This window comes from Streptococcus sanguinis (assembly GCF_003943735.1).
Classification (GTDB): Bacteria; Bacillota; Bacilli; order Lactobacillales; family Streptococcaceae; genus Streptococcus; species Streptococcus sanguinis_E.
In genome coordinates, this window is the sequence record NZ_RJMV01000003.1 from 230686 (window position 1) to 287607 (window position 56922).

At 42.9% G+C, this 56922-nt stretch carries 58 protein-coding genes, 3 tRNA genes and 1 pseudogene (2 of these 62 cut by a window edge); 47 read left to right on the top strand and 15 right to left on the bottom strand.

Annotated features, from left to right (window positions below):
* Together D8877_RS05435 and D8877_RS05440 are read left to right on the top strand one after the other, a co-directional pair.
* A protein-coding gene (locus D8877_RS05435; RefSeq protein ID WP_125341556.1) for a Gbs1250 family HEPN protein crosses the window boundary here: on the top strand, nt 1–80 show its 3' end. The gene continues 682 nt to the left of window position 1, outside the view; 80 of the gene's 762 nt are visible here — the last part of the coding sequence; its start codon lies beyond the left edge, outside the window; its stop codon occupies nt 78–80.
* Nucleotides 81–91: 11 nt separating this feature from the next.
* A complete protein-coding gene (locus D8877_RS05440) occupies nt 92–820 on the top strand; it encodes an NAD-dependent protein deacylase (protein WP_125352650.1) in 729 nt (242 codons plus the stop codon).
* Between the two features lie 54 nt (nt 821–874).
* Here the strand turns inward: D8877_RS05440 and D8877_RS05445 are convergent, their stop codons facing one another.
* Nucleotides 875–1783, bottom strand: a complete 909-nt coding sequence (locus D8877_RS05445) for a LysR family transcriptional regulator (protein WP_002897493.1) — start codon at nt 1781–1783, stop codon at nt 875–877.
* 246 nt (nt 1784–2029) lie between these two features.
* Here D8877_RS05445 and D8877_RS05450 point away from each other — a divergent pair, with 246 nt between their 5' ends.
* From D8877_RS05450 to nt5e, 12 genes are all read left to right on the top strand, one after another.
* The gene (locus D8877_RS05450) at nt 2030–2875 is read left to right on the top strand and encodes a hypothetical protein (protein ID WP_125352652.1); all 846 of its coding nucleotides are present in this window, start codon (nt 2030–2032) and stop codon (nt 2873–2875) included.
* Nucleotides 2876–2915: 40 nt separating this feature from the next.
* Nucleotides 2916–3872 (top strand): hypothetical protein, encoded by a 957-nt coding sequence (locus tag D8877_RS05455; RefSeq protein WP_002909659.1) that lies wholly within the window; start codon nt 2916–2918, stop codon nt 3870–3872.
* Between the two features lie 208 nt (nt 3873–4080).
* Complete coding sequence (locus tag D8877_RS05460; protein ID WP_125352654.1) at nt 4081–4887, top strand: dihydroorotate dehydrogenase electron transfer subunit; 807 nt, start codon at nt 4081–4083, stop codon at nt 4885–4887.
* Between the two features lie 11 nt (nt 4888–4898).
* Nucleotides 4899–5837, top strand: a complete 939-nt coding sequence (locus D8877_RS05465) for a dihydroorotate dehydrogenase (RefSeq protein WP_125341551.1) — start codon at nt 4899–4901, stop codon at nt 5835–5837.
* 247 nt (nt 5838–6084) lie between these two features.
* Nucleotides 6085–6777 carry an orotidine-5'-phosphate decarboxylase gene (gene pyrF / locus D8877_RS05470; protein ID WP_002895411.1) on the top strand — a complete coding sequence of 231 codons (693 nt, stop codon included), beginning with the start codon at nt 6085–6087 and terminating at the stop codon, nt 6775–6777.
* Nucleotides 6778–6855: 78 nt separating this feature from the next.
* The gene (gene pyrE, locus D8877_RS05475) at nt 6856–7485 is read left to right on the top strand and encodes an orotate phosphoribosyltransferase (protein WP_125341550.1); all 630 of its coding nucleotides are present in this window, start codon (nt 6856–6858) and stop codon (nt 7483–7485) included.
* A gap of 111 nt (nt 7486–7596) precedes the next feature.
* Nucleotides 7597–9135 (top strand): glycosyltransferase-like membrane protein, encoded by a 1539-nt coding sequence (locus D8877_RS05480; RefSeq protein WP_125352657.1) that lies wholly within the window; start codon nt 7597–7599, stop codon nt 9133–9135.
* On the top strand, nt 9132–9884 hold the full coding sequence (locus tag D8877_RS05485) for a DUF4336 domain-containing protein (protein ID WP_125352659.1): 753 nt from the start codon (nt 9132–9134) through the stop codon (nt 9882–9884). Before D8877_RS05480 ends, D8877_RS05485 begins: the two co-directional genes overlap by 4 nt.
* Nucleotides 9885–9919: 35 nt before the next feature.
* A complete protein-coding gene (locus D8877_RS05490; RefSeq protein ID WP_048771769.1) occupies nt 9920–10573 on the top strand; it encodes a uracil-DNA glycosylase in 654 nt (217 codons plus the stop codon).
* 8 nt (nt 10574–10581) lie between these two features.
* The gene (locus D8877_RS05495; protein ID WP_002924581.1) at nt 10582–11046 is read left to right on the top strand and encodes an NUDIX hydrolase; all 465 of its coding nucleotides are present in this window, start codon (nt 10582–10584) and stop codon (nt 11044–11046) included.
* A 12-nt stretch (nt 11047–11058) separates the two neighbouring features.
* Nucleotides 11059–12327, top strand: coding sequence for a dihydroorotase (locus tag D8877_RS05500; protein ID WP_048771774.1), 1269 nt, complete (start codon nt 11059–11061; stop codon nt 12325–12327).
* Between the two features lie 163 nt (nt 12328–12490).
* A complete protein-coding gene (gene nt5e / locus D8877_RS05505; RefSeq protein WP_125352661.1) occupies nt 12491–14653 on the top strand; it encodes a cell surface ecto-5'-nucleotidase Nt5e in 2163 nt (720 codons plus the stop codon).
* A gap of 39 nt (nt 14654–14692) precedes the next feature.
* Here the strand turns inward: nt5e and plsY are convergent, their stop codons facing one another.
* Nucleotides 14693–15343 (bottom strand): glycerol-3-phosphate 1-O-acyltransferase PlsY, encoded by a 651-nt coding sequence (gene plsY, locus D8877_RS05510; RefSeq protein WP_125352663.1) that lies wholly within the window; start codon nt 15341–15343, stop codon nt 14693–14695.
* Between the two features lie 190 nt (nt 15344–15533).
* Between plsY and parE the strand changes: the two genes are divergently transcribed.
* From parE to D8877_RS05585, 14 genes and pseudogenes are all read left to right on the top strand, one after another.
* On the top strand, nt 15534–17483 hold the full coding sequence (gene parE / locus D8877_RS05515) for a DNA topoisomerase IV subunit B (RefSeq protein ID WP_125352665.1): 1950 nt from the start codon (nt 15534–15536) through the stop codon (nt 17481–17483).
* A 1475-nt stretch (nt 17484–18958) separates the two neighbouring features.
* Complete coding sequence (locus D8877_RS05525) at nt 18959–19705, top strand: DUF6261 family protein (RefSeq protein ID WP_125352669.1); 747 nt, start codon at nt 18959–18961, stop codon at nt 19703–19705.
* Between the two features lie 63 nt (nt 19706–19768).
* The gene (locus tag D8877_RS05530) at nt 19769–20143 is read left to right on the top strand and encodes a GNAT family N-acetyltransferase (protein ID WP_125352671.1); all 375 of its coding nucleotides are present in this window, start codon (nt 19769–19771) and stop codon (nt 20141–20143) included.
* A gap of 18 nt (nt 20144–20161) precedes the next feature.
* A complete protein-coding gene (gene fic / locus D8877_RS05535) occupies nt 20162–20767 on the top strand; it encodes a protein adenylyltransferase Fic (RefSeq protein WP_125352673.1) in 606 nt (201 codons plus the stop codon).
* Nucleotides 20768–20796: 29 nt separating this feature from the next.
* A complete protein-coding gene (locus tag D8877_RS05540) occupies nt 20797–21333 on the top strand; it encodes a GNAT family N-acetyltransferase (protein WP_125341542.1) in 537 nt (178 codons plus the stop codon).
* Between the two features lie 16 nt (nt 21334–21349).
* Entirely contained in the window at nt 21350–22165 is an 816-nt protein-coding gene (locus D8877_RS05545; protein WP_125341541.1) for an aminoglycoside 6-adenylyltransferase, read from the top strand.
* A 35-nt stretch (nt 22166–22200) separates the two neighbouring features.
* Nucleotides 22201–24651, top strand: coding sequence for a DNA topoisomerase IV subunit A (gene parC / locus D8877_RS05550; RefSeq protein ID WP_125341540.1), 2451 nt, complete (start codon nt 22201–22203; stop codon nt 24649–24651).
* A gap of 168 nt (nt 24652–24819) precedes the next feature.
* A pseudogene (locus tag D8877_RS05555) lies at nt 24820–25845 on the top strand (branched-chain amino acid aminotransferase); the annotation flags it as partial.
* A 107-nt stretch (nt 25846–25952) separates the two neighbouring features.
* Entirely contained in the window at nt 25953–26183 is a 231-nt protein-coding gene (locus D8877_RS05560; RefSeq protein ID WP_002895433.1) for a DUF2969 domain-containing protein, read from the top strand.
* Between the two features lie 49 nt (nt 26184–26232).
* Nucleotides 26233–26313 (top strand) — tRNA-Tyr (locus D8877_RS05565).
* A gap of 49 nt (nt 26314–26362) precedes the next feature.
* Nucleotides 26363–26434 (top strand) — tRNA-Gln (locus D8877_RS05570).
* A 163-nt stretch (nt 26435–26597) separates the two neighbouring features.
* On the top strand, nt 26598–27800 hold the full coding sequence (rpsA, locus tag D8877_RS05575) for a 30S ribosomal protein S1 (RefSeq protein ID WP_002897515.1): 1203 nt from the start codon (nt 26598–26600) through the stop codon (nt 27798–27800).
* 87 nt (nt 27801–27887) lie between these two features.
* Nucleotides 27888–27959, top strand: a tRNA-Arg gene (locus D8877_RS05580).
* Nucleotides 27960–28013: 54 nt separating this feature from the next.
* Nucleotides 28014–28430 (top strand): NUDIX hydrolase, encoded by a 417-nt coding sequence (locus D8877_RS05585; protein ID WP_032914160.1) that lies wholly within the window; start codon nt 28014–28016, stop codon nt 28428–28430.
* A gap of 46 nt (nt 28431–28476) precedes the next feature.
* On the opposite strand, the gene D8877_RS05590 is transcribed toward D8877_RS05585, so the two are convergent.
* Nucleotides 28477–29463, bottom strand: a complete 987-nt coding sequence (locus tag D8877_RS05590; protein ID WP_002895436.1) for an L-lactate dehydrogenase — start codon at nt 29461–29463, stop codon at nt 28477–28479.
* A 194-nt stretch (nt 29464–29657) separates the two neighbouring features.
* On the opposite strand from D8877_RS05590, the gene gyrA reads away from it, so the two are divergent.
* The 3 genes from gyrA (at nt 29658) to radC (ending at nt 33693) form a co-directional block, all read left to right on the top strand.
* Entirely contained in the window at nt 29658–32117 is a 2460-nt protein-coding gene (gene gyrA, locus D8877_RS05595) for a DNA gyrase subunit A (RefSeq protein WP_221761540.1), read from the top strand.
* A gap of 14 nt (nt 32118–32131) precedes the next feature.
* Nucleotides 32132–32887 carry a class A sortase gene (locus D8877_RS05600; RefSeq protein WP_060976339.1) on the top strand — a complete coding sequence of 252 codons (756 nt, stop codon included), beginning with the start codon at nt 32132–32134 and terminating at the stop codon, nt 32885–32887.
* A gap of 122 nt (nt 32888–33009) precedes the next feature.
* Nucleotides 33010–33693: a RadC family protein gene (radC, locus tag D8877_RS05605; RefSeq protein ID WP_002900302.1), complete on the top strand. Its 684-nt coding sequence runs from the start codon at nt 33010–33012 to the stop codon at nt 33691–33693.
* Between the two features lie 68 nt (nt 33694–33761).
* On the opposite strand, the gene D8877_RS05610 is transcribed toward radC, so the two are convergent.
* The 7 genes from D8877_RS05610 to D8877_RS05640 form a co-directional block, all read right to left on the bottom strand.
* On the bottom strand, nt 33762–34454 hold the full coding sequence (locus tag D8877_RS05610) for a gamma-glutamyl-gamma-aminobutyrate hydrolase family protein (protein WP_061589019.1): 693 nt from the start codon (nt 34452–34454) through the stop codon (nt 33762–33764).
* Nucleotides 34455–34478: 24 nt separating this feature from the next.
* Nucleotides 34479–35126 carry a redox-sensing transcriptional repressor Rex gene (locus D8877_RS05615; protein WP_002900304.1) on the bottom strand — a complete coding sequence of 216 codons (648 nt, stop codon included), beginning with the start codon at nt 35124–35126 and terminating at the stop codon, nt 34479–34481.
* Between the two features lie 124 nt (nt 35127–35250).
* Nucleotides 35251–35472: a DUF4649 family protein gene (locus tag D8877_RS05620; protein WP_061589018.1), complete on the bottom strand. Its 222-nt coding sequence runs from the start codon at nt 35470–35472 to the stop codon at nt 35251–35253.
* Between the two features lie 116 nt (nt 35473–35588).
* Nucleotides 35589–35936 carry a DUF1831 domain-containing protein gene (locus D8877_RS05625; RefSeq protein WP_002902952.1) on the bottom strand — a complete coding sequence of 116 codons (348 nt, stop codon included), beginning with the start codon at nt 35934–35936 and terminating at the stop codon, nt 35589–35591.
* A 1-nt stretch (nt 35937) separates the two neighbouring features.
* Entirely contained in the window at nt 35938–37050 is a 1113-nt protein-coding gene (locus D8877_RS05630) for a cysteine desulfurase family protein (protein WP_312023223.1), read from the bottom strand.
* A 10-nt stretch (nt 37051–37060) separates the two neighbouring features.
* Entirely contained in the window at nt 37061–38017 is a 957-nt protein-coding gene (locus D8877_RS05635; protein WP_002909701.1) for a ribose-phosphate diphosphokinase, read from the bottom strand.
* Between the two features lie 134 nt (nt 38018–38151).
* Nucleotides 38152–38715 carry a CYTH domain-containing protein gene (locus D8877_RS05640; protein ID WP_312023224.1) on the bottom strand — a complete coding sequence of 188 codons (564 nt, stop codon included), beginning with the start codon at nt 38713–38715 and terminating at the stop codon, nt 38152–38154.
* A 95-nt stretch (nt 38716–38810) separates the two neighbouring features.
* Here D8877_RS05640 and yjbM point away from each other — a divergent pair, with 95 nt between their 5' ends.
* The 5 genes from yjbM to mutY all read left to right on the top strand — a co-directional run bounded on the left by yjbM (nt 38811) and on the right by mutY (nt 43395).
* A complete protein-coding gene (gene yjbM / locus D8877_RS05645) occupies nt 38811–39482 on the top strand; it encodes a GTP diphosphokinase (RefSeq protein ID WP_125341535.1) in 672 nt (223 codons plus the stop codon).
* A complete protein-coding gene (locus D8877_RS05650) occupies nt 39457–40284 on the top strand; it encodes an NAD kinase (protein ID WP_002897531.1) in 828 nt (275 codons plus the stop codon). Before yjbM ends, D8877_RS05650 begins: the two co-directional genes overlap by 26 nt.
* On the top strand, nt 40281–41168 hold the full coding sequence (locus D8877_RS05655; RefSeq protein WP_125341534.1) for an RluA family pseudouridine synthase: 888 nt from the start codon (nt 40281–40283) through the stop codon (nt 41166–41168). The genes D8877_RS05650 and D8877_RS05655 overlap by 4 nt, the downstream gene beginning before the upstream one ends.
* Nucleotides 41169–41191: 23 nt before the next feature.
* Nucleotides 41192–42169, top strand: a complete 978-nt coding sequence (gene pta, locus D8877_RS05660; RefSeq protein ID WP_002921144.1) for a phosphate acetyltransferase — start codon at nt 41192–41194, stop codon at nt 42167–42169.
* A gap of 65 nt (nt 42170–42234) precedes the next feature.
* On the top strand, nt 42235–43395 hold the full coding sequence (gene mutY, locus D8877_RS05665; protein ID WP_125341533.1) for an A/G-specific adenine glycosylase: 1161 nt from the start codon (nt 42235–42237) through the stop codon (nt 43393–43395).
* Nucleotides 43396–43441: 46 nt separating this feature from the next.
* Here mutY and D8877_RS05670 read toward each other — a convergent pair whose 3' ends face one another.
* From D8877_RS05670 to D8877_RS05690, 5 genes are all read right to left on the bottom strand, one after another.
* A complete protein-coding gene (locus tag D8877_RS05670; protein WP_125341532.1) occupies nt 43442–43789 on the bottom strand; it encodes a DUF6568 family protein in 348 nt (115 codons plus the stop codon).
* Nucleotides 43790–43913: 124 nt separating this feature from the next.
* Complete coding sequence (locus D8877_RS05675) at nt 43914–45632, bottom strand: phospho-sugar mutase (RefSeq protein WP_125341531.1); 1719 nt, start codon at nt 45630–45632, stop codon at nt 43914–43916.
* Between the two features lie 241 nt (nt 45633–45873).
* Nucleotides 45874–46437 carry an ECF transporter S component gene (locus tag D8877_RS05680; protein WP_002924636.1) on the bottom strand — a complete coding sequence of 188 codons (564 nt, stop codon included), beginning with the start codon at nt 46435–46437 and terminating at the stop codon, nt 45874–45876.
* Nucleotides 46421–46972 (bottom strand): phosphopantothenoylcysteine decarboxylase, encoded by a 552-nt coding sequence (gene coaC / locus D8877_RS05685; RefSeq protein ID WP_032908164.1) that lies wholly within the window; start codon nt 46970–46972, stop codon nt 46421–46423. The genes D8877_RS05680 and coaC overlap by 17 nt, the downstream gene beginning before the upstream one ends.
* Before the next feature lie 11 nt (nt 46973–46983).
* A complete protein-coding gene (locus D8877_RS05690; RefSeq protein WP_125341530.1) occupies nt 46984–47667 on the bottom strand; it encodes a phosphopantothenate--cysteine ligase in 684 nt (227 codons plus the stop codon).
* 213 nt (nt 47668–47880) lie between these two features.
* Between D8877_RS05690 and D8877_RS05695 the strand changes: the two genes are divergently transcribed.
* The 11 genes from D8877_RS05695 to D8877_RS05750 form a co-directional block, all read left to right on the top strand.
* Complete coding sequence (locus D8877_RS05695; RefSeq protein WP_125341529.1) at nt 47881–49551, top strand: formate--tetrahydrofolate ligase; 1671 nt, start codon at nt 47881–47883, stop codon at nt 49549–49551.
* Between the two features lie 76 nt (nt 49552–49627).
* The gene (locus tag D8877_RS05700; protein ID WP_221761539.1) at nt 49628–50155 is read left to right on the top strand and encodes a GNAT family N-acetyltransferase; all 528 of its coding nucleotides are present in this window, start codon (nt 49628–49630) and stop codon (nt 50153–50155) included.
* A gap of 2 nt (nt 50156–50157) precedes the next feature.
* On the top strand, nt 50158–50769 hold the full coding sequence (locus tag D8877_RS05705) for a DUF5052 family protein (RefSeq protein WP_125341527.1): 612 nt from the start codon (nt 50158–50160) through the stop codon (nt 50767–50769).
* Between the two features lie 3 nt (nt 50770–50772).
* Complete coding sequence (locus tag D8877_RS05710; protein WP_125341526.1) at nt 50773–51426, top strand: DNA alkylation repair protein; 654 nt, start codon at nt 50773–50775, stop codon at nt 51424–51426.
* A 199-nt stretch (nt 51427–51625) separates the two neighbouring features.
* Nucleotides 51626–51751, top strand: a complete 126-nt coding sequence (locus tag D8877_RS12420) for a hypothetical protein (RefSeq protein WP_260468668.1) — start codon at nt 51626–51628, stop codon at nt 51749–51751.
* A 189-nt stretch (nt 51752–51940) separates the two neighbouring features.
* On the top strand, nt 51941–53017 hold the full coding sequence (locus D8877_RS05720; RefSeq protein ID WP_125341524.1) for an aspartate-semialdehyde dehydrogenase: 1077 nt from the start codon (nt 51941–51943) through the stop codon (nt 53015–53017).
* An 82-nt stretch (nt 53018–53099) separates the two neighbouring features.
* On the top strand, nt 53100–54035 hold the full coding sequence (gene dapA, locus D8877_RS05725; RefSeq protein ID WP_002902934.1) for a 4-hydroxy-tetrahydrodipicolinate synthase: 936 nt from the start codon (nt 53100–53102) through the stop codon (nt 54033–54035).
* A gap of 242 nt (nt 54036–54277) precedes the next feature.
* Entirely contained in the window at nt 54278–54616 is a 339-nt protein-coding gene (locus tag D8877_RS05735; protein WP_125341523.1) for an ATP cone domain-containing protein, read from the top strand.
* A gap of 141 nt (nt 54617–54757) precedes the next feature.
* Nucleotides 54758–55609 (top strand): ribosome biogenesis GTPase YlqF, encoded by an 852-nt coding sequence (ylqF, locus tag D8877_RS05740; RefSeq protein WP_049553090.1) that lies wholly within the window; start codon nt 54758–54760, stop codon nt 55607–55609.
* A complete protein-coding gene (gene rnhB / locus D8877_RS05745) occupies nt 55596–56360 on the top strand; it encodes a ribonuclease HII (protein WP_125337479.1) in 765 nt (254 codons plus the stop codon). Before ylqF ends, rnhB begins: the two co-directional genes overlap by 14 nt.
* Before the next feature lie 17 nt (nt 56361–56377).
* Nucleotides 56378–56922, top strand: partial view of a PRD domain-containing protein gene (locus D8877_RS05750; RefSeq protein WP_125337478.1) — the 5' portion only. 298 nt of this gene lie beyond the right edge of the window; the window shows 545 of its 843 coding nt (coding positions 1–545); the start codon lies at nt 56378–56380; the stop codon falls past the right edge of the window.

Consider the following 56922-nt stretch of genomic DNA (forward strand, 5'->3'; position numbering starts at 1 on the left):
CGCAGGAGACAGGCATTGTTTACCAGAGGGAACCTTTTTACTTCGACCTAGCAAATAAGCTCATAGAAAGTCTCTTATAAGGAGTAGCAGGATGGATAAGATTGCAAGGCTGCAAGACTTGATAGACCAAAGCCAGAATATTGTCTTTTTCGGTGGTGCGGGTGTTTCGACGGAGTCCGATATTCCGGACTTCCGCAGTTCAGATGGGATATACAGTGTCAAGCTGGGTCGGCACTTTACAGCAGAGCAGCTGGTTTCTCACACTATGTTTGAGCGCTATCCGCAGGAGTTTTTCGACTTCTACAAGAAGTACCTGCTCTATCCGGATGCCAAGCCCAATGCTGCTCATGCCTACTTGGCAGACTTGGAGAAGGCAGGCAAGCTCAAGGCTGTAGTGACTCAAAATATCGATAGTTTGCATGAAATGGCAGGTTCGAAAAAGGTTCTCAAGCTTCATGGCAGTGCGGATAGAAATTACTGTCTGAATTGTCAGCGATTCTATGATTTGGATGGCTTTCTGGCTCTGCAGGGTGCCATTCCTCGCTGCCTTGACTGTGGCGGTATTGTCAAGCCAGATGTGACCCTCTATGAAGAACCGCTAGATATGGAAGTTTTCCAGCAGGCAGCTCAAGCAATCCAGCAAGCAGACCTGCTGATAATCGGCGGAACTTCCTTAGTTGTCTATCCCGCAGCCAGCCTCATCCAGTACTTTGCAGGTAAGCATCTGGTCGTCATCAACAAGACCAGCATCCCTCAAGACAGCCAGGCAGACCTTGTCATTGAGGGTAAGATAGGGGAAGTGTTGGGGAAATTAAAATAATAGAAAAAACACCTGAGAAAAGCAGTAAAAGCTTTTTCGGGTGTTTTTTGCAGTTTATTTATCAAACTTCACTTCCTCAATCAGATACTCAATAAAGCGTTCTCCCATTTTGGATAAGCTGGCTTTTTCATGCTGGATGTAGACTAGCTCAATCGGATCATCAATGTCCAGTGGGATTGACACGATATTATCTCCGTTGAGGTTGCTGTTGAGGATACCGGTTGCAATCGTGTAGCCATCCAGACCGATCAAAAGGTTAAAGAGGGTCGCACGGTCGCTGACCACTATAGATTTTTTATGGTGTTCCTGAGAGAGAATTTCCTCTGAAAAGTAGAAGGAGTTGTGGGTACCCTGGTCATAGCTGAGGTAGGGGAAGTTTTCTAAATCAGATAATTGAACCAGCTTTTTCTTGGCCAGCGGATTGGATTTGCTGACAAAGATATGGGGTTGAGCTGTGAAGAGATGAGTGGCAATCAGATGATTGTCATCCAGCATCTTGGATAGGACATCGCGGTTGTAGCTATTAAGAAAGAGGACGCCGATTTCGCTGCGGAAGTTTTTTACGTCGTCAATAATTTCCCAAGTCCGAGTTTCCCGCAGGAAGAGCTCGTATTTCTCCATATCGCTTTTTTTAAGCAAGGACACGAAGGCATTGACCACAAAGGCATAGTGCTGGGCAGACACACTGAAAAGCTCGCGGTGGGCGACAGGGTTTTTGTATCTCTCCTCTAGAAGCTGAGTCTGCTCAACTACCTGACGGGCATAAGAAAGAAACTCCATGCCGTCCTTGGTCAAGGTAATTCCTTTGGGATTGCGAATGAAAATCTCGATACCCATTTCATTTTCCAAATCCCGTACAGCGTTAGATAGGCTAGGCTGGGTAATGAAAAGCTGCTTGGCAGCTTCGTTCATGCTGCCAGTCTCGACGATTTTGATAATATAGTGTAACTGTTGAATTCTCATAGGACTATTTTATCACAAACTGGGGATTTTTTCCCAATAAATCAATGAAAGCTAGTAAGGTTTTATGATTGAATTTATTAAAATGGACAGATGGTAAAAGAAATTCTATTGGATATAGTGACATTTTTAAAGTTTATTCTTATCGGAATTATAGAGCGATTTTATCAAGTCTTTTATAATGAAACAGGTTTTGCAATTTCAAGTTATTCGTGATATGATGATTTTTAGAGTGTAAAAGGAGTAGTTATGAAGAGAAAAGAAGATTCTTTTGAAGATATTGCTCTTGAGTTAGAGAAGGAGACATCTAAGTCTAAGTTCTTACCATTCGTTCTATTAGCCATTATTGGCTTTTCTATCGTTGGAGCAGTTTTTTTGATGCTTTCTATATCGCAAAAGACTAAATCTAAGCAACCGGTGAGCCAGTCAAGTCAGATTATTTCACCATCAAAAAAATTAGAGGATAAGAAGACTGAAGTAAAAAAATTCGCTGAAAGTCTTACAGTTTCTCCAGAAAAAAGCGGTCCCTTTCTTTGGACGGTTGACAAGGCAGTTTCTCTACCCATGGACAAAGATAAAGGCGGAGCCGTCTTGGAAGATGTTTTGAAAGAATTTGGAAAACCAGTTGAAGCTGATTCGTGGATTGACTTTTCAGCAAATAATGAAATTCAAAAGCATATTCGTCTTTTTTGGAAAGAGAAGAATGGTGCTCTTGGTTATGTTTCTTTAACATTTGCTGAATTTGATGGTGTCTATAAGCTTATTTCCAAGTACCATTCTAACCTTGCAAGTGATGAGATTAAGGTGGATAAAAATCCTAATAGAGACTTTTTATGGACACAAGAATATATAGATAGTCTTGTTATTGGTGCTAGAGAAGGTACTGACAAAGGTACGGCTTATGATGAGATTGTTTCAAATGTTGGTTTGCCGCTATATCAGACGATTTTGGGAGAGGATAATCAACTTAAGATGCAGACTACTTATAACAATCCAAGGGGATGGAGATTTCCAGATGAATTGAAAACTGTTAATTTAGAATTTTATAAGCAAGAAGATGGATCGTGGCGTTTAGTTTCTAAACAAAGCCAGTAAACTAAATAAAAAGGAGAAGACTAACTTGAGAAAGAATAGCATGAAAAAACACGATGCCAATTCATTTAGAGATATAAAAAAAGAACTTTATAAACAACAAAAGATAAAAAGAGAAGAACTTACCATGATGGCCATACAGGAGGAGAAAAAATCGATTAATTCGACCTTTATTCTTCTTTGTTTGAGCGTGTTATTTGCTTTGTTCTTTGGGGTCTATTATTTTTCTCAAAAGATTCCTAAAGCTAACCTTAAGTACAAATATAATAAGACAGTTTCGTCAGTTAGTAAAGAAAGCTCTACTACTCAGCAAGATGATGAATCAGAAATGTACAGAAAACAGGATGAACTTAGGATGAAAATTGTTGAGATAGTACAAAAAAAGTTTTCTTTTAACTGGACATTAGATAATTTTGTAGAACTAAAAATGGGAAAACCTGGAGAGTTGAGTTCTAATCCAACTTTAGAAGAAGTTGTTGCGAAATATGGTAAGGGTTCAGGCGTAAGTTTTACCGACAACGGATTGATTCTGACTTATAAGACAAGAATTGTAGATGTTCCGAGATATGGTTCGTCGGGACATCCTCAGGAGATAAGTTTAAGTTTTACTTCTCTTGATTCTAATGGGGAGAAGTACTATTTGACAAATAAAATGGCAATGTTTTTAAATGACAGTAATTATCTTTCAGCTACCAAAGATGAATTTGTTTTTAATTGGAAGCCAGAAGATATGGATACATTGATAGTAGGTGATAGAAATCATGGCAAAGGAGGAATGACTTATCAAGAAATTGTTGATCGATTTGGCCTACCTTCATATACTAATATTTCCGGAAATGATACAGATTATAGTCCCTTATCACTGCAAGCGAATTATTTGATTGCTCGTCGTTCTGAATCTGAACGAAAATTGGATAGGGTGTCTTTGATTTTCAAGAGGCAGGAGGATGGCAGCTTTCGTCTTGCGGATGCAAAGAGTGAATTTGACAAGGACTGGTAAAGCTGTGGTAGGTCGGAGATCTTAAAATTCTAATATTTTTTATGGCTTGACAATCCTTATCGCTAACGATATAATGTTTACAATTTAACCTTTAATCAAGTCCAGTGAGGCTGCAAGGTGGGGAAACGGTATAAGAGGCAATTGGCTGCCTTGTTTTTTGCGAAACCTTGCTGCGGCAAGGTTTTTTCTTGTAGAAAGTGAGGTTGTCATGGTTAGTGACAGTTGTAAAAAGAGATTTGGAAAGATTATGCTGGAGCAGATGGAGCTACTGGAGCAAGTAGAAATTGCACCTAATATTTTTTCTATGCTCCTAAAGGGGCAAATGGTCAGCCAGATGCAAGCTGGGCAGTTTTTACATATTCGGGTACCAGATGACAGCAAGCTTTTGCGCCGGCCTATCTCAATCGCAGAGATTGACCGAGACAACCTGACTTGTCACATCATTTATCGGATAGAAGGCGGAGGCACGGCTATTTTTTCTCAACTTCCAGTTGGGTCTTTTCTTGATGTTGTGGGGCCTCAGGGCAATGGCTTTGATTTGAGTCCTGTAAGGGAAGGTGAGCGAGCTTTGATTATCGGTGGTGGGATTGGTGTTCCTCCTCTGCTTGAGGTTGCCAAAGAATTGCATGCCAAGGGAGCTCAAGTGACAGCTGTATTGGGATTCGCTGATAAATCTGTTGTCATTTTGGAAGCAGAAATGAAAAAATACGCTGATGTCATTGTCACGACGGATAACGGTTCTTATGGTCGTCAGGGCTATGTATCAGCCGTTGTGGATGAGTTGTCTCAAGACTATGCGGCTGTCTATTCCTGTGGTGCGCCTGCTATGCTTCAGTATGTGGATCGTAAGTTTCAGGACCATCCGCATGCTTATCTCTCCATGGAGTCTCGTATGGCTTGTGGCATGGGCGCCTGCTATGCCTGCGTAGTTCATGTGGCCGGTCAGGACGAGTCGGTCAATAAGCGGGTTTGTGAAGACGGTCCGGTCTTTGAGACGGGGACGATTATTGTCTAGGAGGGGAAAGAATGAGTGACCAACGTTTAAGAGTTTCCTTGCCAGGCTTGGACCTGAAAAATCCAATTATTCCAGCATCTGGCTGCTTTGGCTTCGGACAGGAATATGCCAAATACTATGACTTGGACTTGCTAGGCTCCATCATGATAAAGGCTACGACTCTGGAGCCACGCTTTGGCAATCCCACTCCGCGTGTGGCAGAAACGCCAGCTGGTATGCTCAATGCCATTGGCCTGCAAAATCCAGGTGTTGAGGTTGTTCTAGCTGAAAAACTGCCCTGGTTAGAAAAATATTATCCCGACCTTCCAATCATCGCTAATGTAGCGGGTTTTTCCAATCAAGAATATGCCACAGTGGCTGGAAAAATTTCTCAAGCCTCTAATGTCAAGGCTATTGAGCTAAATATCTCCTGTCCTAATGTTGACCATGGCAATGCTGGATTGTTGATTGGTCAAGTTCCAGAGTTGGCTTACGAAGCAACCAAGGCAGCGGTAGATGCTTCTGCTGTACCAGTCTATGTCAAATTGACTCCGAGTGTGGCAGACATCACTCAGGTAGCTAAGGCTGTTGAAGACGCTGGTGCTGCTGGTTTTACCATGATTAATACCTTAGTAGGTATGCGGTTTGACTTGAAGTCGCGCAAGCCTATTATCGCTAATGGTACAGGCGGTATGTCGGGCCCGGCTGTCTTTCCGGTAGCGCTCAAGCTAATCCGTCAAGTGGCGCAAGCAAGTAAACTTCCTATTATTGGTATGGGGGGAGTTGATTCTGCGGAGGCTGCTCTGGAGATGTTTATAGCAGGTGCTTCAGCCATTGGGGTAGGGACTGCCAATTTCACGGATCCTTATGCCTGCCCAACCATCATTGAAGATCTGCCTAAGGCTATGGATAAATACGGCATCGAAAGTCTTGAAACTTTACGAAAAGAAGTTCGAGAGAATTTGCTTTAAAGTTACATTTTTACTTGACAATTCTGCTGTGAAATTATAGAATGAACTAAATATAACCTTTAAAGAAGTCCAGAGAGGCTACTAAGGTACATACGTTTGAATGGCAGATACTGCCACATTTTCGTGTAACCTTGCTCTCGGGCAAGGTTTTTCTATGTCTCTGAACCTAGCGTGACAGTTGGTTTTGAGATAGGATTGCCTAGCAGACTTCTTTGAAGATAATAATTTAAAAGGAGATTTTCCCCTCATGCGTGAAGAACGGCCTATTATCGCCCTCGACTTTCCATCTTTTGACGATGTCAAAGATTTCTTGGAGCATTTTCCGGAAGATGAAAAACTCTATGTCAAAATCGGTATGGAATTCTTCTATGCCATCGGTCCAGAAATCGTTCATTATCTGAAAGCACTGGGACACAGCATTTTCTTGGATTTGAAACTGCACGACATTCCCAATACAGTGCGCTCAGCCATGTCTGTCCTAGGTACCTTTGGTATTGACATGGTGACGGTCCATGCAGCGGGTGGTGTGGAAATGATGAGCGAAGCTAAGAAGGTCTTGGGGGATAAGGCTAAGTTGGTTGCGGTGACCCAGCTGACCTCGACCAGTGAGGAAGATATGCGGGATTGCCAAAACATCCAGACCACAGTTCAGGAGTCTGTTGTCAATTACGCTCGCAAGGCCAAAGAAGCCGGTTTGGATGGCGTAGTTTGCTCAGCTCAAGAAGTGGAACTTATAAAGGCAGCAACTGCAAATGACTTTCTCTGTGTGACGCCGGGTATTCGGCCAGCTGGATCAGAAATCGGCGACCAAAAACGGGTCATGACACCGCAGGAAGCCCATCAAATCGGCAGTGATTATATTGTAGTCGGCCGTCCGATTATCCAAGCTGAAAATCCTTGGGATGCTTATCACGAGATTAAGAAGCAGTGGAATAGTTAGGAAAAACAAGAGATTCGAATTAAATCGTTTATAAAAATTAACAGTATCATAAAATTTCAAATTTATAAGGAGCAAAAAATGACTTTAGCAAAAGAGATTGCGCGTGATTTATTGAAAATCAAAGCAGTGTATTTGAAGCCAGAAGAGCCTTTTACATGGGCGTCGGGCATCAAGTCACCTATATATACAGATAACCGTGTGACATTGGCTTATCCAGAAACTCGAACCTTGATTGAAGATGGTTTCGTCGAAAAGATTCGGGCGGAATTTCCAGATGTAGAAGTCATCGCTGGAACTGCGACAGCAGGTATTCCTCACGGAGCCATTATCGCCGATAAGATGAACCTGCCATTTGCCTATATCCGCAGCAAACCAAAAGATCACGGAGCGGGCAATCAAATCGAAGGTCGCGTAGCGCTTGGACAGAAGATGGTTGTCATTGAGGATTTAATCTCAACTGGCGGTTCGGTCTTGGATGCGATTGCTGCAGCGAAACGAGAAGGTGCGGATGTGATTGGTGCAGCGGCTATCTTTACCTATGAGCTGCCAAAGGCAGAAAAGAACTTCAATGAAGCGGGTGTGAAATTAATAACCCTTTCTAACTACACTGAGCTAATCACTCTGGCTGAATCAGAAGGGTATGTCAGTCCTGAGGGCTTAGCCTTGCTTGAGAAATTTAAGCATGACCAAGAAAATTGGCAAGATTAGACCGAATACAAATAAAATGATCTGACCTTTATTCAGGTCATTTTTCAGTAAAACGTCCTTGTATTGCCTTTAAAAATGGCTTAAAGTCTCGGTGTTTGGTATAATAGAGCTATGTCTAAGATTTATCATCTATCCTTTTCAATATTACAGAAAGTTATGCTGATTACGGCTGTTCACTGGTTTCTGATTGCCATCTGGCATGTTGCAGAGCTGAATAGTATAGCTATGATTGCTTTTACTGGCTTGGCTTATCTGGCCTATCGCTATCGGCATTTGCTAGAAAAAGCTTATCATTGGCTGATGAAGCATAAATTTCTTGTTATGGTAGCTGTCTTTATTTTTCAGCTGATAATGCTCTTTTCGGCAGAGCTTTTGATTAGACGGGATGCAGCAGTTGTCTTTACAGGGGCTTTCAAAACTCTGAAAGAAAGCTCCATTTCCAGCTATCTGACCCGCAACCCTAACAATGTCTCTCTCTTTCTCTACGAGCGTTTTTTCTTTAATGTATTTGGGGGATCTGGTCTATGGGTCATGCAGGCCTTGAATATTGTTTATACTAACGTAACGGCCTTGATTCTCTATAAGGGCTGCCAAAAGTATTTTTCACAAAAGACTGCAGATGCTGTATTTAGTCTTTATGTGCTTTTACTGGGCTTTTCTCCTTTTTTCTTTTCAATGTATACGGACATTCCGCCTCTGCCTTTCATTAGTCTGCAGATTTTCCTAGTTCTGGGATTGCTGAGAGGAGAGGAGAACAGTAGACAGCTGGTTTGGCGCAGTATTTTGCTTGGACTAATGACTAGTCTGGCTTTCTTCTTTAGACCGACAGTAATGATTCTGCTGATAGCTGTCTTCGGAGTTCTCTTTTTCAAAAAGAATTGGAAGAAGTTCTTTCTAACACTAGTCGTTTTTGCTTGCAGTTTTGCGATTAGCTATGCCCCGCTGCATTACTGGTCCAAGCACCAGACGGAAGTGCCGATTATGAAGGGAGAGGGATTGGCAAAAGGCCCCTTGCTCTTTATCAATTTAGGTCTGACCTTCAATGGCCACAATCAGGAAGATATGAAAGAAGGGCTCTTGCAGTATATTGAGCCTGACAAGCAGCATGACTATAACAATGGCATGTTTGCTAAGGAATATGTTATCAAGGAAATCAAGCGGCGCTTAAGTGAATATAATCCTTTGACTTTAGCTCATCATCTCTTCCATAAGCAGTCTCTGACTGTAGCAGAAGGAGATTTGGGCTGGCTCTACCGCAGTGTCGAAAATGAAAAGACGCCTTATATATCGCCTTTTTACCAAGATACGAAAGATAATCCTTTAACTCAGTTTGTCCGTGACTTCTTTCTGAACACTGACAAGTCAGAATTTGTCTATTTCTCTCTTTCCAAGCAGGTGATTTGGATTGTTATGGCGGCAGGACTTGTCTTTGCTCTTTGGAAATATCGCTCCAGTGATGAGATGAATTTTCTAACCTTAGCTGTTTTTGGCGGCCTGCTCTTTTTGCAGATTTTCGAAGGAGGAAAGACCCGTTATCTGATTCAGTTTTTGCCACAGATTTTGATTCTATCCGCCCTAGGATTAGCCCAGTACCCACAAGCTCTAGGGAAGTTTCGCTTTTGGACTAGAAAGAAGGAGTCTTTAGAATGAAAAGACCTGTTCCTATCTATGAACCTCTTTATAGCTTGAAGCCCATCGCCGAGAATATCTGGATTGTTGATGGTGATTTGATTGAGATGGATGCGGTGCTGACAAATCTGCCCTTTTCTACCCGCATGACTGTTATCAAGTTATCAAATGGTCAGCTCTGGTGCCATTCACCAATCCAGCCAAATCAAGCCTTGTTTGACCAGTTGGACGCTTTGGGACCAGTCGCACACCTCGTTTCACCTAATAAGATTCACTATGCTTATATAGCTGACTGGAAGAAGCGTTATCCTGAGGCGATTGCTTGGTCTAGCCCAGGTGTTGAAGAGAGAGCGGCCAAGCAGAAAATTCCAGTCTCTTTTGATGAAAAGCTGACGGATGAGGCTCCTGAAGCTTGGGCAGACCAGATAGATCAGTTGGTTTTCAAGGGAAGTTCTTATATTGAGGAAGTTGTCTTTTTTCACAAGGACAGTCAAACCTTGATTTTGACAGATTTGATTGAGAATTTTGAAACAAAACATTTTCCAAGTCAGATTCGCGGCAAGGCTTATAAATTAGTTCGTGTTGCGGCTCCAGATGGGCAGACACCTATTGACTACCGTATGACCTTTATCGGTCATCAAAAAGAAGCCAAAGAATGTCTAGAGCAGATGCTGGCTTGGCAACCGGAGAAAATCATACTAGCCCACGGTTCTTGTTTTCTGGAAAATGGTATAGCAGAACTCAAAAGAGCGCTTAGGTGGATTAGATAAGAGAATTTTATCGTAGGAAATGAGAGGAGACATGTATGCAACATTCAGCTTGGCATGCTTTGATTAAGGAGCAGCTGCCGGAAGGTTATTTTGCAAAAATCAATCATTTTTTAGACGAAGTGTATGCGTCAGGGACCATTTACCCACCTCGGGAAAAGGTGTTTAATGCGATTCAGACGACAGATTTAGCAGATGTTAAGGTGGTTATTTTGGGGCAGGACCCCTACCACGGACCGAGACAGGCACAAGGCTTGAGTTTTTCGGTACCTGATGACATTCCAGCTCCGCCTTCTTTGCAGAATATTCTCAAAGAACTGGCTGATGATATCGGAGTGAAAGAGTCGCATGATTTGACTTCCTGGGCTCAGCAGGGTGTTCTCTTGCTCAATGCTGGTCTGACAGTGCCTGCTGGCCAGGCCAATGCGCATGCCGGCTTAATCTGGGAGCCATTTACAGATGCGATTATCAAAGTAGTCAATGAAAAGTCTGATCCAGTTGTCTTTATCCTATGGGGTTCTTACGCCCGCAAGAAAAAAGCCTTGATTAGTAATCCTCAGCATCTGATTATCGAGTCAGCTCACCCAAGTCCGCTGTCTGCTTACCGTGGTTTCTTTGGCAGCAAACCTTTTTCACGTACCAATGATTTCTTAGTGACTAAGGGCTTGGAACCTATTGATTGGTTAGCTTAGGAGGTAGTATGGTTCAGTTAGCAACGATTTGTTATATTGATAATGGCCGGGAGTTTCTCATGCTGCACCGCAACAAAAAGCCCAATGATGTTCATGCTGGTAAGTGGATTGGTGTCGGTGGCAAGCTAGAGCGTGGAGAAACGCCGCAGGAATGCGCGGCGCGCGAGATTCTAGAGGAAACAGGTCTAAAGGCAAAGCCTGTCCTCAAAGGCGTTATCACTTTTCCAGAGTTTACTCCTAATTTGGACTGGTACACCTATGTCTTCAAGGTGACTGAGTTTGAGGGAGAATTGATTGACTGCAACGAAGGGACTTTGGAATGGGTGCCCTATAACCAGGTTTTGTCTAAACCAACTTGGGAAGGCGATCATACCTTTGTTGAGTGGCTTTTAGAAGACAAGCCTTTCTTTTCTGCAAAGTTTGTTTATGACGGGGATAAACTGCTGGATACGCAGGTGGACTTTTACGAATAAGGAGATAAGACGATGCTATTAATCAAAAACGGACGAGTTATGGATCCTAAGACTGGTTTTGACCAAATTTCCGACCTCTTGGTTGAGGGGAAGAAAATTGTCAAAATTGGACAAGATTTGCAGGCAGAAGGAGCAAAAGTTATTGATGCCAGTGGTTTGGTGGTGGCTCCAGGTTTGGTGGATATACACGTTCATTTTCGGGAGCCAGGCCAGACTCATAAGGAAGATATTCATACGGGGGCATTGGCTGCGGCAGCAGGTGGCTTTACGACCGTTGTTATGATGGCCAATACCAATCCAACCATCTCTACGGTTGAAACCCTGAAGGAAGTGCTGGAGTCGGCTAGTCGTGAAAATATCCATATCAAGTCGGTTGCAACAATTACCAAGAATTTTGATGGGCAGCATCTGACAGATTTCCAAGGTCTTTTGACAGCTGGTGCAGTAGGTTTTTCTGATGACGGTATTCCGCTGACCAACGCTGGCATTGTCCGCAAAGCTCTTGTAGAAGCACGTAATAATAACACCTTTATCAGCTTGCATGAGGAAGACCCTAATCTCAATGGCATACTTGGTTTCAATGAGCATATTGCCAAAGAGCATTTTCATATCTGCGGCGCGACAGGTGTGGCAGAGTACAGCATGGTTGCACGCGATGTTATGATTGCTTATGATGCCAAGGCTCATGTGCATATTCAGCATTTGTCCAAGGCTGAGAGTGTAAAGGTGGTGGAATTCGCTCAGAATCTAGGCGCACAAGTTACTGCTGAAGCAGCACCTCAGCACTTCTCTAAGACAGAAGCTCTGCTATTAACCAAGGGCAGCAATGCTAAGATGAATCCACCTCTGCGCTTAGAATCGGACCGTCTGGCGGTTATTGAGGGGCTCAAGTCTGGTGTCATTTCTGTCATTGCCACGGACCATGCTCCACATCATGCTGACGAGAAAAATGTTGAAGACATCACTAAAGCGCCTTCTGGCATGACTGGTCTTGAAACTTCGCTTTCTCTGGGACTGACCTACCTAGTTGAGGCTGGTCATCTGAGTTTGATGGAACTTTTGGAAAAAATGACAGTCAATCCAGCTCAGTTGTATGGTTTTGATGCTGGCTTCATTGCTCAGGACGGGCCTGCTGATTTGACAATATTTGACCCAGAAGCAGATAGACTTGTGACTGATCATTTTGCCTCCAAGGCGGCCAATTCACCTTTCGTTGGTGAAAAACTTAAAGGCCAAGTGAAGTTTACCATCTGTGATGGGGAAGTTGTCTTTGAGGGATAATATAGTTCAGACTCTGATGAATTTCAGGGTCTTTTTTAACACAGAAAACTTTCTGGGAATTTTCTGAAAAACCGAATGTTTGTTGAAATATTAAGGATATAGTTCCTTTTTAAAACAAAAAGAGGTATAATATAACAAAATACTAAAGAGGAGTGTTCGTTATATGAAGAAGAAATTTTTCATCTTACCTGTTCTATCAACAGTGCTTTTGGCACCTGCTTTTTTGGCGCATCAAGTCTCTGCGGAAGAGGCTCAGGCTAGTCCAGAGCCGGCAACGACTGAGTTGACCAATCAGCCAGCTGCTGTGGAAGCATCTGCAGCGCAACCAACTGCTCCAGCAGCTTCAGCAGAAGAAAAGCCAGCAGATAGTCAGAATGTAGCTGCTCCGGCTGGTCCAGCTGCGACAGAAGCCGCTGCAGCTGCAGCACCAGCCCAGTCTGAAAATCTGCCAGAGGCTACGATTCTTCATACAAATGATGTGCACGGTCGTATCGTAGAGGAAAAAGGCGTTATCGGTGATGCCAAGCTGGCAACTGTTATCAAGGAAGAGCGTGCTAAAAATCCTAAAGTGCTAGTCGTGGATGCGGGTGATGCCTTCCAAGGGCTGCCAATTTCCAATAGTTCAAAAGGGGAAGAACGAGCGAAAATCCTCAATGAAATTGGCTATGATGCTATGGCAGTCGGTAACCATGAGTTTGACTTTGGTCTAGATGAGGCGAAAAAATACAAGGAAATTCTTAAATTCCCACTTCTCAGCTCCAATACCTACGCTAATAATGCTCGAGTTTTCCAAGCCTCTACCATTGTAGACAAGGACCCAGCGGTTGAGGGAGATGAGTTTGTGGTAATCGGTGTGACAACACCAGAAACTTCTACAAAAACTCACCCTAAAAACATCCAAGGTGTGACCTTCACTGATCCAATCACAGAGGTTAATCGGGTCATTGACGAAATCGAAGCACGCGCAGTGGCAGAAGGAAAGAACTACAAAAACTATGTTGTTTTAGCTCACTTGGGTGTTGACACGACAACTCCGACAGAGTGGCGCGGCTCAACCTTGGCTGAAGCTCTTTCTAAAAATCCTAAGCTCAAAGGTAAGCGTGTAACCGTTATTGACGGCCACTCCCACACAGTTGAGTCTACCACTTATGGTGATAATGTTACTTACAATCAGACCGGTAGCTACCTACACAATATCGGAAAAGTGACATTCAAGGCCAATCAGCTTCTGGGAAATCCTCAGCAAATCCCTGCTGAAACAGCTAAGAAAGTCGCTCCAGACCCAGTTGTAGCAGACATGGTCAGCAAGATTAAAGCCAGGTACGACGCAGATAATGCCAAGGTTATTGTGGCAAACAGCCCAGTAGAGCTTAATGGCGACCGTGAGAATGTCCGCGTTCGGGAAACCAATCTGGGTAATGTCGTAGCCGATGCTCTCTACGATTATGGTCAAACTGGCTTTGCCAATAAAACAGACTTGGCTGTTACTAACGGAGGCGGTCTGCGCGAAACTATTGCCAAAGACAAGCCGATCACCAAGGGAGATGTTATCGCCGTATTGCCTTTCGGGAACACTATTTCGCAAATCAAGGTAACCGGTCAAAATATCGCAGATATGTTTGCCAAATCTCTGGGCTCTATTCTTCAGGAAAAAGATGGCAAACCTGTGCTGGATGAGAACGGACAACCCTTGCTAGAACCAAGCGGTGGTTACCTGCAAATCTCTGGAGCTAAAGTCTACTACGACACCACTCTGCCAGCTAATCAGCGTGTCCTCCACATTGAGATTAAGAACAAAGAAACGGGTGTTTATGAGCCTCTTGATCCAAATAAGACCTACTATCTGACGACTAATGATTTCTTGGCTGCTGGTGGGGATGGCTATACCATGCTGGGTGGCCCTCGCGAGGATGGACCATCTATGGATGTTGCCTTTGCTGACTATCTGGCAAAAGCTGATTTGACAGCCTATGCGGTTATCAATCCAAACTCACGTGCTATCTCTATTTCATCCACTAAGGATACAGACGGTGATGGCTATACAGATATTGAAGAAATCAAGCAAGGAACAGATCCGGCTAATGCAGATTCCTACCCAGCTAGTGCCAAAGCAGCTGATCCTGGAAAACAGGCAGCTCCACTGGTTAATACTCCAAAACAAACTAAGCAAGTACCTGTCCATGTTGCCAAGAGCTTCACTAAGGACCCTGCAGCTAAAGAACTACCACAAACAGGCAGCGAATCAGCAGTTGCCTTGAGCCTAGTTGGTATGGTTTTAGGATTCTTTGGATTGGCAGGAATCAAGAAAAGTCACAAAGAAGACTAGTTAGAAGACACAATAAAACGGAAGTTGTTCACTTCCGTTTTATTTCTTAGTCTCAGGATTTTGATGTGTGATATTCAAGCCCCAAGGGATTAAGTTTTCTTTTTTCTGTTTGATACGTTGGATATTGTCCTTGTGCCGGAGGATAATAATCAAAGCTAGCGCAATGATAATCAGAGTAAAGAAGAGGTCATAGCTAGGCAGTATAAAGCCAACTAGAGGAAAGAGCAGAGCAGACAGGATAGCGATGACTGCTGAGAGCACACTTGCCAGAGAAATCATACTTCCTAGATAGAGGATGCTGGCAAAGATGACAATCAGATAGACAAAGAAGGCTGGTGAGAAGCCTAGAACAACCCCCGCACTGGTTGCCACAGCCTTGCCGCCCTTAAAGCCAGCAAAGATAGGAAAAGTATGGCCAATCACAGCCAATAGGCCAAAGACAAGCGGCGAAACTCCCTCAATATGCAAAAAGAAAGGCAGCAGGGTCGCTGCAGTTCCTTTGAGAAAGTCAATAGCAAAAGTAGCCGTCCCAGCCGTCTTTCCCAAAATACGGAAAGTATTGGTCGTTCCGGTATTGCCGCTGCCGTATTCTCTCAGGTTCTTTTTAAAGAAAATTTGCCCAATCCAAAGTCCAGTCGGAATAGAGCCAAGTAAGTATGCTAGTATTAATCCAATTATCGTGTTCATCATGATTTTATTATACCATTATTTCGCTTTCTTACAATAGAAAAGGATAGAATTTATAGCAGGAAATGTCTACTCGGATATTGGATTCTTCTTCGTGTAAAATCAGTTCTTATCAGCAGTTTTTTCAAAAAAATCTTTGCAATATTTGCCAAAAACTTGTAAGATAGAAAAGATGAATCATTAGGAGGTTCTTGTGGCAAAAAAGGAAATCAATATTAACAATTATAATGACGATGCCATTCAGGTATTAGAAGGGTTGGATGCGGTCCGCAAACGTCCGGGGATGTATATCGGATCGACCGACGGAGCGGGACTCCACCATCTGGTCTGGGAAATTGTGGACAATGCTGTCGATGAAGCACTATCAGGCTTCGGTGATCGGATCGATGTGACTATCAACAAAGACGGCAGTCTGACTGTCGCAGACCACGGACGCGGGATGCCAGTCGGCAAGCACGCTATGGGCATTCCTACGGTCGAAGTCATCTTCACAGTTCTCCACGCCGGCGGTAAGTTCGGCCAAGGTGGCTATAAGACCTCAGGCGGTCTCCACGGTGTAGGGTCCTCCGTTGTCAATGCCCTGTCTAGCTGGCTGGAAGTGGAAATCACGCGGGATGGGACTGTTTACAAGCAGCGCTTTGAAAATGGCGGAAAACCAGTCACTACGCTCAAGAAAATCGGCACGGCACCTAAGTCCAAGTCTGGGACCAAAGTGACCTTCATGCCGGACGATACGATTTTTTCAACGACGGACTTCAAGTACAACACTATTGTGGAGCGGCTTAAGGAATCAGCCTTCCTGCTCAAGAATGTTCGCCTGTCGCTGACCGATGCGCGGACTGGCGAAGAAGTAGAGTTTCACTATGAGAACGGGGTTGAAGATTTTGTCAGCTATCTCAACGAAGACAAGGAAACCCTGACTCCTGTCCTCTATTTCGAGGGCGAGGAGAGCGGCTTCCAAGTTCAGGTGGCTCTCCAGTACAACGACGGCTACGCCGATAATATCCTGTCCTTTGTCAATAACGTCCGTACCAAGGACGGCGGTACCCACGAGACAGGACTCAAGACCGCTATTACCAAGGCCATGAACGACTATGCCAGAAAGACGGGGCTGCTCAAGGAAAAGGACAAGAATCTGGAAGGCTCGGACTACCGCGAAGGTCTGGCTGCTGTCCTATCCATCCTGGTCCCTGAGGCGCACCTGCAGTTTGAAGGTCAGACCAAGGACAAGCTGGGCAGCCCTTTGGCTCGTCCGGCCGTGGACTCCATCGTCTCTGACAAGCTTACTTTCTTCCTACTGGAAAATGGTGAGCTGGCATCTAACCTCATCCGCAAGGCTATCAAGGCCAGAGATGCTAGGGAAGCGGCCCGCAAGGCGCGTGACGAAAGCCGGAATGACAAGAAGAATAAGAAAGACAAGGGCTTGCTGTCTGGTAAGCTGACTCCGGCTCAGTCCAAAAACCCAGCCAAGAACGAACTCTATCTGGTCGAGGGTGATTCTGCCGGTGGCTCTGCTAAGCAAGGCCGTGACCGTAAGTTTCAAGCCATCCTGCCTTTGCGCGGTAAGGTAATCAATACTGCTAAGGCTAAGATGGCCGATATTCTCAAGAACGAAGAAATCAACACCATGATTTATACGATTGGAGCAGGTGTTGGGACAGACTTTACCCTTGAGGATGCCAACTATGACAAGATCATCATCATGACTGATGCGGACACTGACGGTGCCCATATCCAGACCTTGCTGCTGACCTTTTTCTATCGCTATATGCGCCCGCTAGTCGAGGCTGGCCGCGTCTATATTGCCCTGCCGCCTCTCTACAAGATGTCCAAGGGCAAGGGCAAGAGCGAAGTTGTCGAGTATGCTTGGACTGATGGCGAGCTAGACGACCTGCGCCGCAAGTTTGGCAAGGGAGCCATGCTTCAGCGCTACAAGGGGCTCGGTGAAATGAACGCCGACCAACTCTGGGAGACGACTATGAATCCCGAAACCCGCACCCTTATCCGTGTCACCATCGAAGACCTGGCCCGTGCCGAACGCCGTGTCAATGTCCTCATGGGCGACAAGGTCGAACCACGCCGCAAGTGGATTGAGGATAATGTCAAGTTTACGCTTGAGGAGAGTGGGGAGATGGTGTTTTAGGAGTAGGAAAAAATGATGTTTAATAAAAAGTAAAAAGAGATAAAAAGTTGATGTTTCAAGACAAGAAGAGGAGAAAATGATGTCAAATAAAAAAAACGAAAAGAGCCAAAAATCTGATGTTTCAAGAAAAGAAGGTTTAAAAAACGATAGTATTAATCCAGGAAGCACAAAAATTGAGTTACCCCAGTTACCACAACCATTTTTAGTTAGGCAAGAAAAGCAAAGCAAACCTTGGTATAAAAATGCATCAATTATTTTCTCCATAACCTCATTAGTAATAACAACCTTTATGAGTTATCAAACTATTGATAACAATTTAAAAAATCAAGAGAATAATCGTCAAACTCAGGAAAATAATAAAAAAAATTTAGAAAGAAATAGCTATTTGGATACTACAAATTTTAATATCGTCCAAAATTTGTGGCAAAGTAATCCAAGTTATACTTTATATAATGAATCACAAAAACCTCTAACTATNCCCCCTCAACCATCTTATTTCATGTATGTTCCAGCAAAGTTATATTATATTTTTAAAGATGGAAGCAGAGTATCAAGCCTTATTCTTTTACCGACCTCTTATGAAAATGTTATAAGTCAAACAAGTACAGGTAAAACAATTGATGAAATTGAAACGTCAGTTTTGCCGAACAATTTTTTTGGTAAATTAGGCACTAGAGATTTGAGACAAAAAATATACGGCAAACCTGGTTCGGATGATATTGCATTTGAATTGAGAGTTTATCCTTTCTTAGCGATATTTACTGATATTGAATATTCTTATAAAGATAATCCATCTAAGGTAATTACTGAAAAATTTTTAACAACTCCCTTTGGTAGAGAAAGTCTCCCAGATGATCGGTATGAAGATTTAAAAAACTATACAAAAAACATGTCTCATTTTTCTGAGAATGAGATGAAAGTATCTGGAGACGAGAATATATATGATAATGCCTTTGCATATTTAGATAAAGAATTGGAGAGACTTCTCCCGATAAATGATAATAAATTATCGGAGGAAGATAAACAGAGATTATATGTACTATCTGGAGTTAAATGGAATGTTGATGAGCTTACAAAAGGGAAAGAATTTAATTTTAAAAGTGCTTTATCAGATGATAATAACTTCCATGCATTAGGACATTATCTTTCGGATAAAGTTATTAGCGCAGAAGATCCTTTATACCCAGGTTATTAATTAATCTATTTAGTGAAAGTAAGTCAGATAAATTGAAATCTCAACTTATCTGATGTTCTGACAAGCTCGCCAGAGTTAAAGTGAGGTCGTCAGATTTTCTGATGGGGTGTTTTGGAGCAAATTCTGTTTGGCAGAAAATCTGGCGAGTATTTTTTGAGCAAAAGACGAACGTTTGTTTTTCTGGTGAGCAGTTTTAAAGCAAAAAACTTTTTCTGAAAATCAGAAAAGGTAAAAAGGGAATTAAAGTTTAAATAAATAAAAAATTTAGGAGATTATAAAAATGAAAAAATTTTATGGAATTACTAGTGTAGATGTTCAGACTTTAGAAAACAACGAATTTTTCCAACTCATGTCCGAGAGTCGGAGCGAGGTTGCGGCATTTATCAAGGAAAATAAGGTGGATGGCATTTACACGACCAAGCTAGATGAGATGGACAAACTTCTGGAACAGCTGCAGAGCGGGCTTCATCAGACCAAGTCCAGCAAGCTGGTGGCTAGTTTGGATCAGGCTGACCGCGAGCGCGATGATGCCTTGGGTACACTCCAGTCTTTGGTTCGGGCCTTTGCAAGGGTCAAGGATGCAGCGACCAAGGAAGCTTACGAGACCCTGTCTCAGCTCCTGAAAAACTACACCGGCCTAGCTGCAACTAGCTTGGAAAAGGAGACCGAGGGCATCAACCACCTGCTCCAAGAGCTGAAAAAGCCGGCCTGCCAGACAGCACTGGCTAAGCTTCATCTGGAAGCCCATGTCGACAGTCTGGCAGCTGCTCAGAAGGCCTTTGAAAAGGTCTACAAGGAGAGACTGACTGAGCTCAAGGGAAAGACACCGAGCCAGAATAAGAACGTCCGCCTCAAGCTGCAAGAAATCTATGATTTTCTAGTCGATTTCACTGCAATCATTGCCTACGCTTATCCTGAAAGAACGCACGTGGTCAATCTTCGCGACCACCTCAACACCATCCGCAGCCGCTACAAAAAACGCAAACCAGCTAAGAAGGCGAGGGAAGAAGCGACGGAGAGCAACTAGAATATAACTAAATTTGAGTTGAAAAATTGTTAGTGGTCGCATCGGATTTGAAAGGAGTAGAAAATGATAATCAGACCTGCAAGCACAAAAGATTGTCAAGCTATTTATGCCCTTTATCAAAATGAAAAATGGATTTCTTTTACAGAGGAAAAAGTGACATCATTATTTTCAACAAATCTGTCCCATTACTTGGTAGTTGAAGAGAACCAGAAAATCCTTGGTTTTGCCCGCTACTTGACAGATGAAGTCATGACGACCTTTTTAGCTGAGATTATCATTGATAAAGCCTATCGTGGAAAAGGATTGGGACGGCGATTAATCGCTGAAATTCATCAAAAACATCCTTTGACTCGCATTGAATTAATATCAGAAGCGGATGGATTTTATCAGACAGTAGGTTTTAAACCTGTGGGAACAGGGCTTAGAAAATCTATCTAAATGAAAGGAGCTGTATTTATGACGCTTGACAATAAACTGGGTCTGACGGATTCGCTTGAACTAGCCAAGATGGAAGAAAAAATCAGCAAAACCCGAGCTAAAGAGCTTTTTGAAGAGCAGCTTCTGGACGATAAAGCAGCTGGCAACTATGCCACTCTGGCCTTTATTCACGGGTTCTTGTTTGAAGAAATCTATGACTTCGCTGGCCAGATTCGGACAGTCAATCTCTCCAAAGGGAATTTTCGCTTTGCTCCTGTCATGTATCTGTCAGCTTCCTTGGAAAATGTTGATCGCATGCCTCAGCATACCTTTGATCAGATTGTCGAAAAGTATGTGGAGCTAAATATTGCCCATCCTTTCCGTGAGGGAAATGGCAGGAGCATGAGGCTTTGGCTGGACCACCTACTCAAGGCTGAGCTGGGGCAAGTCGTGGACTGGTCTCAAGTAGACAAGGAAGATTACCTCCTAGCTATGGAGCGCAGCCCCATTCGAGATACAGAAATCAAGCACGTTCTCAAGCAAGCCCTCACAAAGGACATTCATAACCGAAACCTCTACATGAAGGGCGTAGACCATAGTTACTACTATGAAGGCTATAGCCTATATAAAGCTGAGGAGTTGTGAGATAAGAAAGTTTGCAGAGGAGTGATTAGATGACAATGCTTGAAACAGACCGTCTCATTTTACGGGACTTGCAGGAATCTGATTTGCCGGCTTTGATTGCTATGAATCAAGATTCGGAGGTCATGCAGTATTTCCCGAAGCCATATAGTCAAGCGGAGTCCTTGCGCCTTTATCAGGGCATTCAAGATGAAGTTACGGCTTATGGCTACAGTCTTTGGGCTGTTGAAGAAAAGGACAGTCAGGAGTTTGTCGGCTTGGTAGGTCTGCACCATTCGGATTTACGGATTTTTGCTGGAAAAGAAACTGTAGAAATCGGCTGGCGTCTGCGAAAAGAGTTTTGGAATCGTGGTTATGCGACGGAGGCTGCCCAAGCCTGTCTAGACTTTGCTTTTCAGCAAGCTGGTTTGTCAGAAGTTTACTCTTTTACATCCTTGCTCAATTTCCCTTCTCAAAAAGTCATGCAAAAGCTAGGCATGGAATTTGTCAAAGAATTTGATAATGAAAAAGTTCCAGCAGACAGTCCGTTTTATAGACATGTCCTCTACAGAATCGAGAGTTTCCACTAAAAAGGCAGGTATTCCCATGAGAACTGAAACCGAGATGTTTGATGTGATTTTGCAAACCGCAAAAGTGCTACAAGTAGAAGCTGTCGCTATGTCCGGCTCGCGGACAAATCCAAAGGCTCCCAAGGACGAGTTCCAAGACTATGATGTAGTTTACATTGTGGAGGATTTGGATGGTCTGATGGCTGACCTTGTTTGGTTGGAAAGGTTTGGCAAGCGCATGATTGAGCAGCATGTCCTACTAGACCATCGCCGCCTCTATCTCATGCTCTTTGAAGATGGCAATCGGATAGATTTGACCCTTTGTCCTAAGGAACACATCAGAGAATGGGTGGATAGCGAAGCGGATTTCACGGTGCTGGATGACCCGCAGGGACTGTTTGCTCCTTATGCACCGACACCCAAGCGCTATTGGACGGCACCAGCCAGTGCGACTGACTTTGACAAATCCTGCAATGAGTTCTGGTGGGTGTCAGCCTATGTAGTCAAGGGCATTCATCGAAATCACCTGGTCTATGCGACGGATCATCTCTATGGCATCTGCCAACAAGAATTGCTCAAGCTTTTAGCTTGGCAAGTGGCAGCAGATAAGGGGACAATTGATGTTGGCAAGAACTACAAGTACCTCTTTCAGTATTTGCCTGCTGAGAAAGAGAAAGAATTTACAGCCTTGCTTGACTTTTCTGACCAGAAAAGCCTCACCAAGTCTCTCTTGGCTACCATGAACTTTTTCCACAAAGAAGCACAAGCTTTCTCTCTCAAAACCGGCTTCTGCTATGACAAAGCAACCGCAGAGAAGATGATTGAGTATGTTAAAGAGAGGCTTAGCTTCTAGTTATTATTAAAAAGAAAAATAAAAAGAGAATTATTATGTCCAACATTCAAAACATGTCCCTTGAGGACATCATGGGAGAGCGCTTTGGCCGCTACTCCAAATACATCATTCAGGAGCGGGCCTTGCCGGACATTCGCGATGGCTTGAAGCCTGTTCAGCGCCGTATTCTTTATTCCATGAACAAGGACGGCAACACCTTTGACAAGGGCTACCGCAAGTCAGCCAAGTCAGTCGGGAACATCATGGGGAATTTCCACCCCCACGGCGACAGCTCCATCTACGATGCCATGGTTCGCATGTCTCAGGATTGGAAAAACCGTGAGATTCTCGTTGAGATGCACGGAAATAATGGCTCCATGGACGGTGATCCACCGGCAGCTATGCGTTATACAGAGGCACGCTTATCTGAGATGGCTGGCTATCTTTTGCAGGATATTGAAAAAGATAGCGTTCCTTTTGCTTGGAACTTTGACGATACCGAGAAGGAGCCGACTGTTCTGCCAGCAGCCTTTCCTAACCTCTTGGCCAATGGAGCAACTGGGATTTCCGCTGGTTATGCGACTGATATTCCACCTCATAATCTAGCAGAAGTGATTGACGCGGTCATCTATATGATTGACCATCCGTCGGCCAAGGTGGACAAACTAATGGAGTTTCTGCCTGGTCCAGACTTTCCGACAGGAGCGATTGTCCAAGGTCGCGATGAGATTAAGAAAGCCTACGAGACTGGAAAAGGTCGCGTCGTGGTGCGTTCCAGAACTGAGATTGAAAAGCTGAAGGGCGGTAAAGAGCAAATCGTCATCACCGAGATTCCTTACGAGATTAATAAGGCGGTCTTGGTTAAAAAGATTGACGATGTACGGGTCAACAATAAGGTGGCCGGCATTGCCGAGGTGCGGGACGAATCCGACCGAGATGGTTTGCGTATTGCTATCGAGCTCAAGAAAGATGCAAATACTGAGCTGATTCTCAACTACCTCTTCAAGTACACTGATTTGCAAGTCAATTACAATTTCAACATGGTGGCAATCGACAACTTCACGCCTCGTTTGGTGGGGATTGTACCAATTTTGACCAGCTACATTGCTCACCGTAAGGAGATTATTCTGGCTCGCAGCCGCTTTGACAAGGTCAAGGCTGAGAAACGACTCCATATTGTGGAAGGATTGATTCGGGTGCTTTCCATCTTGGACGAGGTGATTGCCCTGATTCGTGCTTCAGAAAACAAAGCAGATGCCAAGGAAAATCTTAAAGTCAGCTATGATTTCACCGAGGAGCAGGCTGAGGCTATCGTCACTCTCCAACTCTACCGTTTGACCAATACAGACGTAGTGGTTCTGGAAGAGGAAGAAGCAGAGCTGCGCGAGAAGATTGCCATGCTGGCAGCCATTATCGGTGATGAGCGGACTATGTATAACCTCATGAAGCGGGAGCTCCGCGATGTTAAGAAGAAGTTTGGCAATCCGCGTCTCAGTGAACTGCAGGATACGGCAAACGCTATTGAGATTGATACAGCTAGTCTCATTGTTGAGGAAGAGACCTATGTCAGCGTGACTCGGTCTGGTTATATCAAGCGGACCAGTCCGCGTTCTTTCTCGGCTTCGACCATAGAGGAGATTGGCAAGCGTGACGATGACCGACTAATTTTCGTTAGCCCAGCCAAGACGACCCAGCATTTGCTGATTTTCACAAGTCTAGGAAATGTTATTTATCGGCCTGTTCATGAGCTGTCAGACATCCGCTGGAAAGAAATCGGAGAACACCTCAGCCAGACCATCAGTAACTTTGATACTAAGGAAGAGATTATCTATACGGAATTGCTGGACAGCTTTGAGGAAGGCACTTACTTTGCAGCGACCAAGCTGGGGCAAATCAAGCGTGTAGAGCGCAAGGAGTTCAGTCCTTGGCGGACCTATAAGTCCAAGTCGCTTAAGTTTGCCAAGCTGAAAAATGAAAACGACCAGGTTATTGCTCTGGCGCCGATTAAGCTGGATGATGTTATGCTCGTGACTAGGAATGGCTATGCCCTTCGCTTCAATATTGAGGAAGTTCCTGTCATCGGAGCTAAGGCAGCTGGGGTTAAAGCCATCAATCTCAAGAAAGACGATGTTCTAGCGGCAGCCTTTATCGCCAACACAGACTCGCTCTACCTCCTAACTCAGCGCGGTTCGCTCAAGCGTATGGCAGTAGCAGATATTCCTGTTACCAGTCGGGCAAATCGCGGCCTTCAGGTTCTAAGAGAGCTTAAGGCCAAGCCACATCGTGTCTTTGCAGCTGGACCTGTCTTTGGCGAAACAGTGGACTTTGATCTCTTCACAACAGAAGCAGAAGCCAGTGAGGAGCAGATTTTGCAGGTGCTTTCTAATAAAGGAACGGCCTATGAAATCAATCTGGCCGACCTCAGCTTGTCTGAGAGAACTAGCAACGGTAGCTTCATTTCTGATACCATTTCAGACGAAGAAGTCTTCTCAGCTTATATCAAGTAATCATCAAACCAGTTCGCGGGAGCTGGTTTTTTCAATTTCTATGAGTTTGATAGCGGAACAAAAGATCAGATAACAAAATTTTCTGAAAATTGAAAATAATACTTGAAAATATCTTAAAAAGGTGTAAAATAGGGAGTATCTAAAAATGAAGTTTGGAAGAAGAGGAGAAAGACAATGACTGTAAATCTTGACTGGGAAAATCTAGGATTCTCATATATGAAACTGCCTTATCGCTACATAGCATACTATCGCAACGGCCAGTGGGAAGAAGGAACGTTAACAGAGGACGCTACGCTCCATATCTCTGAGTCGTCTCCTAGCCTTCACTACGGCCAGCAGGCTTTTGAGGGGCTTAAGGCTTATCGAACTAAGGATGACAGTATTCAGCTTTTCCGTCCAGATAAAAATGCGGAACGTTTACAGCAGACAGCTGATCGCTTGCTCATGCCGCAAGTTCCTACAGAAATGTTTGTAGAAGCAGTTAAGCAGGTTGTCCGAGCTAATGAAGAATATGTTCCACCTTATGGAACAGGCGGAACCCTTTATATTCGACCTCTCTTGATTGGAGTCGGCGATATTATCGGCGTAAAACCAGCTGAAGAATATATTTTTACGATCTTTGTAATGCCTGTTGGTAATTACTTCAAAGGAGGCCTGACTCCGACTAACTTCATTGTGTCAGATGACTATGATCGCGCGGCACCGCACGGAACTGGTGCGGCAAAAGTGGGTGGTAATTACGCTGCTAGCTTATTACCAGGAAAGATTGCTAAGGATAAGCATTTTTCAGATGTGATTTATCTGGATCCGGCAACCCATACCAAGATTGAAGAAGTGGGTTCTGCCAATTTCTTTGGTATCACTAAGGATAATGAGTTTGTAACACCGCTCAGTCCTTCAATCTTGCCATCTATCACCAAGTATTCTTTGCTTTATCTGGCAGAGCATAGACTAGGGCTTAAGCCGATTGAAGGAGACGTTCCTCTGACAGACTTGGGTAAATTCACTGAAGCGGGAGCTTGCGGAACAGCTGCAGTTATCTCTCCTATCGGTGGTATACAGCACGGTGACGATTTCCATGTCTTTTATAGCGAGACAGAAGTCGGGCCAGTCACTCGCAAGCTATATGACGAATTAACTGGTATTCAATTCGGCGATGTTGAAGCGCCAGAAGGTTGGATTGTTAAAGTATAATCTAAAAACTGTCCTTGATTGGGCAGTTTTTTTCTGCAATTCTAGCCTAAGATAGCTTGCGAAGTCAACCTTTTTCGTGTACAATAGAAATTTGAAAGAGGTAAGTTATGAGTAAAAAAGATAAAAAAATTGAAATTCAAATCACAGATAGCAAAGTGAAAGTCGGAGCAGACCAATTTGACGGTTATAGTCTTGCTATTGGCAAGAAGGTTATCGGAGAGATTGCCGAACTAGATGGCCAGTTTGCAATCATCAAAAATGGAAATGCTGAAAGTTTTTATAAAAAACTTGAAAGAGCCGTGGAAACTTTGATTGAAACCTATAATTTAAGCAAATAGGGCTTGCATTTTCATTGTATCAATGTTATAATAGATAGCGTTGATTGTCGGAGAGATAGCGAAGAGGCTAAACGCGGCGGACTGTAAATCCGCTCCTTCGGGTTCGGGGGTTCGAATCCCTCTCTCTCCATTAGCGTTCATTGTGACGATGATAAAGTGACTTTTGTCAGCGCTCTTTTTGGGGTATAGCCAAGCGGTAAGGCAAGGGACTTTGACTCCCTCATGCGTTGGTTCGAATCCAGCTACCCCAGTTCTTAGGTAATAGATCTGATAAAATAATAAAATGTCTTTAGGTGTTTTATTTCTTTATAGGATGGAAATCGTTAACGATAGATCAATGTCATTTGCGGGTGCTTAGGAAAATAAATAAGTAGTATGTCAAGCGTAAGCTTGATTGTTGGAGGATTTTTTTAGATGAATGAATTTGAAGATTTGCTAAACAGTGTTAGCCAAGTTGAGCCAGGTGACGTCGTTACTGCTGAAGTATTGACTGTTGACGCTAACCAAGCTAATGTTGCAATCGCTGGAACTGGTGTTGAAGGTGTTTTGACTCTTCGTGAGTTGACAAATGACCGCGACGCTGATATCAACGACCTTGTAAAACCAGGTGAAACACTTGAATTGCTTGTTCTTCGTCAAGTAGTGGGTAAAGATACAGACACAGTAACTTACCTGGTATCTAAAAAACGTTTGGAAGCTCGCAAAGCTTGGGACAAATTGGTTGGTCGTGAAGAAGAAGTTGTCACTGTTAAGGGCACTCGTGCTGTTAAAGGTGGACTTTCAGTTGAGTTTGAAGGACTCCGTGGATTTATTCCTGCTTCAATGCTTGATACTCGTTTCGTTCGTAACACTGAGCGTTTTGTAGGTCAAGAGTTTGATGCTAAGATTAAAGAAGTAGATCCAAAAGAAAACCGCTTCATCCTTTCACGTCGTGAGGTTGTAGAAGCTGAAGCTGCAGCAGCACGTGCTGAAGTCTTTGGTAAGTTGAACGTTGGTGATATTGTAACTGGTAAAGTTGCTCGCATCACTAGCTTCGGTGCTTTCATTGACCTTGGCGGAGTTGATGGATTAGTTCACTTGACTGAATTGTCGCATGAACGCAATGTATCACCTAAGTCTGTTGTATCAGTTGGTGATGAAATCGAAGTAAAAGTTCTTGACTTGAACGAAGAAGAAGGACGTGTGTCTCTCTCTCTTAAAGCAACAACACCTGGACCATGGGATGGCGTTGAGCAAAAACTTGCTGCAGGCGATGTGATTGAAGGAACTGTAAAACGTTTAACTGATTTCGGTGCTTTCGTTGAAGTATTGCCAGGTATCGATGGATTGGTTCACATTTCACAAATTTCACACAAACGTGTTGAAAGCCCTAAGGATGCCCTTAAGGTTGGTCAAGAAGTGACTGTTAAGGTTCTTGAAGTGAATGCTGCTGATGAGCGTGTATCACTTTCTATCAAGGCTCTTGAAGAACGTCCAGCTCAAGAAGAAGGACAAAAAGATGAGAAACGTCAATCACGTCCTCGTCGTCCAAAACGTCAAGAAAAACGTGACTTTGAACTTCCAGAAACTCAAACTGGATTCTCAATGGCTGATTTGTTTGGCGATATTGAATTGTAATTAGGTAAAAGAAGTTGAGAAATCTCAACTTCTTTTTCTGATTTTCACTTGTATTTTCAGAGAAAATCAGTTATAATGAATTAGTTGCCACCCTTAGTGTAATGGATATCACGTAAGATTCCGGTTCTTGAGATGGGAGTTCGATTCTCTCAGGGTGGATGACTTAAAATTGGACTCTTCGGAGTCTTTTTTTCTTTCTTGGAGGAGAATGCATTGATAGTAAAACTAATCGCCCATACCTTAATAGAGAAAAACGGAAAGTATTTGCTTATCAAACGCTCTAAAATAAAGCGCAGCCTTCCTAATGTCTATCCATCTTATTGGGATATTCCAGGTGGAAGTGTAGAAGAGAATGAACTTCCCAGAGAGGCGGCTCTACGCGAGGCTATGGAGGAGGTTAATCAAAAGATTCAGATTGATAGAATTATCCATGAAGATAGCCAGTTTGATTCTAGCAAAGATACTGTTTTTACACGCTTAGTTTATGCGGGTAGGATTACGGAGCAGCGTGATATTATATTAGATCCAGAAGAGCATTCAGACTTTGTCTGGGTTACTTCTTTGAAAGACCTAGAGGGAAATCTCATCGTACCTTATTTGACTGATATTTTTGCTGACAAATCTGTATAAAGCAACAAAAAAACATCCCCTTGTATTAGGAGATGTTTTTTTATAATTAGTTTTTAGATGCTTCTTGGAATTCAGGATTCTTCCATGCTTCATCAATAATTGCTTGCAATTCTTTAGCAGAAGCTTGCATTTTTTGTGTTTCAGCATCGTTCAGTGGGATGTTTACTGGGCGTACAATACCGTGTGCACCAACGATAGCAGGTTGACCAATGAAGACATTTTCAACGCCATATTGGCCTTCTTGGAAGACTGACAAAGGCAATACAGCATTTTCATCGTCAAGGATAGCTTTTGTGATACGAGCCAAAGCAACCGCGATACCGTAGTAAGTAGCACCTTTTTTGTTGATGATAGAGTATGCTGCGTCACGAACGGAGATGAAAAGATCAACCAAGTCTTGTTCGTTCAAGTCACGGTTAGCTTGCAACCATTGCTCCAATTTCACACCTGCAACGTTAGCGTGTGACCAAACGGCAAACTCAGAGTCACCGTGCTCACCCATGATGTAGGCATGGACAGAACGAGCATCGATACCAATCTTTTCAGCAAGTGCTTGACGGAAGCGAGCTGAGTCAAGTGAAGTACCTGAACCGATAACACGCTCTTTAGGGAAACCAGAGAATTTCCAAGTTGAGTAAGTCAAAACGTCAACTGGGTTAGCAGCAACGAGGAAGATACCGTTGAAGCCTGATTCTACGACTTGAGTAACGATAGATTTGTTGATAGCCAAGTTTTTACCAACAAGGTCAAGACGAGTTTCACCTGGTTTTTGAGGTGCACCTGCAGTGATAACAACGAGGTCAGCATCCGCACAGTCTGCATAAGTAGCTGCATAGATTTTTTTAGGTGAAGTGAAAGCAAGGGCGTGGCTAAGGTCTTCAGCATCACCGACAGCCTTTTCAAATAATTGAGGGATTTCAATGATACCAAGTTCTTGAGCAATACCTTGGTTTACAAGAGCAAATGCGTAAGATGAACCTACAGCACCGTCACCGACAAGGATGACTTTTTTATGTTGTTTAGTAGCAGTCATTTCTAAACATCTCCTTATTTTTTTAGGGAATATTTCCCGTACACATTCATTCTACCACTTTTGCCATATTTTGTCACGGTCAACTTGTGTATCTAGCGATGTAAACGTTTTTACAAACGGTTCAAAATACTGAAAAATTAAAGAAAATGTGGTATAATAAAGGGTAGTTTAATATGAAAGAAAGGCATTTTTTAATGCAGGACAGAAACTTAGTAAATGTTAATCTGACTAGTGAAATGAAGACTAGTTTCATCGATTACGCGATGAGCGTTATCGTGGCTCGGGCACTTCCAGATGTTCGTGATGGACTAAAGCCAGTTCACCGTCGGATTCTCTATGGTATGAATGAGCTGGGCGTGACGCCTGAAAAGCCTCACAAGAAATCAGCTCGTATTACTGGGGATGTCATGGGTAAGTATCACCCGCACGGAGACTCCTCTATTTATGAAGCGATGGTACGGATGGCTCAATGGTGGAGCTATCGCTATATGCTTGTAGATGGCCATGGAAACTTCGGTTCTATGGACGGAGACGGGGCTGCTGCTCAGCGTTATACAGAAGCACGAATGAGCAAGATTGCTCTGGAGATGCTTCGTGATATTAATAAAAACACTGTTGATTATATTGACAACTATGATGCCAGCGAGAGAGAGCCTGTAGTTCTTCCTGCTCGCTTCCCTAACTTGCTTGTAAACGGTGCGACAGGGATTGCAGTTGGGATGGCGACAAATATTCCACCGCATAATCTTGGTGAGTCTATTGATGCAGTTAAGCTTGTCATGGACAATCCGGATGCAACAACTCGCGATATCATGGAAGTCCTTCCTGGACCAGATTTTCCTACAGGTGCACTTGTTATGGGTAAGTCTGGTATTCACCGGGCTTATGAAACAGGGAAGGGTTCGATTGTTCTTCGCTCTCGCACTGAAATCGAAGAGATGAAAAATGGCCGTGAGCGAATTGTCGTAACTGAGTTTCCTTACATGGTTAATAAGACTAAGGTTCATGAGCACATCGTTCGTCTTGTGCAGGAAAAACGCATTGACGGTATCACAGCTGTTCGTGATGAGTCCAACCGTGAAGGGGTCCGTTTTGTCATTGAGGTTCGCCGTGATGCCTCTGCTCATGTCATTCTAAATAACCTTTTCAAGCTGACTCAGATGCAGACCAATTTCAGCTTTAATATGTTGGCTATTCAAAATGGTGTGCCAAAGATTCTGTCTCTGCGTGAGATTTTGTTAGCTTACATTGAACACCAAAAAGAAGTGGTGACTCGACGAACGGCTTTTGACAAAGAAAAGGCGGAAGCTCGAGCTCACATCTTGGCTGGTTTGCTGATTGCGCTTGATCACATTGATGAAGTGATTCGCATTATCCGTAATAGCGAAACGGACGCAGAAGCACAGGCTGAATTGATGGCTAAGTTTGAACTGTCTGAGCGCCAGAGCCAGGCTATCCTTGATATGCGCCTGCGTCGTCTGACTGGCTTGGAACGTGATAAGATTCAGTCAGAGTATGACGAGCTGATTGCCTTGATTGCAGACTTGGCTGATATTTTGGCTAAGCCAGAGCGCGTTATCGCTATTATCAAGGAAGAGTTAGACGAGGTCAAACGTAAATTTGCGGATGATCGCCGAACTGAGCTGATGGTGGGAGAAGTTCTTTCTCTTGAAGATGAAGATTTGATTGAGGAAGCGGATGTTTTGATTACCCTGTCCAATAAAGGCTATATCAAGCGTCTGAATCAGGCTGAATTTACCGCTCAGAAACGCGGAGGCCGCGGTGTTCAAGGAACTGGTGTCAAAGACGATGACTTCGTCAAAGAGCTGGTTTCAACAAGCACCCACGATAGACTGCTCTTCTTTACAAATAAAGGTCGAGTTTATCGTCTCAAAGGATATGAAATTCCTGAGTACGGTCGGACAGCCAAGGGCTTGCCAGTAGTCAATCTCTTGAAACTTGATGAAGGAGAGACTATTCAGACTATCATAAATGTTCAGCAAGACCGAAGTGATGATTCCTATCTCTTCTTTACTACCCGTCATGGGGTGGTCAAACGGACCAGTGTAACAGAATTTGCTAATATTCGTCAGAATGGTCTCAAAGCTTTGAATTTGAAGGATGAAGACGAGTTAATCAATGTCTTTCTGACGGACGGTGCTGCAGACGTTATCATTGGTACTAAGTTTGGTTATTCTGTCCGCTTCAATGAGACAGTTGTCCGGAGCATGAGCCGTATAGCGACTGGTGTTCGCGGAGTCAATCTTCGAGAGGGGGACCAGGTCGTTGGAGCTGGTGTGATTGCTGAGGGAGACGAAGTGCTTGTCATCACAGAAAAAGGCTATGGTAAGCGAACTCTTGCTAGTGAGTATCCAACCAAGGGCCGTGGTGGTAAAGGGATTAAAACAGCCAATATCACTGATAAGAATGGACCTCTTGCCGGTCTGATGACAGTAACTGGCGAGGAAGATTTGATGATTATCACTAATACTGGTGTCATCATTCGGACAAGTGTGGCGAATATTTCTCAGACTGGCCGCTCAACCATGGGAGTTAAGGTCATGCGTCTGGACCAAAATGCACAGATTGTCACCTTTACAAGCGTCGAAGCAGATGATAAAGAAGATGTAGCAGAGGAAGAAAACGAATCGTAAAAGAGGACCTCTATATGGTACAAGGAAAAAGAAGTCGAAAAAGTAAACAAAAAAGCAAAAGAAATATTTTTATCAATATTGTTGCGACATTATTAATTATTGTGGCCCTTGGCTTAATCTTTAATGCGCAAATTCGAAACATGATTATGGTTTGGCATACCAACCAATATCAGGTCAGCAAGGTTTCCAAAGACTCTATTAATAAAAATAAAAATGTTGAGACCAGTTTTGATTTTAACAAAGTTGAGTCGCTTTCTACAGAGGCGGTCATCAATGCGCAGTGGAAAGCGCAGCAACTGCCTGTTATCGGAGGTATCTCTATTCCAGAAGTATCCATGAATTTGCCAATCTTCAAAGGGCTGGATAATGCTGGATTGTATTATGGTGCTGGTACGATGAAAGAGACTCAGCAGATGGGGCAGGGGAATTATGCCTTGGCTAGCCACCATGTCTTTGGCATCACAGGGGCTAGCAACATGCTCTTTTCCCCACTGGATCGTGCTAAGGCTGGCATGAAGATCTATATCACTGATAAAGAGCATGTCTATACTTATGTAATCACTAGTGTTGAAACGGTAACTCCAGATCGAACGGATTTGATTGAGGATACCGAAGGCGTTACAGAGATTACTTTGGTTACTTGTGAGGATGCTGCAGCAACCAATCGAACGATTGTCAAGGGAACGTTAGAAGGCTCTGTCGAGTATGACAAGGCTCCTAAGGATGTTCTTGAATCTTTCAGTAAGTCCTATAATCAAATGCAGATTTAAAGGCAAGAGACTAAAAAAATTTCACTCCAAAGGTTAGAAAGAACTCTAACTTTTGGAGTTTTTTTATATCAATTCTTGCTGATTTTGACTCTTTTTCCGAATAATAAGGTAAGGAGGTTTCTATGTATAGCATTTCATTTCAAGATGATATTAGCATGATGCCGCGGGAGCGTTTGATGAGAGAAGGAGCTGAAAAACTCAGTAACCAAGAGCTTCTATCAATTTTCCTCAGGACAGGCAACAAAAAAGAAACTGTTTTTCAAGTTTCTCAAAGAATTTTATCATCGATTTCCAGTTTGAACGATCTTAAGTATTTAACTTTGCAGGAATTGCAGACTATTTCTGGAATCGGTCCGATTAAGGCTGTGGAGCTGCAGGCCATTATCGAATTAGGACGTCGGATTAACCGAGCAGAGGTTCTGCAGAAAGAGCAGATTATGGGCAGTCAAAAATTAGCCCAGAAGATGCAGCAGGAATTGGGAGATATGAGGCAGGAGTGCTTGGTTGCTATTTATCTTAATAGTCAAAATCAAATTCTGCACCAGCAGACTATTTTTATGGGGACTGTCAGCAGAAGCATTGCTGAGCCGAGAGAAATTCTCCACTACGCTCTCAAGCATCTGGCGACATCTATCATACTGGTACACAATCATCCATCAGGCTCAGTCGTTCCCAGCAGAAACGACGATGAAGTAACCCAGCATATGAAAGAAGCATGTGAGATGATGGGCTTGGTTCTTTTGGATCATTTGATTGTGTCTAAGTCAAACTACTATAGCTACCGAGAGGAGACAGATATGATATAATTTGATTTACTTGAATATAAAAAACTTCTATTCGAGTAGAACAGAAGTTTATCTAGGAATAGAGGCTTTTAAAGAATATTGACAACATAATCAAACAGAGCTAGGTCTCCTTCTCTGGAGCCAAATAAGAACTCAGGGTGCCATTGGACACCAAGGAAAGGACTGCCGTCAATAGAAGTGATGGCTTCAATAATCTTATCGCGAGGATCATAGGCGATGACTTCTAGGCCAGTAGCCAAATCCTTGATACTTTGGTGGTGGAAGGAGTTGATTTCAGATGCAGGGCCATAGATTTCATGCAGAATAGAGCCATTCTTGGTCACCATGCTTTGAGTTGTGTACTCAGCAGAGCTATCTTGCCAATGATCTTCAATATCTTGATGAAGAGTACCACCCAGTGCGACATTATAAAGTTGAGTTCCGCGGCAGACAGTGAAGATTGGTTTATTTTGACGGCGAGCTTCCTTGATTAAAGCTAATTCAAAAATATCTCGTTTGAGTAGATAATCATCGCTGTCAATGGCTTTTTCTTCACCATAGAATTGAGGGCATACATTCTGACCACCTGTGATGATTAATTTGTCGACAATGGAAACATACTGTTTAGCCATTTCTTCATCACCGATTGGCAAAATCATTGGAATTCCGCCAACTTCTTTGACACCCTCAACGAATCCTGTCGCTGTATAGCTCATATGGATGAAGTGATCGTCTGGGATTTCTCTTTCATTTCCGGTTATTCCAATAATAGGTTTACTCATAGAGTGTTTAATACCTCTTTCAAATTAATAATCATTTTTTCTCATGAAGTAGAGCAAAGTCTGCAGTTCACTAGTCAGGTCAACATACTGCACAACCACATCCTTAGGCAGGGATAGGTTTACAGGTGAGAAACAGAGAATGCCCTTGACACCAGCCTGAACTAAGATAGATGCAACTTCTTGAGCTTTTACGCTAGGTACAGTTAGGATAGCAGTTTGCACATTTCCTGACTGTATTTTTTCTTTGATTTGGGAAATTCCATAGATAGGAATCCCATCGCTGGTTGTGCTGCCAACTTCTGGATGGTCATCTGTGTCAAAAGCCATTACAACCTTCATTTTATTGCGCTCATGAAAACGATAGTGCAGCAGAGCCCGCCCCATATTACCAACGCCAACAATCATGACATTGGTAATAGCATTGTCGTTCAAGAGATCAGCAAAAAAGTTCATCAATTTCTTGACATCATAACCAAATCCTCTGCGGCCAAGTTCACCGAAATAAGAAAAATCTCGTCTGACAGTAGCAGAGTCAATACCAATGGCTTCTGCAATTTGTTTTGAGTTTGCTTTTTCAATCTTCTCAGCATTAAAACGTTTAAAAATACGATAGTAGAGCGATAGCCTTTTAGCAGTAGCTCGGGGAATTGTAGTATTTTTTTCAGTTTTCACAAAATCACAACCTTTCTAATTCTATTTTATAGGAAGTTTGTGAAAAAATCAACTAATTAAGAGTGTTTGATTCACTAAAAAGGAAAAGAGTGAAAGTTTAAGTTATGTTGTAACTGCGAAGAGATTAGTCCTGGTAGGGGCTCAGGTCTAACTGGTACATCTGGCGGTACAAGTCCCCAATTAGCCCTGCAAAAGGCAGCCGGTGTCCATTATAAGTGATGGAAAGTACTTTGAGAGAGTCAGGAACTGTGACGCAGCCAGAGAAGGCGAGAAGAAATTCGTCGAAGTCTTCATAGGTAAGTGTCCGTTTCACCTTATATGAGTCCAAATAGGTCAGTTCAACCATTGTTAATCCTTTCTTTGGGTTCGGTTGGTCTTTTCTTCAAGTGTTCTAAGTAGAAGTCAAGCTCGTTTAAATTTTGAAGATTCAAAACCAAAAAAGCAAAATTGCGAGAATCTTGCTTATTGTGGTGTCTTTTCAAAAATATTTCTTTCAACCAGGCTATCCATCAAGAAATAAAATTTTTGCTGGATAATGTGATGGTCTTCTGATTTGAAAATATTGACCAAGCGCAGGCCTGATTTGTCAGTGATGTTGATTTTGAAACCATTCAAATCTTTATTGACGATTATTTTCAGCAGAAAACCATTTCCGCTGTTGGGAACAGATTCCAGCAGACGAGAGAGTTCATAGTTGCCAACCTTGCTTTCAGCGAATGTATTGTCGCGCAAGGTAAATTTCTTGACATTTGGGTGAAGTGAATAGGTATATTCACAGTTTGCTAAGCTAACAGATGTTTGAAAGGCCATCTTATCCTCCTAAAAATTCTTTTAATTTCTTTGTAAATGATTGAATCTCTTGCAGAGTCGTTTGATCCGAAGTACTGATTCGAATAGACTCCTGCAAGCGGTTGGAATCCTTGCCATACATAGCCTGCAGGACATGACTGGGTTGTATAGCTCCGGCAGTGCAGGCTGAGCCTGTTGAAATGGAAAAGCCATTTAAATCCATTTGAAGCAGAAGCAGGTCATTTTTTTGATTGGGAAATCCCAAATTGATGACATAAGGCAAGCTTGGCTGACTTTCATTTAAGTAATAGTCAATGTCCGATAAGTCAGTAAGTAAGCTGTTTTTTAAGTCTTGTGCATGCTCTAGATTTTCCTCTAGAAGTTTTATACTCTCTGACAAAGCCGCCGCCATGCCTATGATAGAGATTAGATTTTCAGTTCCGGCTCGGTGTTTTTCTTCCTGGTCACCACCATGCATGAAATTGTCAAAATCCATCTTCTTGGCATAAAGGAAGCCAACACCTTTGGGACCATGAAACTTATGCGCTGAAGCAGATAGAAAGTCAATCCCTAGCTCGTCTGGGTAGATGGGAAGTTTACCAATTGCTTGGACGGCATCAACGTGAAATGCAGCGGGATGTTCTTGCAGTAATTCACCAATTTCCTTAATAGGAAGGACAGCACCCGTCTCGTTATTGACCGCCATGACGGACACAAGAATAGTGTCAGGTCTAAGTGCTTTCTTAATATCCTCCGCTCGAATCTGTCCCTCAACCGGCTGAACAAAAGTAGCTTCGAAGCCGAATTTATCTACTAAGTACTCTACCACTTCTAAGACGGCATGGTGTTCAATAGCAGTGGTGACAATATGCTTCCCTCGGTTCTGGTGACGAAGGGCATAGCCTTTGATAGCGGTATTATTGCTTTCAGTGCCGCCAGAAGTAAAAAGAATCTTATTGCTTTGAGTATGCAGGGCTTGTGCAATATCTTCACGCGCCTGTCTGAGCAATTTACTAGCTTCTCGACCGTGGCTATGCGTACTGGATGGATTTCCAAAGACAGTCATGGCCTTAGTCATGGCTTGGATTGCAGCGGGCGACAAAGCAGTTGTAGCGGCATTATCTAAATAAATCACTCCGGTTACCTTATTTCTTTTGATAGGCAAAGAGCGGGCTGACTGGTCTTCTTTCTTGGATACGGACAATGGCATCACCAATCAGTTCACTTGCTGTAATATAGTGGAGATTCTTAGGTGTTTTTTCTTTAGTATCAACAGAATCGGTCACAAGAATTTCCCTGATAGGAGAATTATCCAGCAATTCCGCAGCTTTATCCGCAAAGAGACCATGACTGGATACAGCATAGATTTCGACTGCACCTTCGCGACAGACAATTTTAGCTGCTTCAGAGAACGTCCTACCAGTATTTAAAATATCGTCGATTAGAATAGCTTTCTTACCTTCGACATCTCCGATGATATAGCCCTCAGAGCGACCTGCCTCATCTTCGCCATAATCAATGATAGCGATAGGGGCATCCAGATATTCAGCCAGATTGCGGGCGCGTTTTACACCAGAGTTTTTAGGGCTGACGACAACGACATCATCGCCAGTAAGGCCCATGTTGCAGTAGTGTTTGGCAAAGAGTGGGATAGTGAAGAGGTTATCAACTGGGATATCAAAGAAACCTTGGACCTGCACGGCATGAAGATCCAGAGAAATCACACGATCTACTCCAGCTCCGACGAGCATGTTGGCAACCAATTTAGCTGTGATTGGCTCGCGAGGAGCAGCAGTCCGATCCTGACGGGCATAACCAAAATAAGGCATCACAACATTAATAGTATTAGCACTGGCACGCTTGCAGGCATCCACCATAATCAAGAGCTCCATCAAGTGATTATTGACAGGGAAGCTAGTGGACTGAATGATGTAAATATCATAGCCGCGGACACTTTCTTCGATATTAATCTGAATCTCGCCGTCCGAGAATTGACGGGAGGAAAGTTTTCCCAAAGGAACCCCAGCAGCCTCAGCGATTTTTTCAGCTATGGAATGATTGGAGTTGAGGGAAAAAAGCTTCATATTTTTTTTATCTGACATGAGTTGGACCGTCCTCTTTTTGTCTCTTTTTATATTTAATGCTCTATGAATTTTATTTTTCAATAGGCTTTAAATTGCTACCTTTTATTTTACCAAAAAAAATAGATTATTTCAGCTATTTTGTGGTCTTGGATTTACAAGTTTTCAGAAAATCTTGCTATTTTGCTCTTGCCAGGTTTGTAGTCGATTTTGTGCTGCTTTAGGAAGTCAAGGAAATTTTCCTTTCCTTTTTCGAAATCTTCAACTTCGACTTCGAGTTCGAAGTCTGTTTTGCCCAAGTAGTGACTCTCATCCAGAGCAAGGAGGCCAATTTCGTCTTCTTTTTCATAGCGGATAGTCTCTAGAGAGCCAAGAATCTTCAAGTCTTGGATGGGTATTTCTTTCTGAAGCAGCGTCTCTAAAATCTCTCCCGTAGGAAATTTATTGTTCTGCAAAATATTTTCGGTCTCTTCTGGTGTCAAGTTCTGATTGAGTTCTAAGGATCCGATTTCTTGAGGAATCTTGAGCGTCAGCTCAGCTTCGCGATGGTTAAAAGTCCGTACTCGAAAAGCCATGTGGGCGTGTCGGATACTTTGCTGGTCTGACTCGATGTAGTAGTTGGTCTGGCTAATAGGCGAAATATCAGCAAACAACTGGAGCAAACGGTCGTGCTCTTCTTTGGTCAGCATGGTTTTGAATTCAATTTCTAAGTGATTCATTTTCATATCCTTTTCTTTTTTTTGAAAGCGATTTATGTTATAATAACAGTTGTGTTTATTTTATACAAAAAATAATGATATGACAAGGTAAGTGTATGACAATAGAATGGGAAGATTTTCTAGACCCCTATATTCAAGCGGTTGGAGAGCTGAAAATTAAGTTGCGTGGAGTGCGAAAGCAATACCGCAAGCAGCAGCGTCATTCCCCGATTGAGTTTGTGACCGGACGAGTCAAGCCGATTGAGAGCATTAAAGAAAAGATGATTCTGCGAGGCATTCGCGAGGAAAATATCGAGCAGGAGATGCAGGATATCGCTGGCTTACGAGTCATGGTTCAGTTTGTCGATGATGTAGATGAAGTTTTAGAAGTCCTGCGAAACCGGACTGATATGCGCATTGTTCAGGAGCGGGATTATATTAAAAACAAAAAAGCCAGTGGCTATCGGAGCTACCATGTGATTATAGAGTATCCAGTTGATACGATTAATGGTCATAGGCTTATTCTGGCTGAGATTCAGATTCGCACCCTTTCGATGAATTTTTGGGCTACGATTGAGCATTCTTTGAATTACAAGTATAAAGGAGAATTTCCCGAGGAAATCAAATGCCGCTTGGAAACGACAGCTAATCTTGCTTATCAGCTGGATGAGGAGATGGGAGAAATCCGTGATGCTATCCAGGAGGCACAGGCTCTCTTTGATCCTCTTCACCGCAAGTTAAATGACGGTGTGGGAAATAGTGATGATACAGATGAAGAATACAGATAAAAAAATAGCGATTATCCGCAATCGGAAAAGACAGAGTGAACAAGTTTATCAAGATTTGAAGCAGAAGCTGAAACAGAACGGCTTTATTTTAACTCCTAAGAATCCCGACATCGTGATTTCGGTGGGTGGTGATGGCATGCTGCTATCGGCTTTTCATATGTATGAAGAACAGCTGGATCGGGTCCGCTTTGTCGGTGTGCATACAGGGCATCTCGGCTTTTATACAGACTACCGTGATTTTGAACTAGATAAGCTTGTCGAAAATCTCAAATTAGACACTGGTGCTCAAGTTTCTTATCCAATTTTAAATGTGAAAATTACTTTTGAAAATGGTGATACACGCATCATTCGTGCTTTGAACGAAGCAACAATCAAGCGTTCGGATCGGACCATGGTAGCTGATGTCATTATCAATCGGGTTCATTTCGAGCGCTTCCGAGGTGATGGGATTTCCGTTTCTACTCCGACAGGCAGTACAGCCTATAACAAATCTCTAGGTGGAGCGGTATTGCATCCGACAATCGAAGCCTTACAGGTGACAGAAATTGCCAGTCTCAACAATCGGGTTTATCGAACGTTGGGCTCGTCGGTCATTGTTCCTAAAAAAGATAAGATTGAGTTAGTGCCGACCCGCAGTGACTATCACACTATTGCGGTCGATAATCAGACTTTCTCTTTTAAAAACATTGTCCGTATTGAGTATCAGATTGACAATCACAAGATACATTTTGTGGCTTCACCAAGCCATACCAGCTTTTGGAATCGTGTCAGAGACTCCTTTATTGGAGAGTGCAAGGAATGAGGTTTGAGTTTATTGCTGATGAGCATGTCAAGGTAAAGACCTTTTTGAAGCGACACGAAGTTTCCAAAAGCCTCTTGGCAAAGATAAAATTTTCCGGCGGAAACATTCTTGTCAACCATCAACCTCAGAATGCTATTTATCTCTTGGATATTGGCGATAAAGTGACGATTGACATTCCTTCTGAAAAAGGATTTGAGAGTCTGAAAGCTGTTGATAAGGACTTGTCTGTCGTCTACGAGGATGAGCATTTCTTGGTTTTGGATAAGCCGGCAGGGGTGGCCAGTATTCCCAGTGTTAATCATTCCAATACTATGGCAAACTTTGTTAAGGCTTACTATATTCGTCATGCCTATGAAAACCAGCAGGTGCATATCGTGACGCGTCTGGATAAGGATACAAGTGGGCTCATGCTCTTTGCCAAGCATGGCTATGCTCATGCCAGATTGGACAAACAGTTGCAGAAGAAGCTGATAGAAAAGCGCTATTACGCTCTAGTTCGGGGGACTGGTGACTTAGAAGAGCAAGGTGAGATTATTGCTCCGATTGGACGCAATCCTGAGAGTATCATTACGAGGCGCGTGACAGAGGATGGCAAGTACGCTCATACCAGTTACAAGGTCATAGAGCGATTTGGAGATGTCTATCTAGTGGATATTCATCTGCATACTGGGCGGACTCATCAAATCCGCGTTCACTTTTCACATATTGGCTTTCCGCTTTTGGGTGACGACCTTTATGGTGGGAGTTTGGAACACGGAATAGAGCGTCAGGCTTTACATTGTCATTCTTTGAAATTTTATAACCCTTTTAGCGGACAGGAAGTTGAGCGTGCCAGTCCTTTGCCAGAAGATTTTAAACAAGTTATTGAGAAATTAAAAGAATAAGAGATAAAGGAGTTTTAAGAAACATGAAAATTTTTGATTCAATTCGTGAAGCCTTGAAGGATAAGGAAGTAAAGATTGTCTTGCCGGAGGGTGAAGAGCCACGGATTTTGCAAGCTACTAAACGTTTGGTGAAAGAAACCGATATTACTCCAGTTCTTTTGGGGAATCCTGATAAAATCCGTATTTATCTGGAAATTGAGGGAGTAAAAGAAGGATATCAGGTTATTGATCCTTCAAACTGTTCCTGCTTTGAGGAATTGGTAGAAGCATTCGTTGAGCGTCGAAAAGGGAAAATCACTGCAGATGAAGCACGTCAGTTGCTCAAGGAAGATGTCAACTACTTTGGAGTTATGTTGGTTTACCTTGGTAAAGTCCAAGGGATGGTGTCTGGCGCGATTCATTCTACAGCAGCGACTGTTCGGCCGGCTCTTCAAATCATCAAGACTCTTCCTTGGGTTTCTCGCACTTCAGGAGCCTTCCTCATGGTGCGTGATGACGAACGCTACATTTTCAGTGACTGTGCCATCAATATCGATCCAGATGCCAATGTTTTGGCGGAGATTGCTGTTAACTCAGCCCTAACAGCGCAGATTTTTGGTATTGATCCTAAAGTTGCCATGCTCAGCTATTCGACCAAGGGCTCTGGTTTCGGTGAAAAGGTTGATAAGGTAGTGGAGGCGACTAAGTTGGCTCAGGAAATGCGTCCAGACTTGGCTATCGATGGTGAATTACAGTTTGATGCAGCTTTTGTCCCTGCAACGGCTGAACTGAAAGCACCTGGCAGCTCTGTGGCTGGTCAAGCGACTGTCTTTGTCTTCCCAAGTATCGAGGCTGGTAATATCAGCTACAAAATGGCAGAGCGTTTAGGTGGCTTTTCAGCAGTAGGTCCTATCTTGCAGGGTCTTAACCATCCAGTTAATGACCTTTCCAGAGGATGTAATGCGGATGACGTATACAAGCTGACTTTGATTACAGCCAGTCAGGCTGTTGGTCATTATTAAACGATAAGAAACAATTGGAGGGCATAAGCTCTCCTATTTTTCTTGCCTTATGCTATACTAGATTTATGTTAGATTTGAAAGAATATGGAATTGATATGTGGGGGGCAGATAAAATCGCCTCTTTTCGAGAGAAATTATTAACTTGGTATGATGAAAACAAACGTGACCTGCCATGGCGTAGGACAAACAATCCTTATCATATCTGGGTTTCTGAGATTATGCTGCAGCAGACCAGAGTTGATACGGTGATTCCTTACTATGAACGTTTCCTTGACTGGTTTCCGACTGTAGCTGATTTAGCTCAGGCGCCAGAGGATAGACTGCTCAAGGCTTGGGAAGGGTTGGGCTATTATTCGCGGGTGAGAAATATGCAAAAAGCAGCCCAGCAGATAACGACGGATTTTGCTGGAAAATTTCCTGATAGCTATGAAGGACTTGCTAGCCTCAAAGGGATTGGACCTTATACAGCTGGTGCCATTGCTAGCATTGCCTTTGGCCTAGCTGAGCCTGCGGTAGACGGTAATGTCATGCGAGTGCTGAGTCGCTTGTTTGAAGTTGATTTAGATATTGGCCAACCTAGCAATCGGAAGGTATTTCAGGCTATGATGGAGATTCTGATTGATCCAGATAGACCAGGAGATTTTAATCAATCGCTGATGGATCTGGGGTCAGATATTGAAGCTCCTGTTAATCCTCATCCAGAAGACAGTCCTGTAAAGGAGTTCAGCGCAGCTTATTTGAATGGAACAATGGATAAATATCCAATCAAAGCACCTAAAAAGAAGCCAGTTCCAGTCTATCTGCAAGGCTTGATTATAGAAAACGAGCAGGGACAATTCTTACTTGAAAAGAATGAGGCTGCTGGCTTGTTATCAGGTTTTTGGCATTTTCCCTTGATTGAAATCGAGGAATTTCAAACTGAAAATCAGATGTCCTTGTTTGAGGTGGCAGAAAATCAGTCAAGTCTGGATCTGTCTCCTCAAGAAAGTTTTGAGCAGGATTATGATTTGAAGGTTGATTGGCAGCAGCAGACCTTTTCAAAGGTGCAACATGTCTTCAGCCATCGCAAGTGGCATATCCAGCTAGCTTATGGTCGAGTTAATGATAGCCAGCACGCAGCTGATGGAGAGGTCTTGTGGCTTCATCCAGATGACTTTGGAAACTACCCCTTTGCCAAACCCCAGCAGAAGATGTGGGAGGCTTTTCAGGAAGCTAGAAATAAATAAAAAATCTGAGACTCAGTTTGTCTCAGATTTTTGAATTGAATCAATTTTACAAGTTTGCAAAAGCTTTAATTTCTTCTGCAATCATAGAAGAATCACAACGAACAGATACTTGGCCGTCTTGAATATGAACAAAACCAGGAACCGTCGGAATGCTGTATTCAGAGCGGAAGGCTTGCAATTTCTCTAATTCGCTAGCTTCTTCACTGTTAATGAAGTAGATGTGTGCTTTAGTTTCAGCTACGACACCAGCTAATGTTACAGCAAATTTACGGCAGTAAGGGCAAGTTTTACGACCAACGAAGAAAGTTGCAGTTTCTTTGTCAGCAATCGCTTGACGAGCACGGTCAACAGTTGTGACTTCAAGGTCTTTAATATTTTGAGCAAATTGTTCCATAAATTATCCTCATTTCTTTTGATAAAACTAGTATGCCATAAAAATCAGAAAAATGCTTGATTTGGAAACGAAAAACCAGAGAATGTGAAATTCATCCTCTGGTTGATCGGTTGATAGTGTTATTTTACTTGATAAAGGCATTAATTTCTGCTTCAATAGCAGCAATTTTTGCTTGGGCATCTTCATTGCTGTCACCGACAACGGCAATGTAGAACTTGATTTTTGGTTCTGTTCCGGATGGCCGGACAGCAATCCATGAACCGTCAGCCAAAGTGTATTTCAGCACATCGCTTGGAGGAGTCGTCAGAGCTGTAACAGTACCGTCTGCGGCGGTAGAAGTCTGCGCCTTAAAGTCTTCAGTAGCAGAAATAGCAGTAGCGTTGAATTCTTTCGGAGCATTGTCACGGAACTTAGCCATGATAGCCTTGATTTGCTCAGCTCCATCAACACCAGACAGGGTTACAGAGATAGTCTTTTCAGCAAAGTAACCATACTCTTTGTAGATTTCTTCAATACCGTCAGCCAGAGTCAAGCCACGTGAGCGATAGTAGGCAGCAAGCTCAGCCACGACCAAAACAGCTTGGATAGCGTCTTTATCACGTACAAATGGTTTAATCAAATAGCCGAAGCTTTCTTCAAATCCCATCATGTAGGTGTGGTTGTGTTTTTCTTCGAATTCTTGAATCTTTTCAGCGATAAATTTGAAACCAGTCAAGACATTGAACATGGTTGCGCCATAACTTTCAGCAATCTTAGTCACCAAGTCAGTAGAAACGATAGACTTGCAGAGAGCTGCGTTTGCTGGCAGAGTTCCAGCACTCTTATGAGCTTCCAAGATGTATTTAGCCATGATGGCTCCGATTTGGTTACCAGAAAGGTTGAGGTAGCTGCCGTCTTTTTGCAGAACTTCAACACCGACACGGTCAGCATCTGGGTCAGTTGCAACCAAGACATCTGCACCAACTTTACGGCCTAATTCCTCAGCCAAGGCAAAGGCTGCTTGGCTTTCAGGGTTTGGAGACTTAACAGTAGAGAAGTCTGGATCAGCTACAGCCTGAGCTTCGACAACTTCAACAGAATCAAATCCTGCTTGAGCCAAAGCGCGACGAGCCAACATTTCACCAGTACCATGCAGAGGAGTATAGACAATCTTCATGTCCTTACCGTATTCATCAATCAGTTTTTGGTTGATATTGACATCTTTAACTTCCTTGAGGTATTCAGCATCAATAGCATCGCCAATCACTTCAATCAAGCCAGAAGCTTTTTCAGCTTCAACATCAGCGACCTCAATAGCAAAAGGATTTTCAATAGCACGGATGTAGTCAGTCAATGCATCTGCATCATGCGGAGGCATTTGTCCACCGTCTTCACCATATACCTTGTAGCCATTAAATGGAGCAGGGTTGTGGCTGGCTGTAATCATGATACCAGCAAAAGTTCCCAGATGACGTACTGCAAATGAAAGTTCCGGAGTTGGGCGCAGGCTTTCAAAAACATAGGACTTGATACCGTGCTTAGCTAAAACAGCAGCAGATTCAAAGGCAAATTCTGGTGAGAAATGACGGGAGTCGTAAGCAATCGCAACACCGCGTTTTTTGAACTCATCACCTTTTTCTTCAATCAAGCGAGCCAAACCTTCAGTTGCCTGACGGACAACATAAATATTAATACGGTTGGTACCAGCGCCAATTAAACCACGCATACCAGCGGTACCAAACTCAAGATTGGTGTAAAAAGCATCTTCCTTAGTTTTTTCGTCCATACTGTTCAAGTCTTGGCGAAGATAGTCAGGAAGTTCAGCATAATCAAGCCATTTTTTGAAGTTATCTTGATAAGTCATAGGTGGAGTCTCCTTTATTTTTGAAATGAAGAGTTGGAAATTTTAGTAAAAAATCCTGCTCTTAAATTTTCTTAATCGCTTACATTGTAGCATATTTTCATTAATTTTGAAAGAGGTTACCTAGAAAACGATGAAATACTTTTCAAGGCATTGTTTCAAGGATTTCAAGCTGGTTATTGCAGAATTGCGAGATTAAAAAAGACCAAAGCAAGGCTTGGTCAGGAAAATTAATTTATCATCATTATTTTTTGGCTTTTTCAAGTGCAGGAATGATAGTTGCTGTCAAAATCGCAGAAATGATTAACTCGGCAATGGAATTTGCAGATAGAATCACAGCCAAAAGTGCTTTGATATCACCTTGGTATACATTTGAAAAGAGAAAGAAGATACCTCCCAAGACGAAGATGGTATTGGTGGCAGAACCAACGGAACCAGCTACAATCAAGCCAGCCTTATTTTTCATTGCTTTATATACGAAATAAGGAGTGATACCGATGAGAATGCGAGGCACCATGGCAACAAGAAGCGAAGAAAGGCTTCCATTTGGCACAAAGGGGCTAAAGAGATAGCTGGTTGGTAGCAACACCAAGGTATTGGTAATAACGCTGATACATCCCATGAGCCCACCTAGAACAGCTCCGACTTTAGGACCATAGAGGATACTGGCAATGATAACAGGGATGTGAATAATCGTAGGTTTAATCGGTACTGGCAGGAGGTTGAAAATGACTGAGCTGAGCAGGTGCAGTACCAACATAATGGCAAAGAAAATAGCAATTTGAGCAATTTTAGACTGTTTTTTCATAAATAAGTTCCTTTACTGTATCAATAATTGTATCAATCTCAGCTAGAGCACCTGTCCCCTGATCGCCACAGGCCAGAACAGCTTCGCGTGGTTGGATAACCTTCCATCCAAAACGCTGCAGACGTTCCAAATTGTGCTGGGTTAGTGGATTTTCAAACATCTTAGTGTTCATAGCTGGAGCCAAAACTTTCTTCGTATGAGGCGGCAGAGCTAGAGCAGTAGCTGTCACCATATTGTCAGCTAAGCCGTTGGCTAGTTTAGCGATGGTATTTGCTGTAGCGGGAGCTAGCAAAAAGAGGTCAGACTTTTTAGCGATATCAATGTGATTGACCTTGCTCGGGTCAGGTTCTTGCATAATATCAATTGCAACTGGCTTTTGCGACAAGACTTGCAGGGTCAGCGGTGTGATAAATTCTGTCGCTGCCTCTGTCATGAGGACAGCAACTTCAAAGTTCTCTTTCTTTAGACGGCTGATGATGTCAGCAGCCTTGTAGGCTGATATGCTGCCGCTGACGGCTAAGGTAATCCGTTTCATCATTTACCTCCTTATGGACTATGGATATGCAGGTAGAGGAGCTGAGCAATTTCTTCTTTGGATTGAGCTTGAGTTACAGTCTCTTTTCCGACAAGATAGGCTCTGTGCTCCTGATTAGAAATCTCTGTCAAATCATTGACGACGATGATTTCTGCTTGATTTTTTATGAGACTGGCTCGTGCGGTCTCGAGTAACTCTTCCTTAGAAACATCGACCAAGAGTTTGAAGCCAATCAAGCGAATGGCTGGATTCCATTTTTTTACCAAACTGATGATTTTTGGTGTCTTTTTGAGAAAAAGAACTTGAACATCATCCTGAGAAGAAATCTTGCTTTCTGAGTTAGTTTTATTCAGAAATTCAGTCATGTCAGGGCTAGCCGCTACAGCTTCCAAACCAGTCATGTAGACGGGAGTATAGTCAGAAACAGCCATTGCATGAATCAATACATCATGTGTGTGAACGAGCGGCTTCAAGCTTTCAAGCAGTTCTGCAACGTTTTCAATCTGGACAATGGTAAGATTGGGATGAGCTGCAGGGCGAACAGCCTTGGGTGTTGTTACCAAAGTCACCCGATCTCCCTTGGCTAGGAAAGTTTCGGCTATGATTTTCCCTAGCTGTCCCGTCGAATGATTGGTAATAGAGCGGACACGGTCGATTTTCTCGCTGGTCCCGCCAGAAGTAATCAATATGTTCATAACACTATTTTACAAGAAAAAAGAAATTTAGTAAAATAATTCTAATTGCAGAGTGTCACAGCGGAAAATAATTCTCTGAAATCTTATATTTTAGAGAATATAATTTTCTTAACTTTTCTTTTTACCGAACATTAAAATCTTTTTAGAGCTTAATCATGTAGATTTTGCTCTTTTTTGTTATAATCTTTATATTAATTGACAGAGGAGTTCTTGATGAAAACAGATATTGAAATTGCTCAAAGTGTTGAATTGCAGCCTATTGTTGATGTAGTGAAAAAAGTTGGCATCAACTATGACGACTTGGAATTATATGGTAAGTATAAGGCTAAGCTCAGCTTTGATAAGATTCGTGAGGTTGAAAAAAATCCTGTTGGCAAACTGATTTTGGTAACGGCGATTAATCCGACACCTGCTGGGGAAGGTAAGTCTACCATTACCATTGGACTAGCTGATGCGCTCAATAAAATTGGCAAGAAAACTATGATTGCCATTCGCGAACCGTCTTTGGGGCCTGTTATGGGAATCAAAGGAGGCGCAGCTGGCGGCGGTCACGCGCAGGTTCTACCGATGGAAGATATTAACTTGCATTTTACTGGTGATATGCACGCCATTACGACTGCTAACAACGCCCTGTCAGCTCTCATTGATAATCATTTGCATCAAGGAAATGCTCTGGGAATCGATCAACGCCGCATTATCTGGAAGCGGGTGGTTGACCTAAATGACCGGGCTCTTCGCCATGTGACCGTTGGCTTAGGAAGTCCTGTCAATGGTATTCCGCGCGAAGATGGTTTTGACATTACGGTTGCATCTGAAATCATGGCGATTCTTTGCTTAGCCACGGATATTGAAGATTTGAAAAAGCGCTTGGCTAACATTGTCATCGGTTATCGCTATGACCGCTCACCAGTCTATGTTCGTGACCTTGAGGTAGAAGGAGCCTTGGCTTTAGTCTTGAAAGATGCGATTAAGCCAAATCTAGTTCAGACTATTTATGGGACACCAGCCTTTGTTCATGGCGGACCATTTGCTAATATTGCCCACGGCTGTAACTCTGTTTTGGCGACTAGCACAGCGCTGCGGTTGGCTGATTATACAGTGACTGAAGCAGGATTTGGTGCAGATCTTGGTGCTGAAAAATTCTTAGATATTAAAACTCCAAACTTACCGACTTCTCCAGATGCAGTCGTAATCGTTGCAACCTTGCGCGCTCTTAAGATGAATGGTGGAGTAGCTAAGGATGCACTTACAGAAGAGAATGTTGAGGCGATCCGAGCTGGTTTTGCTAATCTCAAGCGGCACGTTGAAAATATGCGTAAGTTCGGTATTCCAGCAGTAGTAGCCATCAATGAATTTGTCTCAGATACGGAGTCTGAAATTGCTACGCTTAAGGAACTCTGTGCAGCAATTAAGGTACCAGTTGAGCTTGCTAGTGTTTGGGCTGATGGCGCTGAAGGTGGTGTGGCTTTGGCTGAGACTTTAGTCAAAACCATTAATGAAGAACCTGCTCATTACACTCGCCTCTATGATAATGATCTTTCTATTGAAGAAAAAATAGAGAAAATTGTCAGAGAAATCTATCGTGGTTCAAAGGTGAACTTTGAGAAAAAAGCGCAGACTCAGATTCGGGAAATTGTCAAAAACGGTTGGGACAAGCTACCAATCTGCATGGCCAAAACACAGTATAGCTTCTCAGACAATCCTGCTGCTCTGGGCGCGCCAGAAAACTTTGAAATTACCATTCGTGAATTGGTACCAAAACTTGGGGCAGGCTTTATCGTGGCTTTGACAGGAGATGTCATGACCATGCCAGGATTGCCAAAACGTCCTGCAGCACTTAATATGGATGTGGCAGCAGACGGCACAGCGATTGGACTATTTTGATCTTGGTTTAAAAGGCTCTTTACGAGCCTTTTTTGGTATAATAGTGAAAATAATGAGAATAGAATATGGAGACAACATGAACATTAGATTAGCAAGACCATCAGACGCTGCGACCTTGCTTGCTATTTATGCGCCTTATGTAGAAAATACAGCCATTACTTTTGAATATGAAGTCCCGACCATTGAGGATTTTGCAACTAGGATTGAGAAAACGTTGGAAAGATATCCTTATCTGGTAGCGGAAGAAGACGGTTTAATTTTAGGTTATGCCTATGCTTCGACTTATTATGCGCGTGCAGCCTATGATTGGGCGGCGGAATTGTCCGTCTATGTCAGTCAAGATGCTCGAGGAAAGGGAGTCGGCAGTAATCTTTATGATGAACTTGAAGACCTGTTAGATCAGATGGGATATATGCATTTTCTAGCCTGTATTTCTTTGCCAAATGAAGCCAGCTTGGCTTTGCATCGAAAAAGAGGCTACCAGCAGGTGGCGCATTTCCCTAAAATTGGCTATAAATTCGAGCGTTGGCATGACATTGTTTGGCTGCAAAAGTCCTTAGACAAGCAAGCTGGACCCATCAAATTTTTAAAAGAAATGGATTAAAAATGATGAAAAAGAAACATTTATTAATAACTCTTCTAAGCGTTACCCTTTTGACTTTGAGCGGCTGTCAGGCCGTTGAAAATTGGTTTAAAAATGCCAAGGAGGAATGGATTGGTTTAGAGATGACAGTTCGAACCTATGATGAGAATTCCCAACTCATAGACCAGATGTCGGGGAAGTCCCTGTCCATCTCGCGTAACGAGGAGTTTGATTCAGTTGATGCGGAAGGAAATTCCAAGGAAGATTCTTCTGTGCTCAAAATAACCTTGGGTAAGTATGAGATTGACCATGTGGGCTCTTCCTTGATTGCAGAAGAAAAAGGCTTGAAAGATGTCTTTGCCCAGTATCAAAAGACTGCAGATGTTGAGGAGAATAGCCATTCTGTTCCTGTTTTAAATCGCATGATTTCAGCCTTTAAAAACGACTTTACCGGAAAGAAAAAGGTCATTTTGATTCGCTCTCAAAACGGCACTCCGTTGGCTGCCTATGCTGGAGACCGTGTTTCTCTAGATAAATCCGATGCTCCTAAAACCTCTGAGTTGCTGATTGACGGCAAACGTCTCGTGATTTACCGCTGCGACTACACTATTTATGACCGTGAATTGCTGGAGTAAGATATGAATGTAGAGGAATTGGTAAAAGAGTTAAAAGCTTTAGCTAACCCAGATGATGCGGTGGCTATGAAAGCCTATATGAAAAATAAATTTGAGTTTCTAGGAGTCAAGACTCTAGCCAGACGGAAGCTCACAAAGGCTTTTTTCAAACAACATACTGACTCCGTCATTGACTGGAATTTTATAAATGAAGCTTGGAAAAATCCCTATCGAGAACTGCAGTACACTGCGCTAGATTATCTGGAGATTCGCAAGAAACTATTGACACCATCTGACTTGCCACGTTTGAAAAAGCTGGCCCAAACAAAATCTTGGTGGGATACCATAGACTTTTTGGACCGCTTGGTTGGATCAATCATTGCTCGATTTCCGGAAACCAAAGAGATTATTGTAGCTTGGAGTTGTGATGAGGATATTTGGTTACGGCGCTTGACTATTGATCATCAGCTGCTACGAAAAGAGAAAACAGACACAGAGCTCTTGGAGAAGATTTTAGTAAATAATCTGGGCCAAACAGAATTCTTTATTAACAAGGCCATCGGCTGGGCGCTGAGAGATTATTCCAAAACCAATCCAGACTGGGTCAGAGATTTTATAGAACGGAATCGAGCAGCAATGGCTGCCCTTAGTATTCGAGAGGGAAGTAAGTATTTATAAAAATTCTAATAATCTGTCTGTCTTGACATTTTCTATGTGATAGCTTATGATAGATAAGTGCGATGAGTCGATATGCAGATTTTCTGCAAATTGAAGCATGGGAGGTCATAAACGCAGGAGCGGACCTTGATCAGTTGTGTGAACCTGCTGATCACATGAAAGTGCCCTTATCCCCAATCTACGGATTGGGGATTTTTCTATGTCTCTTAGAGTGGCAAGACCATTAGTCGCAGCCGGGCTTAGAGACATTGATACTGAGACGGTCGACGTAGTGAGTGCTATTGCTCTTGACGAAACGAGTCCGCAGGAGGAAATTGAGTCATAGAGCAGTGGATACAGTTTTGTTCGTGAGAACAAAAACTGTAAACCTTGAAAGTTCTCATAGAGAGGCATGAGTGTTAGTGTGTTTTATCAAAATATCGCACTTATATTCTTCAGAAATATTTGCATTTTTCCCTAAAAATAGTATAATACTAACAATAAAAATTTTTTGAAAATTCAGAGAGGTTATCGCATGGGATATACAGTTGCTGTAGTAGGTGCCACTGGTGCCGTTGGATCTCAAATGATTAAAATGCTGGAAGAATCTAGCCTTCCAATTGATAAAATACGCTATCTGGCGTCTGCTCGTTCAGCTGGAAAAGTTCTCCAGTTCAAGGGACAAGATATTACTATCGAAGAGACGACTGAGACGGCTTTTGAAGGTGTAGATATTGCTCTCTTCTCAGCTGGAGGTTCTACCTCAGCAAAATTCGCTCCTTACGCAGTTAAAGCGGGAGCGGTGGTGGTCGATAACACCTCTTATTTCCGTCAAAATCCTGATGTTCCTCTGGTTGTTCCAGAAGTCAACGCCCATGCCTTAGATCAGCACAAGGGAATTATCGCTTGCCCTAACTGCTCGACAATTCAGATGATGGTGGCTTTAGAGCCTATTCGTCAGCAATGGGGGTTGGAGCGTATCATCGTGTCTACCTATCAAGCTGTTTCTGGTGCAGGTATGGGAGCCATTCTTGAAACCCAAGCTCAATTGCGCTCTGTTCTCAATGATGGTGTAAATCCTAAGGACGCAGAAGCCAATATCCTGCCATGTAGTGGTGATAAGAAGCATTATCCTATTGCCTTTAATGCCTTACCTCAGATTGATGTCTTTACAGATAACGACTATACTTACGAAGAGATGAAGATGACCAAGGAAACTAAGAAAATCATGGAAGATGATTCTATTGCTGTTTCTGCGACATGTGTCCGTCTTCCAATCTTATCTGCTCACTCAGAATCTGTTTACATCGAGACTAAGGAAGTTGCTCCTATTGAACAGGTAAAAGCAGCAATCGCAGCCTTTCCTGGTGCTGTTCTGGAGGATGATGTAGCTCATCAGGTTTATCCGCAAGCAATCAATGCGGTTGGTAAGAAAGAAACCTTTGTTGGCCGGATTCGTAAGGATCTTGATGCGGAAAAAGGAATCCACATGTGGGTGGTTTCAGACAATCTTCTTAAGGGGGCGGCTTGGAATTCTGTTCAAATCGCAGAGACACTGCATGAGCGTGGTTTAGTTCGTCCAACAGCAGAAGTTGTTTTTGAATTAAAATAAAGTGACCAAGGAAACTTGACAGCACAGGGTTGAATAATCGTTCTTTCAACCCTCTTTTCGTATAATAAAGAGAGGTAAGTTTATGGCGTATGCGGATTTGAAAAACTGTAAAATCATCACAGCTTTTATTACACCTTTTCATGAAGATGGCTCCATCAATTTTGAAGCTATTCCAGACTTGATTGAGCATCTTTTGGCTCATCATACGGATGGGATTTTGCTGGCTGGAACAACTGCAGAAAGTCCAACTCTGACTCACGATGAAGAGCTGGAATTATTTGCGGCAGTTCAAAAGGTTGTCAAGGGGCGCGTTCCTTTGATAGCTGGTGTCGGTACCAATGAAACGCGCGACTCTATCGAATTCGTAAAAGAAGTAGATGAATTTGGTGGGTTTGCGGCTGGTTTAGCCATTGTTCCCTATTACAACAAACCTTCTCAGGAAGGGATGTATCAGCATTTTAAAGCCATTGCGGATGCTTCAAACCTGCCGATCATTATCTACAATATACCTGGCCGGGTAGTGGTTGAGATGACACCTGAGACTATGCTGAGGTTGGCAGAACATCCAAACATTATCGGCGTTAAAGAATGTACTAGTCTGGCGAATATGGCCTATCTGATCGAACATCGTCCAGAGGAGTTTCTGATTTACACTGGTGAGGATGGCGATGCCTTTCATGCTATGAATCTGGGGGCTGATGGAGTTATCTCAGTTGCTTCTCACACAAACGGTGATGAAATGTTTGAAATGCTGGATGCTATTGAACACAATGACATCAAAAAAGCAGCAGCTATTCAGCGGAAGTTCATCCCTAAAGTCAATGCGCTTTTCTCTTACCCAAGTCCGGCTCCAGTCAAGGCAGTCCTTAATTACTTAGGATTTGCAGCAGGCCCAACCCGCTTACCACTTGTGCCTGCGCCTGAAGAAGATGCTAAACGCATTATTAAGGTCGTGGTTGATGGCGACTATCAAGCAACCAAAGAGACGGTTAAAGGCGTCCTGAGACCGGATTATTGATTGATAAGATTGAAAAAAATATTTCTAGAAAGGATTGTCCAGGGCAGTCCTTTTATATGATCTTTTAAGGCTAAAGAAAAAAGGAAGCTTCCTTTGAAAAATATTGGAAAAAATTATATAATGTTAAGGTATGGTCTTGCTTTGAGAATTCTTTTTGAGCAGACTATAGACGACTGGACTGGCAGCAGTCATGTTAGAATTTTACATTAGATTAGAAATATATAATATAAAAGGAGTTTTTTATGCAAGTTATTAAACGGAGCGGTGAGGTTGTAGAATTTGACCCAGATAAAATCTATCAAGCAGTTTTAAAGGCAGCACAGACTGTCTATGTGTTGACAGATGATTTGCGTCATAATTTAGCGCAGGTTACGAAGAAAGTCGTTCTGGATTTGGAAGAAGCTAAGGTTGAGCGTGCGACGATTAGCATGATTCAGTCTATGGTTGAAAGCCGCCTCTTAGGTGCAGGTTATATTACTATTGCAGAGCATTATATTTCTTATCGTTTGCAGCGCGATTTAGAGCGCAATGGCTATGGAGATCATATCGCTGTGCATCTGCATTTTGAGCAAGTAAGATAAAGTTAGAAAGCCCGCTGGGGCTTTTTTTGCTCTTGAGGTGGAGAGTATCACTTTAGAATTCACCCGCTTAAATCCTAGAAATATGTTAAAATAGTTAAAGATATAAAATTTTAACAATGATATTCGTTGAAAGGATAAATTATGGCAACGATTCAATGGTTTCCGGGGCATATGTCCAAGGCACGGAGACAGGTACAGGAAAATATTAAGTTTGTTGATTTTGTGACGATACTGGTTGATGCCAGACTTCCTTTATCCAGTCAAAATCCTATGCTGACTAAGATTGTGGGTGACAAACCCAAGCTTTTGATTTTAAACAAGGCTGATTTGGCTGACCCTGTTCGTATTAAAGAATGGCAGAGCTATTTTGAAAGCCAAGGGATTCCGACCTTATCTATTAATTCCAAAGAGCAATCTGCTGTTAAAAAAGTAACGGATGCAGCTAAGAAACTTATGTCTGATAAACTGACGCGACAGAAAGAAAGAGGAATTCGCATCGAAACCCTGCGTACCATGATAGTCGGTATTCCCAATGCCGGCAAATCAACCCTCATGAATCGCTTGGCAGGTAAGAAAATCGCTGTTGTAGGGAATAAGCCGGGTGTGACAAAAGGTCAGCAATGGCTCAAGTCAAATAAAGATTTGGAAATCTTAGATACACCAGGAATACTCTGGCCTAAGTTTGAAGATGAGACGGTTGCTCTCAAGCTTGCCCTGACTGGTGCTATTAAGGATAATTTGCTGCCTATGGATGAGGTCACGATTTTTGGCCTCAATTACTTTAAGGAACATTATCCTGAGGAGCTGATAGCACGCTTCAAGCAGCTGGATCTAAGCCAGGAAGCACCAGACATGATTATGGATATGACCAAAAAACTCGGCTTCCGCGATGACTATGACCGTTTTTACAGTCTTTTTGTCAAAGATGTCCGCGATGGTAAATTAGGTCGTTATTGCTTGGACACGGTTGGTGAACTAGATGGCAACGATTAAAGAAATCCAGCAACGTTTAGAGTTAGTGACTGATTTGGCTGATTCTTTTCTGGCAGAAGCAGCTAATGATTCGCGCAGTGGAGTTCAAAAGGCGATTGAAAAGCGTAAAAGAGCTATTCAAGCAGAGTTAGACGAGGAACTGCGTCTGGAGCAGATGTTACGGTATGAAAAAGAGCTTTATAAAGCCGGCTACCAAGCAATAGCTGGAATTGATGAAGTCGGCCGCGGCCCTCTAGCTGGACCAGTTGTCGCTGCAGCTGTCATCTTACCACCAGAATGTAAAATTAAGGGGCTCAACGATAGTAAAAAAATTCCCAAGAAAAAACATAAAGATATCTATCAAGCAGTCATGGATAAAGCCTTGGCAGTCGGTATTGGCCTGATGGACAGCGAGATTATTGACCAAGTCAATATCTATGAAGCGACCAAGCTTGCTATGAAAGAGGCTTTGTCTAAGCTTTCTCTCAAGCCAGATTATCTGCTGATTGATGCTATGAAGTTAGATGTCGAGATTCCGCAAGAGTCCATCATCAAAGGCGATGCTAATTCGCTATCTATCGCAGCAGCCAGTATTGTGGCTAAGGTTACTCGAGATAAGCTGATGGCAGACTATGACAAGGAATTTCCTGGCTATGATTTTTCGCAAAATGCTGGTTATGGGACCAAAAGTCATTTGCAAGGCTTGGAACGAAATGGTGTAACTCCTATTCATCGCAAGACATTTGAACCTGTAAAATCCATGTGTGAATAGGCATGAAGAGGTGAGGCATGCTTATCAGTAAAATCTTAAACAATAATGTAGTGATTTCTGAAGAAAACCAAGAAGAAGTTATTCTCATGGGACGAGGACTGGCCTTTGGTCGAAAAGTTGGCCAGGAGATTCCAGATGAGCTGATTGAGAAAAAGTATGTCTTGTCAGAAAATAGACGACAGCTTCTGATGGAGTTGCCAGCAGAGGTCATGGAAATGTCAGATAAGATTATTTCTTTCGCAAAGGTGAAACTGCAGAAGAAGCTCAAAGACAGTGCTTTTCTGGCGATGGCAGATCATATCCACGGAGTCTTGCTGCGCTTGGAAGATGATATTTATCTCAAGAATTTCCTCATGTGGGATATTAAACGCTTTTTTCCTATCGAGTTTGAGGTTGGTCAGTATGCCAAACAGCTTTTGAGTGCTTATGTCAGCAAGGAACTTCCAGATGATGAAGCAGCTTTTATGGCGCTGACCTTGGTCAATGCAGAGCTGGAAAATGGCGACGGAACTGCGCGTGATTTGACTATGATGATGGAGGAAATCATGACCATTGTCAAGTA

Bases quoted from the DNA above. Each gene is read 5' to 3' on its own strand.
- D8877_RS05440 (WP_125352650.1), top strand. From the start codon at position 92: ATGGATAAGATTGCAAGGCTGCAAGACTTGATAGACCAAAGCCAGAAT.
- D8877_RS05445 (WP_002897493.1), bottom strand. From the start codon at position 1,783: ATGAGAATTCAACAGTTACACTATATTATCAAAATCGTCGAGACTGGC.
- D8877_RS05450 (WP_125352652.1), top strand. From the start codon at position 2,030: ATGAAGAGAAAAGAAGATTCTTTTGAAGATATTGCTCTTGAGTTAGAG.
- D8877_RS05455 (WP_002909659.1), top strand. From the start codon at position 2,916: ATGAAAAAACACGATGCCAATTCATTTAGAGATATAAAAAAAGAACTT.
- D8877_RS05460 (WP_125352654.1), top strand. From the start codon at position 4,081: ATGGTTAGTGACAGTTGTAAAAAGAGATTTGGAAAGATTATGCTGGAG.
- D8877_RS05465 (WP_125341551.1), top strand. From the start codon at position 4,899: ATGAGTGACCAACGTTTAAGAGTTTCCTTGCCAGGCTTGGACCTGAAA.
- pyrF (WP_002895411.1), top strand. From the start codon at position 6,085: ATGCGTGAAGAACGGCCTATTATCGCCCTCGACTTTCCATCTTTTGAC.
- pyrE (WP_125341550.1), top strand. From the start codon at position 6,856: ATGACTTTAGCAAAAGAGATTGCGCGTGATTTATTGAAAATCAAAGCA.
- D8877_RS05480 (WP_125352657.1), top strand. From the start codon at position 7,597: ATGTCTAAGATTTATCATCTATCCTTTTCAATATTACAGAAAGTTATG.
- D8877_RS05485 (WP_125352659.1), top strand. From the start codon at position 9,132: ATGAAAAGACCTGTTCCTATCTATGAACCTCTTTATAGCTTGAAGCCC.
- D8877_RS05490 (WP_048771769.1), top strand. From the start codon at position 9,920: ATGCAACATTCAGCTTGGCATGCTTTGATTAAGGAGCAGCTGCCGGAA.
- D8877_RS05495 (WP_002924581.1), top strand. From the start codon at position 10,582: ATGGTTCAGTTAGCAACGATTTGTTATATTGATAATGGCCGGGAGTTT.
- D8877_RS05500 (WP_048771774.1), top strand. From the start codon at position 11,059: ATGCTATTAATCAAAAACGGACGAGTTATGGATCCTAAGACTGGTTTT.
- nt5e (WP_125352661.1), top strand. From the start codon at position 12,491: ATGAAGAAGAAATTTTTCATCTTACCTGTTCTATCAACAGTGCTTTTG.
- plsY (WP_125352663.1), bottom strand. From the start codon at position 15,343: ATGATGAACACGATAATTGGATTAATACTAGCATACTTACTTGGCTCT.
- D8877_RS05525 (WP_125352669.1), top strand. From the start codon at position 18,959: ATGAAAAAATTTTATGGAATTACTAGTGTAGATGTTCAGACTTTAGAA.
- D8877_RS05530 (WP_125352671.1), top strand. From the start codon at position 19,769: ATGATAATCAGACCTGCAAGCACAAAAGATTGTCAAGCTATTTATGCC.
- fic (WP_125352673.1), top strand. From the start codon at position 20,162: ATGACGCTTGACAATAAACTGGGTCTGACGGATTCGCTTGAACTAGCC.
- D8877_RS05540 (WP_125341542.1), top strand. From the start codon at position 20,797: ATGACAATGCTTGAAACAGACCGTCTCATTTTACGGGACTTGCAGGAA.
- D8877_RS05545 (WP_125341541.1), top strand. From the start codon at position 21,350: ATGAGAACTGAAACCGAGATGTTTGATGTGATTTTGCAAACCGCAAAA.
- parC (WP_125341540.1), top strand. From the start codon at position 22,201: ATGTCCAACATTCAAAACATGTCCCTTGAGGACATCATGGGAGAGCGC.
- D8877_RS05560 (WP_002895433.1), top strand. From the start codon at position 25,953: ATGAGTAAAAAAGATAAAAAAATTGAAATTCAAATCACAGATAGCAAA.
- rpsA (WP_002897515.1), top strand. From the start codon at position 26,598: ATGAATGAATTTGAAGATTTGCTAAACAGTGTTAGCCAAGTTGAGCCA.
- D8877_RS05590 (WP_002895436.1), bottom strand. From the start codon at position 29,463: ATGACTGCTACTAAACAACATAAAAAAGTCATCCTTGTCGGTGACGGT.
- gyrA (WP_221761540.1), top strand. From the start codon at position 29,658: ATGCAGGACAGAAACTTAGTAAATGTTAATCTGACTAGTGAAATGAAG.
- D8877_RS05600 (WP_060976339.1), top strand. From the start codon at position 32,132: ATGGTACAAGGAAAAAGAAGTCGAAAAAGTAAACAAAAAAGCAAAAGA.
- radC (WP_002900302.1), top strand. From the start codon at position 33,010: ATGTATAGCATTTCATTTCAAGATGATATTAGCATGATGCCGCGGGAG.
- D8877_RS05610 (WP_061589019.1), bottom strand. From the start codon at position 34,454: ATGAGTAAACCTATTATTGGAATAACCGGAAATGAAAGAGAAATCCCA.
- D8877_RS05620 (WP_061589018.1), bottom strand. From the start codon at position 35,472: ATGGTTGAACTGACCTATTTGGACTCATATAAGGTGAAACGGACACTT.
- D8877_RS05625 (WP_002902952.1), bottom strand. From the start codon at position 35,936: ATGGCCTTTCAAACATCTGTTAGCTTAGCAAACTGTGAATATACCTAT.
- D8877_RS05635 (WP_002909701.1), bottom strand. From the start codon at position 38,017: ATGTCAGATAAAAAAAATATGAAGCTTTTTTCCCTCAACTCCAATCAT.
- D8877_RS05640 (WP_312023224.1), bottom strand. From the start codon at position 38,715: ATGAATCACTTAGAAATTGAATTCAAAACCATGCTGACCAAAGAAGAG.
- yjbM (WP_125341535.1), top strand. From the start codon at position 38,811: ATGACAATAGAATGGGAAGATTTTCTAGACCCCTATATTCAAGCGGTT.
- D8877_RS05650 (WP_002897531.1), top strand. From the start codon at position 39,457: ATGATACAGATGAAGAATACAGATAAAAAAATAGCGATTATCCGCAAT.
- D8877_RS05655 (WP_125341534.1), top strand. From the start codon at position 40,281: ATGAGGTTTGAGTTTATTGCTGATGAGCATGTCAAGGTAAAGACCTTT.
- pta (WP_002921144.1), top strand. From the start codon at position 41,192: ATGAAAATTTTTGATTCAATTCGTGAAGCCTTGAAGGATAAGGAAGTA.
- mutY (WP_125341533.1), top strand. From the start codon at position 42,235: ATGTTAGATTTGAAAGAATATGGAATTGATATGTGGGGGGCAGATAAA.
- D8877_RS05670 (WP_125341532.1), bottom strand. From the start codon at position 43,789: ATGGAACAATTTGCTCAAAATATTAAAGACCTTGAAGTCACAACTGTT.
- D8877_RS05675 (WP_125341531.1), bottom strand. From the start codon at position 45,632: ATGACTTATCAAGATAACTTCAAAAAATGGCTTGATTATGCTGAACTT.
- D8877_RS05680 (WP_002924636.1), bottom strand. From the start codon at position 46,437: ATGAAAAAACAGTCTAAAATTGCTCAAATTGCTATTTTCTTTGCCATT.
- coaC (WP_032908164.1), bottom strand. From the start codon at position 46,972: ATGAAACGGATTACCTTAGCCGTCAGCGGCAGCATATCAGCCTACAAG.
- D8877_RS05690 (WP_125341530.1), bottom strand. From the start codon at position 47,667: ATGAACATATTGATTACTTCTGGCGGGACCAGCGAGAAAATCGACCGT.
- D8877_RS05695 (WP_125341529.1), top strand. From the start codon at position 47,881: ATGAAAACAGATATTGAAATTGCTCAAAGTGTTGAATTGCAGCCTATT.
- D8877_RS05700 (WP_221761539.1), top strand. From the start codon at position 49,628: ATGAACATTAGATTAGCAAGACCATCAGACGCTGCGACCTTGCTTGCT.
- D8877_RS05705 (WP_125341527.1), top strand. From the start codon at position 50,158: ATGATGAAAAAGAAACATTTATTAATAACTCTTCTAAGCGTTACCCTT.
- D8877_RS05710 (WP_125341526.1), top strand. From the start codon at position 50,773: ATGAATGTAGAGGAATTGGTAAAAGAGTTAAAAGCTTTAGCTAACCCA.
- D8877_RS12420 (WP_260468668.1), top strand. From the start codon at position 51,626: ATGTCTCTTAGAGTGGCAAGACCATTAGTCGCAGCCGGGCTTAGAGAC.
- D8877_RS05720 (WP_125341524.1), top strand. From the start codon at position 51,941: ATGGGATATACAGTTGCTGTAGTAGGTGCCACTGGTGCCGTTGGATCT.
- dapA (WP_002902934.1), top strand. From the start codon at position 53,100: ATGGCGTATGCGGATTTGAAAAACTGTAAAATCATCACAGCTTTTATT.
- D8877_RS05735 (WP_125341523.1), top strand. From the start codon at position 54,278: ATGCAAGTTATTAAACGGAGCGGTGAGGTTGTAGAATTTGACCCAGAT.
- ylqF (WP_049553090.1), top strand. From the start codon at position 54,758: ATGGCAACGATTCAATGGTTTCCGGGGCATATGTCCAAGGCACGGAGA.
- rnhB (WP_125337479.1), top strand. From the start codon at position 55,596: ATGGCAACGATTAAAGAAATCCAGCAACGTTTAGAGTTAGTGACTGAT.